Origin of the sequence: Streptomyces barringtoniae, assembly GCF_020819595.1 — a bacterium.
Taxonomy (GTDB): Bacteria; Actinomycetota; Actinomycetes; order Streptomycetales; family Streptomycetaceae; genus Streptomyces; species Streptomyces barringtoniae.
This window is the reverse complement of the sequence record NZ_JAJHNP010000013.1, coordinates 115138-172093: the sequence shown is the minus strand read 5'-3', so window position 1 is coordinate 172093 and position 56956 is coordinate 115138. Positions and strand designations below refer to the sequence as shown.

Here is a 56956-nt window from a genome sequence, read left to right as displayed (position 1 = left end):
AGACGAGCGTGCCGACGGCCATCAGCGTGTAGAACCAGCCGCGGGTCTGGTCGATCGCCTCGGAGATGAACTGCGCCGGGTAGCGGCTCTCGAACAGCTCCTTGTTCTTGTACGGGTAGCCCCACTGCGCGAACGGCATCGAACCCGAGTCGTACCAGGCGTCGATGACCTCCGGCACGCGCGTGGCCGTCTTGCCGCAGCCGTCGTGACGGCAGGCGAAGGTGACGTCGTCGATGTACGGCCGGTGCGGGTCGAGGCCGGACTGGTCGGTGCCGGTCAGCTCGGTCAGCTCCGCGCGGGAGCCGACGCAGGTGAGGTGGTCGTCCTCACAGCGCCAGATCGGCAGCGGGGTGCCCCAGTAGCGGTTGCGGGACAGCGCCCAGTCGATGTTGTTGTTCAGCCAGTCGCCGAAGCGGCCGTGCTTGACCGTGTCCGGGAACCAGTTGGTCCTCTCGTTCTCCTGGATGAGACGGTCCTTGATCGCCGTGGTGCGGATGTACCAGGAGGGCTGCGCGTAGTAGAGCAGCGCGGTGTGGCAGCGCCAGCAGTGCGGGTAGCTGTGCTCGTACGCGACGTGCTTGAAGAGCAGGCCGCGCTGCTGGAGGTCCGCGGTGAGCTGTTCGTCCGCCTTCTTGAAGAAGACGCCGCCGACCAGCGGGACCTCCTCCTCGAAGGTGCCGTCCGGGCGGACCGGGTTCACCACCGGCAGGCCGTACGCCCGGCAGACCTTGAGGTCGTCCTCACCGAAGGCGGGGGACTGGTGGACCAGACCCGTACCGTCCTCGGTGGTCACGTAGTCGGCGTTCACCACGTAGTGGGCCGGCTCCGGGAACTCCACGAGCTCGAATGGACGTTGATACGTCCAGCGCTCCATCTCGGCGCCGGTGAAGGTCTGGCCCGTGCTCTCCCAGCCCTCGCCGAGCGCCTTGGCGAGCAGCGGCTCGGCGACGACGAGCTTCTCCTCGCCGTTGGTCGCGACGACGTAGGTGACCTCGGGGTGCGCGGCGACCGCCGTGTTGGACACCAGGGTCCAGGGGGTCGTCGTCCACACCAGGAGCGCGGCCTCGCCGGCCAGCGGACCGGAGGTGAGCGGGAAACGGACGTACACGGAGGGGTCGACGACCGTCTCGTAGCCCTGCGCCAGCTCGTGGTCGGACAGGCCGGTGCCACAGCGCGGGCACCAGGGCGCGACCCGGTGGTCCTGGACGAGGAGGCCCTTGCCGAAGATCTCCTTCAGCGACCACCAGACGGACTCCACGTACTCGGGGTCCATGGTCCGGTAGGCGTCGTCCAGGTCGACCCAGTAGCCCATGCGGGTCGTCAGCTCGGCGAAGGCGTCGGTGTGCCGGGTCACGGACTCGCGGCACTTGGCGTTGAACTCGGCGATGCCGTACGCCTCGATGTCCTGCTTGCCGGAGAAGCCCAGCTCCTTCTCCACGGCCAGCTCGACGGGCAGGCCGTGGCAGTCCCAGCCGGCCTTGCGGGCCACGTGGTAGCCGCGCATGGTGCGGAAGCGCGGGAAGACGTCCTTGAAGACGCGCGCCTCGATGTGGTGGGCGCCGGGCATGCCGTTGGCGGTGGGCGGGCCTTCGTAGAACACCCACTCCGGTCGGCCCCCGGACTGCTCCAGGCTCTTGGCGAAGATCTTCTGCTCGCGCCAGAAGTCGAGCACGGCGTGCTCAAGAGCGGGCAGGTCGACCTGTGCGGGCACCTGGCGGTACGTCGGCGCTGTCATCTGCGAGCATCCTCCAACGGACTTGCTGCCTTCCGTCGGAGGGACGAGAGCCTTCGATCCTGTCTACGCCGTGTGCGGCGCGCTCCCGCGGTACCACCCTCCTTGGCTCTCCGCCGCGCCGTACGCGCCGGGGAGCCCCCTCATTGGGGTCGCGAAGCCGGTTCTACTCGCCCTGGCCTGCTGGCTGCGGCTTTCTTCCGGCGGCTCCGGGGTGATCTTCACGTCGCGCTCGCCCCCGGGCTCACACCGTCCCCGGGTCGCTCTGGGCTGCGTACGCCGCTACTCGTTCCCATCCACGCTTTTCGCTCCGCCCAGTGTACGGCGCCGCGCGGACAGCGGCCGACCGGTTTTCCGCGCGGTGCGCCCGCCGCCCACGCGAGGGTCCGGGATGACCCGAATGGCCAGGGGGCAGGCGTACGGGTCCGCGCAGGCCGGGCGCGGCGGATTACCCGGCGGGGAGCTGGGCACAACGGATGCAGGCCCGCTGCGCGGGGGGTGCGGGCGGGCGAATCGGGCGGTGTGCCCCGTTGCCGCGGGACTCAAGTCGATTTATCGTCCCAGCACGATTCGCGAGCAACATCACAGTATGTGAAGGGGTCGCGGCCATGGTGGCGAAAAGGACCGCCGTACAGCAGCCGGCGACCGGTCGGCGCGGGGGCGCAGCCGCCTCCGGAGCTGCGGCTGCCTCCGGCGGCGAGGCCAAGGGAGCGGGCGGGACGAGGAGGGCGACCGGGGGGAGGGACGCGGAGCCGGCCGCGAGGAATGCGGTGCCGAGAGAGCCGACCGCGAAGGAGCTCGCCACGAAGGAGCCCGCCGGCAGGAGGACAGCGGCGAAGGAGCCGGCCGCCGAGGAGAAGGCCGCCAGGAGGTCCGCGGCCGGGGTGACGACGGCCGAGGAGGAGACGGCCGGCAAGAAGACGGCTGCCACGAGGACGGCCGCCGGGAAGACGGCTGCCAAGAAGTCCACGACAAAGAAGTCCACGACCAAGGAGCCGGCTGCCAAGAAGGCGGCCGCGAAGGAAGGAACGGCACCGAAGAAGGCCGTCGCCGAGAAGACGGCCGGTACTGCCGAGAGGGCGGCCGGCAAGGGGACCGCCGCCAAGGAGAAGCCGGGCAAGAAGGCCGTCGCCAAGAAGACGTCGGCCGAAAAGGCGGTCGCCGGTGACGTGGTCGAGGCGGCCCCGAAGAAGGCGGTGGCCAAGAAGGCCGGCGGGAAGAAGCCGGCGGCGAAGGGAGCGGTGCAGGAGACGGCCGTCAAGAAGGCGTCGGCCGGGAAGGCCGGCGGCAGGAAGGCGGCCGCGGGAGGCGTCTCCGCGGAGGCGGCCGACACGAGCAGGGCCAAGAAAGCGGGCGCGGCGCGGGCCGCGAAGCAGACGGGAGCCACGACAGTGGTTGCGAAGAAGACTCCTGGCACGGCCACGGCGGAGACCGCCGTTCCCAAGGCACGGGTCGCCGCGGCGGAGCCCGGCGAGCTGGCGGTGCGCCCCGGCGAGGACCCCTGGACCCCGGAAGAGGTCGCGGAGGCCCGTGCCGAGCTGCTGTCCGAGGTGGAGCGGCTGCGCGCCGAGATCAGCTCCTCCGAGGCGTCCCTCGCGGGCCTGATGCGGGACTCCGGGGACGGCGCGGGAGACGACCAGGCCGACACCGGCACCAAGAACATCACGCGCGAGCACGAGCTGGCGCTCGCCGCCAACGCGCGCGAGATGCTGGTCCAGAACGAGCACGCACTGGAGCGGCTGGACGCGGGCACCTACGGCCTGTGCGAGAACTGCGGCAACCCCATCGGCAAGGCCCGGATGCAGGCCTTCCCCCGGGCCACGCTGTGCGTCGAGTGCAAGCAGAAGCAGGAACGCCGCTCCTGACTGTGCGGGGCCGTGCCGTAGTCTCGTCCTCAGTCAGGCACCTAGGTTGAGGGACTCACGTGGCAGAGGCGGAGCGCATCATCGGTACGCCGGACACCCCGGACGACGGCGGCGAGCAGGCGGCGGCCGCAGGGGCCGCCGGCTCCGGCGCAGCCACCCCGGCCGCCGCGTCCGGCACGGGCGAGCAGCAGTCCCCGCCCCGGGGCCCGCGTGGGCGCCGGATCGCCCTGCTGTTCGCTGTGGCCGCGTTCGCGTACTCCCTCGACCTGATCAGCAAGCTGCTGGTGGTCGCCAAGCTGGAGGGCCGCGAGCCGATCAGGCTCGTCGGGGACTGGCTGGAGCTGAACGCCACCCGCAACCCCGGCGCGGCCTTCGGCTTCGGCGCGGCCTTCACGATCATCTTCACCCTGATCGCCGCGGCCGTGATCGTGGTGATCATCCGCCTGGCCCGCAAGCTCTACAGCTATCCCTGGGCCATCGCGCTCGGCCTGCTGCTCGGCGGCGCCCTCGGCAACCTGACCGACCGGATCTTCCGGTCGCCCGGGGTGTTCGAGGGCAAGGTCGTGGACTTCATCGCGCCCAAGGGCTTCGCCGTGTTCAACCTGGCCGACTCGGCCATCGTGTGCGGCGGCATCCTGATCGTCCTGCTGTCCTTCCGGGGCCTGGACCCGGACGGCACGGTCCACAAGGACTGAGACCACCTTCCTCCACAGGCGGTTTTCCACAGGCTCGTGCGGGCCGGTTCCACCCGTCCGGCATACTCGACGGGTGAGCACGCTTCCCGAGATCCGTACCCTGCCCGTGCCCGACGGCCTGGAGGGCGAGCGCGTCGACGCCGCCATCTCCCGCATGTTCGGCTTCTCCCGCACCAAGGCGGCGGAGCTGGCCGCCGCCGGCAAGGTCCAGGTCGACGGCTCGGTGGTCGGCAAGTCCGAGCGCGTGAGCGGCGGCGCCTGGCTCGAGGTCGAGATGCCGCAGGCGCCCGCGCCGGTGCAGGTGGTCGCCGAGCCGGTCGAGGGCATGGAGATCGTGCACGACGACGAGGACGTGGTCGTGATCGTCAAGCCGGTCGGCGTGGCCGCGCATCCGTCGCCGGGCTGGAGCGGCCCGACCGTCATCGGCGGTCTCGCCGCCGCCGGGTACCGGATCTCCACCTCCGGAGCCGCAGAGCGCCAGGGCATCGTGCACCGCCTGGACGTCGGCACCTCCGGCCTGATGGTGGTCGCCAAGTCGGAGCGGGCGTACACCTCGCTCAAGCGCCAGTTCAAGGAGCGCACGGTCGACAAGCGCTACCACACCCTGGTCCAGGGCCACCCGGACCCGACGAGCGGCACCATCGACGCGCCCATCGGCCGCCACCCGAACCACGACTACAAGTGGGCGGTCACGGCCGACGGCAAGCCCTCCGTCACGCACTACGACCTCATCGAGGCCTTCCGCGCCGCCTCCCTGCTGGACGTGAAGCTGGAGACCGGCCGCACCCACCAGATCCGCGTCCACATGTCCGCCCACCGCCACCCCTGCGTCGGCGACCTCACCTACGGCGCCGACCCGACCCTCGCCAAGCGGCTGCGCCTGACCCGCCAGTGGCTGCACGCCGTGCGCCTCGGCTTCGAGCACCCCGGGGACGGCCAGTGGGCGGAGTTCGAGAGCGCCTACCCCGAGGACCTGCAGAAGGCCCTCGACCAGGTCCGCGAGGAGACGTACGCGTGAGCGTGCCGTACACCGTCCGGCTCGCCGAGGACCCCGCCGACCGCGAGGCCTGCTTCGCGGTCCGCAAGGAGGTCTTCGTCGTCGAACAGGGCGTCGACGAGACCATCGAGTACGACGCCTACGACGCGGTCGCCGTGCATGTGCTGGCGATCCGCGAGGACGGTGTGCCGCTCGGCACCGGCCGGCTGCTGCACGGCGAGGCCGCGGCGGCGAAGACCGGCGCGGACGCCTCGGTGGGCTCCCTGGGACGGCTCGCCGTCGTCCGGGAGGCCCGCGGGCTCGGCGTCGGCGTGGCCCTGGTGCGGGCCATCGAGGACGCGGCACGCGCGCGTGGCCTCACCGCGGTGGACCTGCACGCACAAACCCACGCGCTCGGCTTCTACGAGCGGCTCGGCTACGCGGCGTACGGCCCGGAGTTCCCGGACGCCGGCATCCCGCACCGGGCGATGCGCCGCGCCCTGTAGGCCTTCGCGTCGCGCCGCCTCGGCGGCGGGCGTTGCCGCCGGTCGGATGGCAGGCTTGAGGCCTGCTGTGTGATCGTCGACCCCGGAGCGCCGGCCGTGGATCAGTTGGCTCTGTTGTTCGTCCTGCTGCTCGGGGCCCTGGTGAGCGTCCCGGTCGGGGACCGGCTCAAGGTGCCGGCGCCGGTGCTGATGACCCTGTTCGGCGGTGCTCTCGCGGTGGCCGACTTCGTGCCCAACGTGAACATCCCGCCCGAGCTGATCCTGCCCGGGCTGCTCCCGCCGCTGCTCTACGCCGCCGTACGGCGCACCTCCTGGCGGCAGTTCGCGGCCAACGTCCGCCCGATCCTCCTGCTGGCCGTCGCGCTGGTGCTCGTCACGATGGTGTGCGTGGCGTTCGTCGCCAACGCGATCGTGCCGGGGCTGCCCATCGCCGCCGCCTTCACGCTCGGCGCGCTGATCGCCCCGCCCGACCCGGTCGCCGCGACCAGCGTCGCCGGGCAGCTCGGGCTGCCGCGCCGCCTGGTGTCGATCCTGGAGGGCGAGGGGCTCTTCAACGACGTCACCGCCATCGTGCTGTACCACGTGGCGGTCGCCGCGGTCGTCAGCGGCTCCTTCTCCGCGTGGCAGGCCGGCCTCGACCTCGTGCTGTCCGCCGTCGTCGCGCTGGCCGTGGGCCTGGGGCTCGGCTGGGGCGCGAACAAGGTCATGGACCTGCTGGGCGATCCGACCCTGCAGATCGGCATGACCCTGCTGGTGCCGTACGCCTCCTATGTGCTCGCCGAGAAGCTGCACGGCTCGGGGGTGCTCGCGGTGCTCACCACGGCGCTGTTCCTCGCCGAGTACGCCACGGACGCCGATGACGTGATGACCCGGCTCGCCGGGCACACCTTCTGGGACATCATCGACACCCTGGTCACGGGCGTGGCGTTCGGGCTCATCGGCCTGGAGCTGCACAACGCCATCCGCACGGCCCAGGGACGCTGGGGCGAGCTGCTGGGCTGGGCCGCCACCGTGGCGGGCGTGGTGATCGTCGTACGGCTGGTGTGGCTGCTGCCGGCGACCTGGCTGACCAAGCGGCTGCACGCGCGGCGCGACTACGACGAGGAGATCCCGGTCAGCTGGCGGGAGACCGTCGTGATGTGGTGGTCCGGAATGCGCGGGGTGGCCTCGGTGGCGCTGGCGCTGGCCATCCCGCTGAGGACCGACGCCGGCTCCCCGTTCCCCGACCGGGACGAGATCGTCTTCATCGCCTTCGGGGTCATCATCGTCACGCTGGTCCTGCAGGGGCTCACACTGCCGTCCCTCGTGCGACGGCTCGGGGTGCGGGCCGACTCCGAACGGGAGAAGGAGTTCGAGAAGGAGCTGGCGGTGCGGGCCGCGAAGGCGGCCAAGCGCAGGCTGCGGGAGATCGAGCAGGTGGAGGACCTGCCCGAGGAGCTGTCCGAGCAGATGCTGCGCCGGGCCTTCGACATCGGGATCCGGATCAGTCCCGACATGGGGGAGGAGGAGCGGCGCGAGGCGCAGCACCAGCGGGTCAGGCGGCTGAGGCGGGTCCGGAACATCCAGAACGAGATGCTGAGCGCGGCGCGGCACGAGGTCCTGGCGGCGCGGAGCGAGCCGGGAGCGGATCCGGAGATCGTGGACCGGGTGCTCAGGCATCTCGATGTGCGCAGTCTGCGGTGACCCCTGTGGATGAACGGCCCTGTGGATGAACGGCCACAGTGCGCGAATAGTCGTACAAACATGCCGAACCTGTGGATGAATCCCGGCACCTTCGGCGGTTCGCTCCTACTCTCGGATCATGACTCGCAACATCGTGATCAGTGGTGGCGGTACGGGCATCGGGCTGGCGGCGGCGCAGACGTTCGCGGCGGACGGCGACCGGGTGCTGTTGCTGGGGCGGCGCGCGGAGGTGCTGGAGAAGGCCGCGGTGCCCGGGGCGCTCACTTGTGCGGCAGACCTCTCCGAGCCCGATCAGGTACGGCGCGTGGCCCGGTTCGTCGCCGACGAGCTCGGCACGGTGGACGTTCTCGTGCACGGTGCGGGCGGCGCAGGGCAGCTGGAGCCGCCGGCCGACAGCGACGACCCGCTGGACCGGGTGGCCCACGACTGGACCGTCAACTTCCGGCAGAACGCGCTGACGGCCGCGCTCCTGACCGAGGCGCTGAAGGACCGCCTCGCCGAGCCCGGCGGGCGGGTGCTGTTCATCTCGTCCATCGCCGCCTACCGGGGTTCGGGCAGCGGCGCCTACGCGGCGGCCAAGGCCGGGCTGCATCCCTACGCTCACGACCTGGCCCGGCAGCTGGGACCGCGCGGCATCACCGTGAACGTGGTCGCGCCGGGGTTCGTCGAGGACACCGAGTTCTTTGGGGACACCATGGACGAGGCCCGGCGGGCACGGCTCGTCGCCGACACGCTCACCGGCCGCGCCGGGATACCGGGAGACGTGGCCGCGACCCTGCACTGGCTGGCCTCGCCCGGCGCCGCGCACGTCACCTCACAGGTCATCCAGGTCAACGGCGGTGCGGAGCGCGGACACTGACGGGCTCCGCGGGGGCCGCACCGCATCGGCGGTGTTGACCCGGGGCAGCGCGTAGGGGTGCTCCGCCGCCAGCCAGGTGATCATCTGCTCGCGGACCGTGACCCGTATCGTCCAGATGTCGTCGGAGTCCTTCGCGGTCATCAGGGCCCGCACCTCGACGGTGTTCGGGGTGCTGTCCGTCATCACGAGGCCGTAGGCGCGCCCGTCCCAGGCAGGGCTCTCGCGCAGGATGTCGCGCAGCTTCTCGCGCATCGCCTCGATGGGCGCGCTGTGGTCGAGGTGCCAGAAGACGGTCCCGGTCATCTGCGGGGTGCCCCGCGACCAGTTCTCGAAGGGTTTGGAGGTGAAGTACGACACCGGCATGGTGATCCGCCGCTCGTCCCAGGTCCGTACCGTCAGAAAGGTCAGGGTGATCTCCTCGACCGTGCCCCACTCGCCGTCCACGACGACCGTGTCACCGATGCGCACCATGTCGCCGAAGGCGATCTGCAGCCCGGCGAAGATGTTCGACAGGGTCGACTGGGCGGCGACACCGGCCACGATGCCGAGGATGCCCGCCGAGGCCAGCAGCGAGGCTCCGGCCGCGCGCATCGCCGGGAACGTCAGCAGCATGGAGGCGATCGCCACGACGATGACGATCGCGGACACCACCCGCATGATCAGCTCCACCTGGGTGCGCACCCTGCGCACCCGGGCGGGATCCCGGTGCGCGCGGGCGTAGCGGCTGTAGGTGGTCTCGACGATCGCCGCGGCGATCCGTATCACCAGCCAGGCGGCGGAGCCGATCAGCACCAGCGTCAGCGCCCGGCCGATGCCGACCTGGTGCTGCTCCAGCAGCTTGGCCTGGTCGTAGGACCCGCGGAGCAGGGCGGCGCACAGTACGAGCTGGTAGGGGATGCGGCCGCGGCGCAGCAGCTCCCACAGCGGCGAGTCGTGGTCGCGTTGGTCGGCCTTGCGCAGCAGTCGGTCGGTGGCCCAGCCGATCGCAAGCGTGAGCAGCACCGAGCCGCCGATCACGATCACAGGGCGGACTAGGTTCTCCATGCCTGCGCTCCTAACCGGCGCCACGCGGGCATGAACATGTGAGTTCTGCGTGTTCCCGGGTACGGGGGCGCCGGCGGTGTCGCACCGGCTGGCACCATGGCCTCATGAACATCATGCTTTTTCACTCGACCTACGGCCTCAGGCCCGCGGTGCGCGAGGCCGCGGACCGGCTGCGCGCAGCCGGCCACGAGGTGTGGACGCCGGACCTCTTCGAGGGGCGCACGTTCGACACCGTCGAGGAGGGCATGGAGTTCAATGAGTCGATCGGCAAGGAGGAGTTGCTGAAGCGGGCCGTGCTGGCGGCGGCGCCCTACTCGGACCGAGGGCTGGTGTACGCCGGGTTCTCGCTCGGCGCCTCGATCGCCCAGACCCTCGCCCTCGGCGACGACAAGGCGCGCGGGCTGCTGCTCCTGCACGGCACGTCGGACATCGCGCCGACGGCGCACGTGGACGAGTTGCCGGTGCAGCTGCATGTGGCCGAGCCGGACCCGTTCGAGACGGACGACTGGCTGACCGCCTGGTATCTGCAGATGGGCCGGGCCGGAGCCGACGTGGAGGTCTACCGCTACGCCGGCGCCGGGCACCTCTACACCGACCCCGGGCTGCCGGACTACGACGCCGAGGCCGCCGAGGCCACCTGGCGGGTGGCGCTCGGCTTCCTCGACGGTCTGCAGACGGCGTAGGGACGGGCCGGCCCGGGCCGTGCGCGCACGGCCCGGGCCGAGTGCCCGGCTGCGGCTGCCGGCGCTGTGCCGGTGCCGGGAGCCTCAGCCCGGGAAGCACTCCTTGGGCGGGTAGACCAGCGACTGGAAGTGCCCGGACCACACCCAGGCCGTCGGCTGGGAGTCGTAGATCCTGAACCACCGGGCGCCCGAAGGGGTCTTGGTGGTCGAGCACTGGATCCGCAGGGTGGTCCCGAACCGCTCCGTGCCGTACCGGTGCGAGGAGTCCCTGGGCTCGGCGTATATCGGTGCGCCGTTGTGGTCCAGCACGGTCAGATTGACGAACGCGGGTGCTGCCGAGGCCTCCTGCGCCTGAGCGACGGAGGCGAGTCCGGCGAGGGTCATGGCAGCCGCGAGCGTCGCGGTCTTCTTCAGGGCACCGTGGGGGGTGGCCATATGTCTCCCATCACGGTCATGGTGACGGTCTGTCACCTACACCGTCTGACGTAGGAATTCCGCCGAGGGTTGCCTCCGGACCAGCAGGAACGGACGGCTACACCGGGTCGTAGGTCCGCTCGACCTTCTGCGTGCCGCTGCGGGTGCGGTAGGAGCGCACCCACTTGGAGGTCGCGCTCGGGTCCGTGCGGTCGGAGAGGACGTAGTAGTCCATCTGCGCCCGGTCGTCGGTGATGTCGAGCACGCCGTAGCCGTGCCGGTCGGTGTCCACCCAGTGGACGTGCCGGTTGGCGGCCTCGATGAGCGGCGCGGCGACCGCGGACACCACGCCCTCGGGCACCTTGACGATGTCGTCGAGGTTGTCGGAGGTCACCGAGGTGATGACGAACTCGGTGGCCGCCGACGGCGACAGCGGGTAGGTGCCCGCGTCCACCGGCACGTCGTTGGCCCAGGACATGTGGATGTCGCCGGTCAGGAAGACGGTGTTGCCGATGGCGTTCGAGCGCAGGTGGTCCAGGAGTTCGCGGCGGTCGTGGGTGTAGCCGTCCCACTGGTCGGTGTTGACGCCGATGCCGTCCTGCGGCAGGCCGAGCAGCTTGGCGAGCGGCTTGAGCAGGTCGGCGGTGAGGGAGCCGATCACGAACGGCGCGATCATCACCGAGTTGCCGACCAGCCGCCACTTGGTGTCGGAGGCCTTGAGCCCCGCCTTCAGCCAGTCGAGCTGGGCCCGGCCGGTGATCGTCCGGTTCGGGTCGTCCACCGAGCCGCTGCCGGCGGACGCCTGCTGGGAGCGGAAGGAGCGCAGGTCCAGCAGGGACAGGTCGGCGAGCCTGCCGAAGCGCAGCCGGCGGTAGGTGGTGCCCTCGATCGCGGTGCGGACCGGCATCCACTCGAAGTAGGCCTGCTTGGCGGCCGCCTTGCGGGCGGTCCAGGTGCCCTCGGCTCCCTCGGTGTGGTTGACCGCACCGCCCGACCAGGCGTTGTCGGCGAACTCGTGGTCGTCCCAGATCGCGATGACCGGCGCCTTCAGGTGCAGGGCCTGCAGATCGGGGTCGGTCTTGTACTTGCCGTGCCGGATCCGGTAGTCGGCGAGCGTGATGATCTCGTTGGCCGGCGCGTGCGGGCGGACGACCGTGCCGCGCGCCGCGTACTCGCCGGACTTGTACTCGTAGATGTAGTCGCCGAGATGCAGCCAGGCGTCCAGGTCGCCGCGGGCGGCGAGATGGCGGTAGGAGGCGAAGTAGCCGGCCTCCCAGTTGGCGCAGGTGACCACGCCGAAGCGCAAGGAGGGCACGTTCGCGTCCGCCGCGGGCGCGGTGCGGGTGCGCGCCAACGGGGAGTCGGTGCCGCCGGCCGAGAACCGGAACCAGTAGTCGGTCGCTGGCTCCAGGCCGCGGACGTCGGCCTTCACGGTGTGGTCGGAGGCCGCGGTCGCGGTGACGGAGCCCTTGGCGACGATGCCGGTGAACGCCTTGTCCCTGGCGACGACCCAGCTCACCTCGGTGTCCGGACCGACGCCCGAGCCGGGTGTCGCGTCCGGGGTCGGGGTCACCCGGGTCCACAGCAGGACCCCGTCGGGCAGCGGGTCACCGGAGGCGACACCGTGCAGGAAGGCGGGGGCCTGGTCTGCGGCGCGCGCCGGAAGGGAGGCGGCGAGCGGGCCGGCCAGGACAGCGGTCGCCGCCGCGGCCTTGACGACCGTACGGCGGCGGGGAGAGAGGGAAGCAAGGCCTTCAGTGGCCGAAAGTGATCTTTTTCGACTGGTCACGACCGATCAGGTTACTGACCGGTATGAGCCCAAGGGCGGGCGAACTCTCAATGTTCGCCCGCTCTTCACGGGAAGGTTTTATTCCGCGGGGGGCGTCAGCCCTTGAGGGCCGCGTCCACCACCTTGTCGAAGTCGGCCACCGTCAGCAGCGGGGTGCCGCCGTTGAGCTGCTTGCCGTCCATGACGAAGCCCGGCGTGCCCGTCACGCCGTCCTTGTTGTCGTCGAAGGTCTTCGACATGTGCATCGCCCAGGCGTCGTAGGTGCCCTTCTTGACCGCGTCCTGGAACTTGGCGTTGTTCTTCAGGGCCGGGACGGTGTTCGCGACCTGGATGAGGTAGCTGTCGTCCTTGAACTTGTCGACCGTCTCGTCCGGGTGCCACTTCGTCGAGTACAGCGCGGACTTGTACTCGAGGAACGCCTCCGGGCTGACGTTCAGCGCGGCACCCAGGGCGCTCAGCGCGTTCTTGGAACCCTGGCCGTTGTCCTTCAGGTCGATGAAGGTGGCGCCGACGTACTGGAACTTGAACTTGCCGGCGTCGATGTCCTTCTTCACGGTCGCGCCCACGTTCTGCTCGAACTGGGCGCACACGGGGCAGCGCGGGTCCTCGTAGATCTTGAGGGTCTTCTTGGCGCTGTCCTTGCCGATGACGACCGTGGTGCCGTCCTTGCCGGTGGTGTTGGCCGGCGCGACGACGTCGGCGTTCTTCATGCCCTCCCAGTAGCTGGGCTTGTTCGCCTGGACGACGGCATAGCCGATGCCGCCGGCCGCGGCCAGTACGGCCACGACCGAGGCGGCCACTATGACCTGCCGCCTGGCCTTGTCGCGCTTGGCCTGGCGCTCGCGCTCCTCGCGCAGCCGCTCCCGGGCCGCCGTCTTCGCCGACTGGGTGTTCCGCTTGCTCATGTTGATGATCTCCGTGTGGGACGCGCACATGCCGTACGCGGGATACGTGTGGGGGACTGGGAGTGCTCAGGTCTCGCCGCTCAGCCGGCGGCGAGGGCGGGCGAGCACGGCGGTCCACGCCGTCCCAGGGAGTGCACGAGAAGCCGGTCGCGGGCGGCGGCGCGGCGCGGGGCCGGGCGCGGCAGCCGGCGGGCCGGGGTCAGCCGGACGGCGACCGCGGCCGCCGCGAGCAGCAGCGGCCGGAAGGTGGTGGCGCCGACCGCGCGCAGCAGCTGCACCAGCGCCCGCTCGCCCCGGCGCAGCCAGGCGGCGGCCAGCAGACCCACGCCGACGTGCGCGGCGAGCAGCAGCCAGGCGGCCGCCGGACTGGCGTGCGCGAGCAGCGCCCCGGGGCGGCCGTGGGCCCCGGTCATCTGTGCCAGCGGGGAGCCGACGGCACCGCCCTGGCACAGCACGTCGAAGCCGAACGTGTGCAGCGGGCCGGCGACCGGGCCGCCCGCCCTGCCGTAACAGGTGTTCTGTCCGGTGGTGAACACCGTGTCGGCGGCCAGTTCCAGCGGGATCAGCAGGGCGGCGATCCGGCCGAAGCCGCGCTCGCGGCCCGCCAGCGCATACGCGGTGGCGAACACCGCGGCGGCGACCGCGAGCACGGTCGCCACCGGCAGCGGGGCCCGGGACAGCAGTACGTGCGACGCGGTGCTGAGCGTCACGACGACGGCCGTGAACAGCGCCGCGCGCACGGCTCTGAGCTGGGTCCCGGATATGTCCATAGCGAGAGACGAGTGTGACACGTAAGCGGTTAAGGGACCCCTAAAGGGTGCCTGTGAGTCCGCGAAGGTTACAGTCCCGGAATCCGGCCGTTGCGGAACAGGTCGACGAAGATCTGGTGGTCGGCACGCGCGCGTGCGCCGTAGGCGTGCGCGAAGTCCACCAGGAGGGGCGCGATGCCCTCCTCGTCGGCGGCGATGGCCGCGTCGATGGCGCGCTCGGTGGAGAACGGCACCAGGGACTCGCCGGAGGTGTCGTCCGCCGCCGCGTGCATGGTCGCCGTGGCCCTGCCCAGGTCGGCGACGACCTGCGCGATCTCCTCCGGGTCGTCGATGTCGCCCCAGTCCAGGTCGACCGCGTACGGCGAGACCTCTGCCACCAGCTGGCCCGCGCCGTCCAGCTCGGTCCAGCCCAGCCACGGGTCGGCGTGCGCCTGCAGGGCGCGCTGGGAGATCACCGTGCGGTGGCCCTCGTGCTGGAAGTAGCCGGCGATGGCCGGATCCGTGATGTGCCGGGAGACGGCCGGGGTCTGGGCCTGCTTGATGTAGATCACGACGTCGTTCTCCAGGGCGTCGCTGTGACCCTCCAGAAGGATGTTGTACGACGGCAGGCCGGCCGAGCCGATGCCGATGCCGCGGCGGCCGACGACGTCCTTCACGCGGTAGGAGTCCGGGCGGGCCAGGGAGGAGTCCGGCAGGGTCTCCAGGTAGCCGTCGAAGGCCGCGAGGACCTTGTAGCGGGTGGCCGCGTCCAGTTCGATGGAGCCGCCGCCCGGCGCGAAGCGGCGCTCGAAGTCCCGGATCTCCGTCATCGAGTCCAGCAGCTCGAAGCGGGTCATCGAGCGGGCGGCGCGCAGGGCGCCCAGCAGCGGGCCCTCGGCGGTGTCCAGGGTGAACGGGGGCACCTCGTCGCTCTTCGCGCCGGTGGCCAGCGCGTGGATGCGCTCGCGGTACGCGCCCGCGTAGACGCGCACCAGCTCGGTGATCTGCTCGTCACCGAGTGCCTTCGCGTACCCGACGAGGGCGATCGACGCCGAGAAGCGCTTCAGGTCCCAGGTGAACGGGCCGACGTAGGCCTCGTCGAAGTCGTTGACGTTGAAGACCAGGCGGCCGTTGGAGTCCATGTACGTGCCGAAGTTCTCCGCGTGCAGGTCACCGTGGATCCAGACGCGCGAGGTGCGGTCGTCCAGGAATGGACCACCGCGCTTCTCTGCGTCGAGGTCGTGGTAGAAGAGGCACGCCGTGCCCCGGTAGAACGCGAAGGCCGAGGCCGCCATCTTCCGGAACTTCACCCGGAACGCGGCCGGGTCGGCGGCCAGGAGCCGGCCGAAGGCGGTGTCGAAGACGGCGAGGATCTCCTCGCCGCGCTGCTCGTTGCTGAGCTGAGGTGCCGACATCGCTGGGTGCCTCCTGGTGCATTACCTGTACGACAGCGTTTCTGCCGTCTCCAACGGGCGACGCCACGCGGGAGTGCCCGGTTCCCGCATGAAGGTACGTGGGGATCCCCCGCGAGTGTCAGTGCCGGGGCATAGACTTCGACGCTGACCCCAGAACTGTCCCCCGCCCGCCGCCCAGTGTTTCCGTTGGAGGCCATACCGTGTCAAAGCCGCCCTTCACGCACCTGCACGTCCACACCCAGTACTCGCTGCTGGACGGTGCCGCGCGGCTCAAGGACATGTTCAACGCCTGCAACGAGATGGGCATGACGCACATTGCCATGTCCGACCACGGCAACCTCCACGGGGCGTACGACTTCTTCCACTCCGCGAAGAAGGCCGGAATCACCCCGATCATCGGGATCGAGGCGTATGTCGCCCCCGAGTCCCGGCGCAACAAGCGCAAGATCCTCTGGGGCCAGCCGCACCAGAAGCGGGACGACATCTCCGGTTCCGGTGGTTACACCCACAAGACGATGTGGGCCGTGAACAAGACCGGCCTGCACAACCTCTTCCGCCTCTCCTCCGACGCCTACGCCGAGGGCTGGCTGCAGAAGTGGCCGCGGATGGACAAGGAGACCATCGCCCAGTGGTCCGAGGGCATCGTCGCCTCCACCGGCTGCCCCTCGGGCGAGGTGCAGACCCGGCTGCGCCTCGGTCACTTCGACGAGGCCCTGAAGGCCGCCGCCGACTACCAGGACATCTTCGGCAAGGACCGCTACTTCCTGGAGCTGATGGACCACGGCATCGAGATCGAGCGCCGGGTCCGCGACGGCCTGCTGGAGATCGGCAAGAAGCTCGGCATCCCCCCGCTGGTCACCAACGACTCGCACTACACCTACGCGCACGAGGCCGGCGCCCACGACGCGCTGCTGTGCATCCAGACCGGCAAGAACCTCTCCGACCCGGACCGCTTCAAGTTCGACGGCACCGGCTACTACCTGAAGTCCACGGACGAGATGTACGCCATCGACTCCTCGGACGCCTGGCAGGAGGGCTGCGCCAACACGCTGCTCGTCGCCGAGATGGTCGACACGGACGGCATGTTCGAGAAGCGCGACCTCATGCCCAAGTTCGACATCCCCGAGGGCTACACCGAGGTCACCTGGTTCAAGGAGGAGGTCCGCCGCGGCATGGAGCGCCGCTTCCCCGGCGGCGTCCCCGAGGACCGTCAGAAGCAGGCCGACTACGAGATGGACGTCATCATCTCGATGGGCTTCCCCGGCTACTTCCTCGTCGTCGCCGACTTCATCATGTGGGCCAAGAACAACGGCATCGCGGTCGGCCCCGGCCGAGGCTCCGCGGCCGGCTCGATCGTCGCCTACGCCATGGGCATCACCGACCTCGACCCGATCCCGCACGGCCTGATCTTCGAGCGCTTCCTCAACCCCGAGCGCATCTCGATGCCCGATGTCGACATCGACTTCGACGAGCGCCGGCGCGTCGAGGTGATCCGGTACGTGACCGAGAAGTACGGCGCCGACAAGGTCGCCATGATCGGCACCTACGGCACCATCAAGGCCAAGAACGCGATCAAGGACTCCGCGCGCGTGCTGGGCTACCCGTACGCGATGGGCGACCGCATCACCAAGGCCATGCCCGCCGACGTCCTCGGCAAGGGCATCCCGCTGTCCGGCATCACCGACCCCAGCCACCCCCGCTACAGCGAGGCGGGCGAGGTCCGCGGGATGTACGAGAACGAGCCGGACGTGAAGAAGGTCATCGACACCGCGCGCGGTGTGGAGGGCCTGGTCAGGCAGATGGGCGTGCACGCCGCCGGCGTGATCATGTCCAGCGAGACCATCACCGAGCACGTCCCGGTCTGGGTCAGGCACACCGACGGCGTGACCATCACCCAGTGGGACTACCCGAGCTGTGAGTCGCTCGGCCTGCTGAAGATGGACTTCCTGGGCCTGCGCAACCTCACGATCATGGACGACGCGGTCAAGATGGTGAAGGCCAACAAGGGCCTCGACATCGACCTGCTGTCCCTGCCGCTCGACGACCCCACGACCTTCGAGCTGCTCCAGCGCGGTGACACCCTCGGCGTCTTCCAGTTCGACGGCGGCCCCATGCGGTCCCTGCTGCGGCTGATGAAGCCGGACAACTTCGAAGACATCTCCGCCGTGTCGGCCCTGTACCGCCCGGGCCCGATGGGCATGAACTCCCACACCAACTACGCCCTGCGCAAGAACGGTCAGCAGGAGATCACGCCCATCCACCCCGAGCTGGAGGCGCCGCTCAAGGAGGTCCTGGACGTCACCTACGGCCTGATCGTCTACCAGGAGCAGGTGCAGAAGGCCGCCCAGATCATCGCCGGCTACTCGCTCGGCGAGGCCGACATCCTCCGCCGCGTGATGGGCAAGAAGAAGCCCGAGGAACTGGCGAAGAACTTCACCATCTTCCAGGCCGGCGCCCGTAAGAACGGCTACAGCGACGAGGCGATCCAGGCCCTGTGGGACGTGCTGGTCCCGTTCGCCGGCTACGCGTTCAACAAGGCGCACTCCGCCGCGTACGGCCTGGTCTCCTACTGGACCGCCTACCTGAAGGCCAACCACCCCGCCGAGTACATGGCCGCGCTCCTGACCTCCGTCAAGGACGACAAGGACAAGTCCGCGGTCTACCTCAACGAGTGCCGCCGCATGGGCATCCGCGTCCTCCCGCCGAACGTCAACGAGTCCGAGGCCAACTTCGCCGCCCAGGGCGACGACGTGATCCTCTTCGGCCTCTCCGCCGTCCGCAACGTCGGCACCAACGTGGTCGAGTCGATCATCAAGTGCCGCAAGGCGAAGGGGAAGTACGCCTCCTTCCCCGACTACCTCGACAAGGTCGAGGCCGTGGTCTGCAACAAGCGCACCACGGAATCGCTGATCAAGGCCGGCGCCTTCGACACCATGGGGCACACCCGCAAGGGGCTCACGGCGCAGTACGAGCCGATGATCGACAACGTGGTCGCGGTCAAACGCAAGGAGGCCGAGGGGCAGTTCGACCTCTTCGGCGGCATGGGCGAGGACACCTCCAGCGAGCCCGGCTTCGGACTCGACGTGGAATTCTCCACCGACGAGTGGGACAAGACCTATCTGCTCGCCCAGGAACGGGAGATGCTCGGTCTCTACGTCTCCGACCACCCGCTCTTCGGCCTGGAACACGTCCTCGCCGACAAGGCCGACGCGGGCATCTCCCAGCTCACCGGGGGCGAGCACGCCGACGGCGCGGTCGTCACCATCGGCGGCATCATCTCGGGCCTGCAGCGCAAGATGACCAAGCAGGGCAACGCCTGGGCGATCGCCACCGTCGAGGACCTCGCCGGCTCCATCGAGTGCATGTTCTTCCCGGCGACCTACCAGCTCATCTCCACCCAACTCGTCGAGGACGCCGTGGTGTTCGTCAAGGGCCGCCTCGACAAGCGCGAGGACGTGCCCCGGCTCGTCGCCATGGAGCTGATGGTCCCGGACCTGTCCAACGCGGGCACCAACGCGCCGGTGATCCTCACCATCCCCGCCACCAGGGTCACCCCGCCCATGGTCAGCCGCCTCGGCGAGATCCTCAGCCACCACAAGGGCGACAGCGAGGTCCGCATCAGGCTCCAGGGCCCGCGCAAGACCACCGTGCTGCGCCTGGACCGGCACCGGGTCAAGCCCGACCCCGCGCTCTTCGGCGACTTGAAGGTGCTGCTCGGCCCGTCCTGCCTGGCAGGCTGACGCCGCACCACGCCGCGGCACGCGCGAAGGGGCGCACCCGCCAAGGGTGCGCCCCTCCTGTGTGCCTGGGCTTCAACTGCCCGTTAGTTGTGGCCGAAGCTCTTACGCTTCTTGCCGGCAACATCCGCTGGGCTGCCCTGGATGTGCGACACCGGCGACTCGTGCGCCTCCGTCTGCCGCTGCGCGTGCTCCTGGCTCTGCTCGGCGTGCGACGCGCGGTTCTGCGGGCCGGCCTGCTTGCGGTTCTTGTTCTTGGCCATGGTGATCTGCCTCCTGTGGGGGATCTAGGGGCCAGGGCCGGGACCAGATTCACATACGCTGACATCAATCGCATGTCGGATAATTACCGTGCGTGACAGGGCCGGTGGGCCGACGGGATCCGCAAACGCCACGCCGAAGATCGAGTTCGGGCCGTTAACCCCCGCGCCGTCGGGCAGACTCGAAGGAAGTCCGAAGCAAAACCTCCCGGGAAGAGGGTGAGTCGCGTGGACCGCTGCATCGTCCTGGTGGACGCCGGGTACCTGCTGGGAGCCGCCGCCAGCCTCCTCGCCGGTGAGCCCTCGCGGTCCCGGATCACCGTCGATCACACTGCGCTGATCCAGGCCTTGCGGGTACGCGCCGAGTCGGAGACCGAGCGCCAGCTCCTGCGTATCTACTGGTTCGACGGCGCCCCCGACCGTGTCCCCCAACCGGAGCATCGCCGCCTGCGTGTGATGCCCCGCGTCACCGTCCGGCTCGGCGCCCTCACCCGCAGCGACGGACGCTGGGCGCAGAAGGGCGTGGACGCCGCCATGCACGCCGAGCTGACCGAGCTGGCCCGCAACCGGGCCTGCTCCGACGTCGTCCTCGTCACCGGCGACGGAGATCTGCTGCCCGGCATGATGGCCGCCAAGGAGCACGGCGTCGCCGTCCACCTGTGGGCCGTACAGGCCGCGGACGGCGACTACAACCAGTCCGAGGACCTGGTCGCCGAGGCCGACGAGCGGCGCGTGCTGGACCGTGCCTGGATCACCCAGGCCGTCCGCGCCAAGGAACTGACCGGCGTCTGCGCCCCGCCGCCCGCACCCCGGCCCGAGATCGCCGCGATCCTCTCCGCCCCGCTGCCCGAGTCCGCGCTCGCGGCGGCGGCCGAGCGGCCGGCCGAACAGAGCGCGCCCCAGCCGGCCGCGGCGACGGAGAACGGCACCCAGGAGCGGGCCGGCGGTCACAAGGGCGTCCCCACCCCCAAGGACCTCGCCGCGCTGCGCGCCCCCGGCGCGCAGCCCGCCCAGCAGCCGGCGACGGCGACCCTGCGCTGGTCCTCCGACAAGGGCTGGGTGGACCGGCCGGGTGCGGTCGCCGAACCGCCCGAGGTCGCCGCCATGCCGACGCTCGCCCAGCTCACCACGGCGGAGCAGCGGTGGGCCGACCGCGAGGAGGACATCACCACCGTCGGCGGCGACCCCTACGAGGTGGGGCAGGTCTTCGCCCGCCGCTGGATGTCCCGGCTCGGCGACCAGAGCCAGCTGCAGAAGCTCTCCCAGCTGTATCCGCGCATCCCGCACCGCATCGACGGAGAGCTGCTGCGCTACGCCGCGCGGTTCGGACTGCTCGCCCACAAGGACGACCAGATCGACGAACACGACCGCTACGCCATTCGGGCGGGGTTCTGGCGGGAGATCGACGTGCCGGCGGCGGCGGAGAGCGCCACGGGGGAGTGACGGCGGGCAGTTCTTACCGGCCGAGGACGGAAGTGCCCCCAAAGGCGAGTAAAGGGCCACGACCCCGTACCCTCGTCCCTTGTGAGTACGCGCGCGGCACAGGCACCTCGGTATGACGAGGTCGTACGCGTGCGCGGGCTCAACAAGACCTATCCGGCCGTGAAGGGGCGCCGTGGTGCGCCCGGCACCCCGGAGGTGCGGGCCACCGACGGGGTCGAGCTGGACGTGCGGCGCGGCGAGGTCTTCGGGCTGCTCGGGCCGAACGGCGCCGGCAAGTCCACGCTCGTACGGCAGCTCACCGGGCTGCTGCGGCCGGACACCGGCAGCGTCGAGATCCTCGGGCACGACATCGTCAGGCATCCGGAGCGGGCCGCGCGCCTCCTCGCCTACCTGGGGCAGGAGTCCTCCGCGCTGGACGAGCTGACCGTCTCCCTCGCCGCCGAGACCACCGGACGCCTGCGCGGCCTGGACGTGAGGCGGGCCCGGGCCGAGCGGGACGCCGTGTTGGCGGAGCTGGGGCTCACGCCGATCGCCGGGCGGGCGCTGAAGAAGCTGTCCGGGGGGCAGCGGCGGCTCGCCTGCTTCGCCGCCGCACTGGTCGGTGAGCGGCCGCTGCTCGTGCTGGACGAGCCGACCACCGGCATGGACCCGGTGGCCCGGCGCGCGGTCTGGGCGGCCGTGGACCGGCGGCGCGCCGAGCACGGTACGACCGTGCTGCTGGTCACCCACAACGTCATCGAGGCCGAGACCGTGCTGGACCGGGTCGCCGTCATCGACCAGGGCCGGGTGATCGCCTGTGACACCCCGGCCGGGCTGAAGGAACGGGTCGCCGGGGAGGTGCGGGTCGAGCTGGTGTGGCGGGACCGGGCGCCGCTTCAGGTGCCCGAGGTCGCCGCGCTGCGCGAGCGCGCCGTGGAGTCCGGCCGGCGCTGGACGCTGCGGCTCGCCCCTGAGGAGGCCCGCGCCGCCGTCGCCACCGTGACCGGCGGTGCCGCCTTCGCCGCCCTGGACGACTTCACGCTCGCCACGCCCAGCCTGGAGGACGTCTACCTGGCCCTCGGCGGCGCGGCCCGGCAGGGGTTGGTGAAGGCGTGAGCGCGGCGGACGTACGGTGCGTATGGGTCTGTACGCCGGTCTGCGCGACTGCCGCAGGGAAGAGGAGCAGCTCGACGTGAGTGTCGTACCCGCGGAGGTTCTGCCGGGCGGTGCCCCGGCCGTGCCGGAGACGGCACGGGGCCCGGCCGAGCTCGGGCCGGCCGCGCGGCTGTGGCCGTCGCTGGCGGCCGTCTACCGGGCGCAGCTGTCCCGGGCCCGGGTGGCGCGGATCCCGCTGCTGTTCGTGGCCACCTTCCAGTCCGTCGGCATCGCCGTGATGATGCGGGGTGTCGTCGACAGCGGCGGCGAGGCCCAGTCCGTGGTGGCGGGGTCGTCGGTGCTGGTCGTCGCGTATGTGGCGCTGAATCTGCTGTCGCAGTACTTCGGGCAGCTGCGGGCGAGCGGCGGGCTCGACCACTACGCCACCCTGCCGGTGCCGCCCGCGGCCGTGGTGCTGGGCGCGGCGGCGGCGTACGCCTCCTTCACCGTGCCGGGGACGCTGGTGACCGCCGTCTTCGGGTGCGTGCTGTTCGGCCTGCCGCTGGGCAATCTGTGGATCCTGCTGGCCGTCATCCCGCTCGCCGGGGCCGCGCTGTCCGGGCTCGGCGCGGCCTGCGGGCTGCTCGCCCCGCGGCCCGAGCTGGCCACGCTGCTCGGGCAGCTGGGCATGTCGGCGGCGCTGCTGCTGGGCGTGCTGCCGGCCGACCGGATGCCGGAGATCGTACGGCTGGCGCGCGATCTGCTGCCGTCGACGTACGGCGTGGAGGCGTACGCCCGCACCTTCGGGGCCCATCCGGACTGGGCCGCCGTCCTGGTCGACCTGGGGGTCTGCGCGGGTGTCGGAGTCGTCTCGCTGGCCGTGGCGGCCCGGGCGTACCGCAGGGCCGCCGTCCGGTGACGCGGCCCACAGCGCGACCTGGCACGATGTCAGGGTGACCGCACCGCTGACTCCACCACCGCACGAGAACTCCGCACACGACGTCCGGCAGGCGCCGCCGCCTGTCGGGGCGCCGGGCTCGGGCGGGTACGAACAGGACGGCCCCGGGATGAAGACCGAACTGCGGGACGCCGCCGTGATAACGGTGGCCATGGCGTTGGCCGGGGTGCTGCTGGGGCTGCTGTGGTGGTGGCTCGCGCCGCATGTACCGCTGGTCGGCGACGTGGCCGACAAGAGCTGGGTCGTATACCTCAAGGACAGCGAGGGTGAGCAGGCCGTGGGGGTGGACGGCACGTTCGCCCTGCTGGGCCTCGGGTTCGGGCTCGTCGGCGCGGTGGCCGTCTTTCTGCTGCGGCGGCGTGGGGGCGTGCCGGTCGTGGTGGCACTCGGACTCGGGGCGCTGCTCGGGTCGGTGGTGGCGTGGCGGCTGGGGATGTGGCTCGGGCCCACGTCCGACGTGCTGGCGCACGCCAGGCAGGTGGGGAAGGGGGTCACCTTCTCGGCGCCGCTGAAGCTGGGGGCCAAGGGGGCGTTGCTGGCTTGGCCGCTGGGTGCGCTGCTGGTCCACCTCGGGCTCACGGCGCTGTTCGGGCCCCGCGATCCCGAGATGCCGTACCCGCAGGCGTAGCCCGGGGGCCGGGCCCCGGGCCCGGGTCGCCTCAGCCCCGTCCGATGGGCGCCAGCACCGCTCCCGTCAGTTTGGCCAGGTCCGTCGGAGCCAGTTCCACCTCGAGGCCCCGACGGCCCGCCGACACGCAGATCGTCTCGTGGGCCTCGGCCGAGTCGTCCAGGACCGTCGCCAGCCTCTTGCGCTGGCCGAGGGGCGAGATGCCGCCCCGCACGTACCCCGTCGTCCGCTCGGCGAGCGTCGGGTCGGCCATCGTCGCCCGCTTGCCGCCCACCGCCGCGGCGAGGGCCTTCAGGTCCAGGGAGCCGGACACCGGGACCACCGCCACGGTCAGGGCGCCGTCGACGTCGGCGACCAGGGTCTTGAAGACGCGGTCGGGGGACACGCCCATCGCCTCCGCCGCCTCCTCGCCGTAGGAGGGGTGGGAGGGGTCGTGGTCGTAGGAGTGCACCGTGAAGGCCACGCCGGCCGAGGACAGGGCGACCGTCGCGGGGGTGCCGCCGGACTGTTTCTTCGGCTTCTTCGCCATCTGCCGTCTTTCCTCAGTTCAGGCTCGTCGGCGCCCGCGTCAGCTCGAATGCGGGCAGCGACGGAAGACTACGGATGATGGCCGTCTCGGCGCGAAGGAGTTTCAGCTCGTCACGGAGCCGGGAGGCGGTGTCGGGGGCCTGGAGAAGCCGCTGCTTGGTAGGCGTGTCGTGCACCATCGCCGCCGCCACCAGGTAGGAGACCACCGACGGGTCGTCGGGCAGCTCCGCGCCCGTCGACAGCGAGCGCTCGCGGGCGCCCGCGAGCCGCTTCTGGTACTGGCGGAAGGAGCGCAGCACCCCCTCGGCCAGCGCGCCCGCCTCGTCGCCCGGCTCCTCCGGCAGTTCCTCCAGCTCCGCCGTCAGGAACGGGCCCGACGCGTCGACGGAGAGCAGCCGTACCCGGGTCGTGCCCGTCGCCAGCACCTCGAACGTGCCGTCGGCCCGCTCCCGGATGGTCGCCGCGTCCGCCACACAGCCCACCTGCTGGAAGGCCTTGACGGGGTCAGGGCCGAAGCCCGCGGCCGGTCCCCGGTCGGGCTGTGCCGTGGGATCCGGCATGCCGGGGGCGCTCGGCGCCACCTCGTAGCCGTCACGGATGGCCACGACGGCGAACCGGCGCGGCTCCTCCTCCGGTGTCTTGAGCAATTCGCGCATCATCGCGCGATAGCGCTCCTCGAAGACGTTCAGCGGCAGCACGAGCCCCGGGAACAGCACCGTGTTCAGCGGGAAGAGCGGGAGACGGACGGTGGTCACGACGCACCAGCCTAGTGGTCACCGGCACCGGCGTGTCCGCCGTGTTCGCCGACGCGGTCGGGGGAGACCGGGATCAGCCCGGCCGGGGGTGTTGGGGAAGCCGCCGTCAGCAGGTGCTCGCGCAGCCGCAGGAAGTGCCCGAGCGGATCCTCGGAGAACCGCTCCCAGGGGAAGGACGTGGCATACGGCCCGATCAGGCGCAGCTGGTCGCGGGCGTCCTCCCAGCGGTCCAGGCGCATCAGGACGTACAGGAGCTTGTTGCGGATCTCGGCGGGCCACGGGTCGGCCGCCGGGAAGCGCGCGGAGAGTGCGATCGCGCGGTCGGCGGCCGTGTGCAGACGGGCGCGTGCCACCTCGGGGCCGCGGCCGTCGGTCAGGTAGCCGAAGGCGGCCCGGGCCGGCAGCGCCTGGACGGGCGAGTCGGCCGGGGCGTCCTGGGCGGCCCGCTCGGCGAAGTCGAAGCAGGCGCCGTGGGAACCGCGCCGGAAGGTGGCCAGGTAGCGCAGGGCGGCCACATGGCAGCCGTAGTGGTGCGGGGCGCGCCGCACCGCCGCCTCCCACAGCTGTTCGAAGTACCGGTGCCCGGCGCGCGAGCCGCGTGCGTGGTCCAGTGCGATCCGCCAGGGCACCGGGTCGCGGTCGTCGGCACGGGCGGCGGCGGTGATCTGCGGGCTGACCTCGCGCAGCAGCTCGGCGCGGGCCGGCGAGGGCCAGGCGCGGTCCACCGCCAGCTGTGCCCCGACCAGCAGCGCGCCGGGGTCCTCGGAGGCGTTCGTGCGCCAGGCCTCGAACCACTCCGGGCGCGAGCGGGCGAAGGCGGCCAGGCGACGGGCGTACCGGTCGTGGTTCTCCCACTCGGCGCCGGCGCGGGTGGTCGCGAGCAGGTCGGCGGCGGCCCGGTACTCGCCCCGGCCGGCCCCGACCAGCGAGGGCGAGAGCCGGTCGTCGGGCGCGTCGAGCACGACCTCGTCCCCGGCCGGCTGTCGGCCGGCCGGGCGCGCGGAGCGTTTGGTCATCCGGGTCGGGCGGATGAACGGGGGAAGCGCAACCATGGTGCCGACCATTGAAAGTCCGCAGGTCGGCGCAGCGCCAGAGGGTGTGGGGAAGTCGCGGAAAGTTGTACGGCCCAGGGTCAAGGACCGGTAAAAGGTGACTGTTCAACTTTTGTTCGGGTCATCCTGATCCGCACCGTCCCGGCCGGATACGTCCCGGTCCGCTTCGTCTCCCGTCCGCGTCAGCTCCGCCGCAGCAGCCGGGTCGCCCCCGCCGCCACCGTCGTGGCCAGGATCCAGCCGAGCAGGACCATCACCGCCGCAAGCCACTGCCAGCCGCCGCGCAGCTGCCACTGGCCGACCTGGCCCAGGTCGATCACCGGCAGCAGCAGGTCCAGGGTGAACAGGGCCGGGCTCCAGTACGGGTGGGTGTCATGGTTCATCGGCGGATGGTCCGCATGGGCGAACGCCAGCGTGCCCGCCGCCCACAGCACCGCCATCCACACCGCGGCCCGGCCGGGCCGGTAACCGTAGGCGACCGTCCAGTCCTGGACGTATCCCCAGACCTTCGCGGCCGGCGGCAGCGTCTCGCGGCGCCGGCGCTGCTTGGCGAGCAGCACCTCCCGCGCGTCCTCGTCCTCCCCCGCGCCCCGCAGCACGGCCGCCAGCCGCTCGTACGGCTCCGGGGCGTACTCGGCGGTGGCCGCCGCCACCCAGTCCAGCCGGCCGGTCAGCGGGAACGGACCGCGCGGGACGAGGTTCTCGTAGACGAACCCGCCCATGTGCAGGTTGCCGGGGCCCGGCCAGCTAGCCGCCCGGTCCACCAGGCTGACGATCCGCGCGCCGGACAGCACCACCTTGCCGCGCTGCGGCCCGTCCCCGAGGAAGCGCAGCTCCGACGCGTGCACCCGGCGCAGCGACAGCTCCTGGTCGTCGGTGAGGGTGAACCGGGCCCGTTCGAAGTCGACGGCGTCCCCGAATCGTCCGTCGTCCAGCCGTATACCACCCCGGCACTCGAAGCGCTGGATCCGCGTCCCGCGCGCCGGTGTCGTGCCGCTCAGCAGCGGGCTGCCCACGCCGGCCGGGGTCAGGTACAGGGTGCGCTCGACGGTCAGCTGGGGGGCGTTCAGGGCGTAGCGGGAGTAGGGGTTGTCCAGGTTCGCGCCGCGCAGGCTGAGCGACACGCCGACCTTGGCGCCGCGCAGCCGCAGCTCGCCGTGCGACTGCAGCATCTCCGCCTGCAGGTCCTGGCCGACGGTCATGCCGTCCGCCGAGATCGACCGCCCGCTGCGGTCCCGGTACGCCACCGCCTCGTTGAGCATCAGATCGGTGCCGATGTGCGCGTCCGTCAGCCGGGCACCGTTCTGGAACCGGCAGCGCGGCAGATGCAGGTCGCCCTCGGTGTGCACCCGGGCCGCCTCCAGCCGCGGCACCGCGCAGTCCACCATGCGCAGCGTCGTGAACCGGGCCTCCGGCAGCAGGACCTCCTCGTCGAAGCGGCAGCCCCGCAGTTCGACGTACGGCCGTACGGTGCCGCCCGAGAGGTCCAGCGTGCCGGCGATCCGCACGCCGGTCAGCTTCAGCGAGGACACCCGGCCCGCGAGCGCCGGCGGGCCGTCCAGCAGCAGCCAGGCCACGATCCGCGCCCGCACCGTGCGCTCCGGACCCCAGGGGTGTCCGCCGTGCGGATCGTCCACCACGGCGTCGCCGCAGCCCAGGTCGTACACGCTGCCGTTGCGGAAGGCCTGCCACATGCCCGCCTCGGCCGCGGTCAGCTCGTCCGGCAGGTCTCCGGCGACGATGCCGGCCCCCTCGGTCACCTTTGTCCTCTCCCGGTCCAGTGCTTTCGTACAGCCGTTCATGCCCGCTCAGTGACTGCCGGAACACTAGAGGTGAAGAAGATCTTCCGAGTTCCGCCATGTTCTGTATCAGCCATTGATACGCGCCCACGGCTCGTGACGGCGGTCTGAGAGAATTGGGACTGTGATTTCCCGAATCGATCTGCGCGGCGACGCCCTTCCCGAGGGCCTCGCCCTGCGCGACCTGTTGCCCCGAGCCGACTTCGACGTATCGGCCGCCCTGGAGAAGGTGCGCCCGATCTGCGAGGCCGTGCATCATCGTGGCGACGCGGCGCTGATCGACTTCGCCGAGAAGTTCGACGGAGTACGGCTGGAATCCGTCCGTGTCCCGGCCCGGGCGCTCACCGATGCCCTCAAGGCCCTCGACCCGGCCGTGCGCGCCGCGCTGGAGGAGTCCATCCGCCGCGCCCGCCTGGTCCACCGCGAGCAGCGCCGCAGCACGCACACCACCCAGGTGGTGCCCGGCGGCTCGGTCACCGAGAAGTGGGTGCCGGTCGAGCGGGTCGGGCTGTACGCGCCGGGCGGCCGGTCCGTGTACCCGTCCTCCGTGATCATGAACGCCGTGCCCGCCCAGGAGGCCGGTGTCGGGTCGATCGCGCTCGCCTCCCCGCCGCAGGCCGACTTCGGCGGGCTCCCGCACCCGACGATCCTCGCCGCCTGCGCGCTGCTCGGTGTGGACGAGGTCTACGCGGCCGGCGGTGCCACCGCCGTCGCGATGTTCGCGTACGGCACCGAGTCCTGCCGGCCGGCCAACATGGTCACCGGCCCCGGCAACATCTGGGTCGCCGCCGCCAAGCGCTTCTTCACCGGCAGGATCGGCATCGACGCCGAGGCCGGCCCGACCGAGATCGCCGTCCTCGCGGACGACACGGCCGACCCGGTGCACGTGGCCTCGGACCTGATCAGCCAGGCCGAACACGACCCGCTCGCCGCTGCCGTCCTGGTCACCGACTCCGTCGAGCTGGCGGAGGCGGTGGAGAAGGAGCTGGAGCCGCAGGTCGCCGCCACCAAGCACGTGGAGGACCGGATCGTGCCCGCGCTCAGGGGCCGGCAGTCCGCGATCGTGCTGGTCGACGGCATCGAGGAGGGTCTGCGCGTGGTCGACGCCTACGGCGCCGAGCACCTGGAGATCCAGACCGCCGACGCGGCCGCGGTGGCCGACCGGGTCAAGAACGCGGGCGCGATCTTCATCGGCCCCTGGGCGCCGGTCTCGCTCGGCGACTACGCGGCCGGGTCCAACCACGTCCTGCCCACCGGCGGCTGCGCCTGCCACTCCTCGGGCCTGTCCGTCCAGTCCTTCCTGCGCGGCATCCACATCGTGGACTACACGCAGGACGCGCTCGCCGAGGTCGCCCATCACGTGGTGACGCTGGCGGAGGCGGAGGACCTGCCGGCGCACGGCGCCGCGATCAAGGCGAGGTTCGGCTGGAAGGTACCCGAGAGCAAGTGACCCGCATCGACGATCTCCCCGTACGGGACGAGCTGCGCGGCAAGTCCCCTTACGGCGCGCCCCAGTTGGACGTCCCCGTACGGCTGAACACCAACGAGAACCCCTACCCGCTGCCCGAGCCGCTGGTCGAGCGGATCGCGGAGCGGGTGCGCGAGGCCGCCCGCGACCTGAACCGCTACCCGGACCGGGACGCGGTCCAGCTGCGCACCGAACTGGCCAAGTACCTGACGAAGACGGGCAAGTACCCGCTCGGCATCGAGCACGTGTGGGCCGCCAACGGCTCCAACGAGGTCATCCAGCAGCTGCTGCAGACCTTCGGCGGCCCGGGCCGTACGGCCATCGGCTTCGAGCCGTCGTACTCGATGCACGCGCTCATCGCGCGCGGCACCGGCACGGGCTGGATCTCCGGCCCGCGCAACGAGGACTTCACGATCGACGTCGCGGCGGCCGTCGGGGCGATCGCCGAGCACAAGCCGGACGTCGTCTTCATCACCACCCCCAACAACCCCACCGGCAACACGGTCCCGCCTCGGACGGTCCTCGCGCTGTACGAGGCGGCGCAGGCGGCCAAGCCGTCGATGGTGGTCGTGGACGAGGCGTACATCGAGTTCAGCCACGGCGACTCGCTGCTGCCGCTGCTCGAAGGCCGGCCGAACCTGGTCGTCTCCCGCACGATGTCCAAGGCGTTCGGCGCGGCGGGCCTGCGCCTCGGCTATCTCGCCGCCGACCCGGCGGTCGTGGACGCCGTCCAGCTCGTCCGGCTGCCGTACCACCTGTCGGCGATCACCCAGGCGACCGCCCTGGCCGCGCTGGAGCACACCGACACCCTGCTGGGGTACGTCGAGCAGCTGAAGGCGGAGCGGGACCGGCTGGTCGCCGAGCTGCGCGCGATCGGCTACGAGGTCACCGAGTCCGACGCGAACTTCGTGCAGTTCGGGCGGTTCGCCAACGCCCACGAGGCCTGGCAGAAGATCCTCGACCGGGGCGTCCTGGTCCGGGACAACGGCGTACCGGGGTGGCTGCGGGTGTCCGCCGGCACCCCGGAGGAGAACGACGCGTTCCTCGACGCGGTACGGGAATTGAAGAAGGAGCTGTGAGCATGAGCCGCGTAGGACGCGTGGAACGCACGACCAAGGAGACCTCCGTCCTGGTCGAGATCGACCTCGACGGCACCGGCAGAACCGACATCGCCACCGGCGTCGGCTTCTACGACCACATGCTCGACCAGCTTGGCCGGCACGGTCTGTTCGACCTGACCGTGAAGACCGACGGCGACCTGCACATCGACTCCCACCACACCATCGAGGACACCGCCCTCGCCCTCGGCGCCGCCTTCAAGCAGGCGCTCGGCGACAAGGTGGGGATCTACCGCTTCGGCAACTGCACCGTGCCGCTGGACGAGTCGCTCGCCCAGGTGACCGTCGACCTGTCCGGCCGCCCGTACCTCGTGCACACCGAGCCCGAGAACATGGCGCCGATGATCGGCGAGTACGACACCACGATGACCCGGCACATCCTGGAGTCCTTCGTCGCCCAGGCGCAGATCGCGCTGCACGTGCACGTGCCGTACGGGCGCAACGCGCACCACATCGTGGAGTGCCAGTTCAAGGCGCTGGCCCGGGCGCTGCGTTACGCCTCCGAGCGCGACCCGCGCGCGGCCGGCATCCTCCCCTCCACGAAGGGCGCGCTGTAAACCCATGAACGGTCTGTCGACCCTCCTGATCGTCGTCGGTCTCTTCCTGGCCGGCGGCATCATCTCCTTCGTCAAGCAGAAGATGCCGACGAGCCTCATCGTGCTGCTCTCGATCGGCGCGGCCATGTGCCTGGTCGCGGGCGTCATGCGGCTGGGGGTGTGGAATTGAGCAGTGGCAGCAAGAAGGTCGTGGTCTTCGACTACGGCTTCGGCAACGTCCGGTCCGCCGAGCGCGCCCTCGCGCGCGTGGGCGCCGATGTCGAGATCACGCGCGACTTCGACAAGGCGATGAACGCCGACGGGCTGCTCGTGCCGGGCGTGGGCGCCTTCGCCGCCTGCATGCAGGGCCTGCGCGCCGCCCGCGGTGACTGGGTGGTGGACCGCCGGCTGTCCGGAGGCCGGCCCGTGATGGGCATCTGCGTCGGCATGCAGATCCTGTTCGCGCGCGGCATCGAGCACGGCGTGGAGGCCGAGGGCCTGGACGAGTGGCCCGGCACGGTCGCACCGCTCCAGGCCGACGTCGTGCCCCACATGGGCTGGAACACCGTCGAGGCCCCCGCCGACTCGGAGCTGTTCGCCGGCCTCGACGCCGACGCCCGCTTCTACTTCGTGCACTCCTACGCCGTCCACGACTGGCGGCTGGAGTCGCACAACCCGGTGATCGCGGCCCCCAAGGTGACCTGGTCGACGCACGGCAAGCCGTTCGTGGCCGCCGTGGAGAACGGCGCCCTGTGGGCCACGCAGTTCCACCCCGAGAAGTCCGGCGACGCCGGCGCCCAGCTCCTCACCAACTGGATCGGAACCCTGTAGACCATGGCCAAGCTCGAACTCCTCCCCGCCGTCGACGTCCGCGACGGCCAGGCCGTCCGCCTCGTGCACGGCGAGTCCGGGACCGAGACCTCCTACGGCTCCCCGCTGGAGGCCGCCCTCGCCTGGCAGCGGTCCGGCGCCGAGTGGCTGCACCTGGTCGACCTGGACGCGGCCTTCGGAACCGGTGACAACCGTGAGCTGATCGCCGAGGTCACCGGGGCGATGGACATCAAGGTGGAGCTGTCCGGCGGCATCCGCGACGACGCCTCGCTGGCCGCCGCCCTGGCCACCGGCTGCACCCGCGTGAACCTCGGCACGGCCGCCCTGGAGACCCCCGAGTGGGTCGCCAAGGTCATCGCCGAGCACGGCGACAAGATCGCCGTCGGCCTGGACGTGCGCGGCACCACCCTGCGCGGCCGTGGGTGGACCCGTGACGGCGGCGACCTCTACGAGACGCTGGAGCGCCTCAACGAGGAGGGCTGCGCCCGCTACGTCGTCACCGACATCGCCAAGGACGGCACCCTCCAGGGCCCGAACCTCCAGCTGCTGAAGAACGTGTGCGCGGCGACGGACCGCCCGGTCGTGGCCTCCGGCGGCGTGTCGTCCCTGGACGACCTGCGGGCCATCGCCGAGCTGGTACCCCTCGGTGTCGAGGGCTCCATCGTCGGGAAGGCCCTGTACGCGAAGGCGTTCACCCTGGAAGAGGCCTTGGAGGCTGTGTCGTCATGACGTCCGAAGCCGTGCGGCGGGTGCAGAGCGGAAGTCCCTGGGAAGAGAGTTTCGGTTTCGCACGTGCCGTCGCGGCCGGGGACCGGGTGCTGGTGGCGGGCACGACGTCCTTCCGGGGCGATGTGCTGTACGGCGAGGGCGACCCGTACGAACAGGCCAAGGTGGCCTTCACCAGCGCCATCGAGGCGATCGCCGAGTTCGGGCTCGGCATCGGGTCCGTGATCCGGACGCGGATGTACCTGAGCCATGTGCGGGACGTGGACGCCGTGGGCCGGGCGCACAAGGAGATCTTCGACTCCGTACGCCCGGTCTCGACCCTGCTGGTCGTGGAGGGGTTCGTCGATCCGCGCATCCTGGTGGAAGTGGAACTTGAAGCATTCAGAGGAGCCTGAGCAGTCATGACCCTGGCGGTCCGAGTCATCCCCTGCCTGGACGTGGACAACGGCCGGGTCGTCAAGGGCGTCAACTTCCAGAACCTGCGCGACGCGGGCGACCCGGTCGAGATGGCCAAGGTGTACGACGCCGAGGGCGCCGACGAGCTGACGTTCCTGGACATCACCGCGTCCTCGGGCAACCGGGAGACGACGTACGACGTGGTGCGGCGCACCGCGGAGCAGGTGTTCATCCCGCTGACGGTCGGCGGCGGCGTCCGTACCGCCGAGGACGTGGACAGGCTGCTGCGGGCGGGCGCCGACAAGGTGGGCGTGAACACCGCGGCGATCGCCCGGCCCGAGCTGATCCGCGAGATCGCCGAGCGCTTCGGCCGGCAGGTGCTGGTGCTGTCGGTGGACGCCCGCCGCACCGCGTCGGGCTCCTTCGAGGTCACCACGCACGGCGGCCGGCGCGGCACCGGCATCGACGCCGTCGAATGGGCCCACCGGGCGGCCGAGCTGGGCGCCGGGGAGATCCTCCTGAACTCCATGGACGCGGACGGCACCAAGGACGGCTACGACCTGGAGATGATCGCGGCGGTCCGCAAGCACGTGACCGTCCCGGTGATCGCCTCGGGCGGCGCGGGCAAGCTGGCCGACTTCCCGCCGGCGGTCGCCGCCGGCGCCGACGCGGTCCTGGCCGCCTCCGTCTTCCACTTCGGCGACCTGCGCATCGGCGAGGTGAAGCGGGCGCTGCGGGAGGCGGGACATCCCGTGCGCTGACGCCGCGCTGAACTTGGACAGATACGAAAGGGAAGTTGCGCAAAATCTGTTGTGCAACTTTTCTTTCGTATCTAGGGTCGGGGCATGGCTCGTGAAGAGGAGCGCCGGATCACCGACGTGGGCACCCTGAAGGCGCTCGCGCATCCCCTGCGCATGAAGCTCTACCGCCTGCTGTTCGTCGCCGGGGCGGCCACCGCGTCACACCTCGCCGAACAGGTCGACGAGGCCGTCTCGCTGGTCAGCTACCACCTGCGCAAGCTCGCCGAGCACGGGCTGGTGGAGGAGGCCGAGCCGCGCAGCGCGGACGGGCGCGAGCGCTGGTGGCAGCCCTCCTCCGAGGGCGTCTCCATTCGCGACCAGGACTTCCAGGACGCCCCCGAGAAGGTGGCGGCCCATCTGGCGGCCTCGCGGTTGTTCCTGGACCAGCGGGCCGAGATGTACCGCGGCTACCTCGATCAGCGTGCCCATTGGGGGCCCGACTGGAACGGGGCCGCCCACGACTCGGAGTCACTGCTCAGGCTGACCGCCGAGGAACTCGCGGAGCTGAAGAAGGACCTGCACGACCTGCTCAAGCGCTACGACGAGCAGGGGCGCGCCCGTGAGGCCGCCGGCGACACCGAAGGGCGCGAGAACGTCGCGCTGCACGTGTACGGCTTCCCGTTCCGCGTCTGAGAGGATCCCCCCTCCCGTGACCGCCACGCTCATACCGTCCGCGACCGCGACGCAGGCACACCGCGACCCCGACGTCCGGCGCTGGCTCGCCGCCTACACCTCCTCGATGCTCGGCGACAGCGTGTACTACCTCGCCCTGTCCTGGGCCGCCGTACAGGCCGGAACGCCCGCCCAGGCCGGTCTCGTGATGTCCGCGAGCGCGCTGCCCCGGGCCGTGCTGATGCTCGGCGGCGGAGTGCTCGCCGACCGGTTCGGGCCGCGCCGGGTCGTCGTCTGCAGCGACGCCGTGCGCTGTGCGGCCGTCCTCGCCGTGGCCGCGCTGCTGTTCCTGACCAGCCCGGGGCTGTGGCCGCTCGCCCTGCTGGCGCTGGTCTTCGGCACGGTCGACGCCGTGTTCATGCCCGCCGTGGGCGCCCTGCCGGCCCGTCTCACCGAGAAGGGCCAGCTCGCCCGGGTCCAGGGGATGCGCGGCCTCGCGATCCGGTTCGCCGGCGTGGTCGGTGCCCCGCTCGGCGGGCTCGGGGTGGCCGTCGGTGGTGCCGCGGCCGCGTTCGCCCTGGCCGGGCTGCTCATCGCCGTCTCGGTGCCGCTGCTGCTCTCGGTGCGGGTACGGGACCTGCCGAAGGACGACACGCCCGAGGTGGCGGGAAGCGCCTGGAATGACCTCCGCGCCGGTCTGCGCCACATCCGCCGCCACCGCGTCCTCGCCCCGCTGATGCTGGCCATCGCCCTCGGCGACCTCGGTTTCGTCGGCCCGCTGAACGTCGGTCTGGCCCTGCTGGCCGAGCGGCGAGGCTGGGGTGCCTCCGGCATGGGCTGGGTGCTGGCCGGGTTCGGGGTCGGGGCCGGAGTCGCCTCGCTGCTGCTGACGGTCCGGGGGCGGGTGCCGCGTGCGGGGCTCGTCACCGGGGCGGCGTGTGTCGCGGGGGCCGTGGCCATCGGCGCCCTCGCCTTCGTCCCCGCGCTCGTCGCCGCCGTCGGTGTGGCCCTGCTCGTGGGCCTGCTCGCCGGGCTCAGCGGCGCCCTGTGCGGGGCCCTGCTGCAGACCCAGGCCGACCCCGCCTGCCTGGGGCGGGTCACGGCCGTCTCCAGCCTGGTCAGCCTCGGCCTGGCCCCGCTCAGCATGCCGCTCGCGGCCGCCGCGACCGGCGCCTTCGGGCTCGGGCCGGTCTACGCCGTCAGCGCCGGCGTCTGCGGTCTCGGCGGGGTCGTCGCCCTCGTCGTACCGTCCCTGCGCCGCGCGGAACTCCCGGGCTGAGCACGGGGCACTCCTTCGGCCGGACCAGCTGCACCAGGTTGCCGGAGGCGTCCACGAACACCGCTGCCGGCACCGGCTTCTGCTCCTGCGGATGCGCGGGATGCCCGCGGCGTACAGCGCCGGCCGGCACGGCTCGGCGGTGGAGGCCCGGACCGCCCGCGGACAGCAGCAGGAGGTCCGGCCGGGCGCCCGGCCCCGGTCACCGGGCCTCTCGGCTGCCCGTTCGCGGGCTCAGATACCCAGTTGCTTCGACTCGTTCAGCTTGGTGATCGCGTCCGCCTCGCCCTCGACCTCCACCTTGGCCGCGTTCTGCCGGCCGAAGGCGAACATCAGCAGCTCCGACGGCTCGCCGGTCACCGTCACCACCGGTGCGCCCCGGTGCGCCACCGCCGTCTGGCCGTCCGGGCGGCGCAGCACCAGACCCGTCGGCACACCCCGGGCCACCAGGCGCGCCGTGCGCTCCAGCCGGGACCACAGGGCGTCCTGGAAGACGGAGTCCAGCTCGCGCGGGGTCCAGTCCGGCTGCGCGCGGCGGACGTCCTCGGTGTGGACGTAGAACTCGACGATGTTGGCCGCCTCGTCGACCTGCTTGAGCTGGAACGGGGAGAACCGCGGCGGGCCGGTACGGATCAGCTGGATCAGCTCCTCGTACGGCTTCGCGGTGTACTCGGCCATCACCTTCTCCAGGCGCGGCGCGAGCTGCTTGATCAGCGTGCCCCCCGCCGCGTCCGGGCGGCGCTCGCGCACGATGACATGCGCGGCCAGGTCCCGGGTCCGCCAGCCCTCGCAGAGGGTGTCGGCGTCCGGACCGACGGTTTCCAAGAGGTCGGCGAGCAGAAGCCGTTCACGCTTGGCGAAGGTCGACATGGGATCAGCCTACGACCAGGCGCTCAGTCCGCGCAGTGGACACGGCACCGGCGTTGTCGTACTCGCGCGGCACAATGGCACCCATGACCAGTACGACCGGGATGCCCCGGCCCAGCAGCCTCGACCCGGAGATCGCCGCCCGCCTCAAGCGCAGCGCGGACGGTCTCCTGCCCGCCATCGCCCAGCAGTACGACACCGGTGAGGTGCTCATGCTCGGCTGGATGGACGACGAGGCGCTGCACCGCACGCTGACCACCGGCCGCTGCACGTACTGGTCGCGCAGCCGCCGGGAGTACTGGGTCAAGGGCGACACCTCGGGCCACGTCCAGTGGGTGAAGTCGGTCGCGCTGGACTGCGACGCCGACACCGTCCTGGTCAAGGTCGATCAGGTGGGCGCGGCCTGCCACACCGGCGCACGCACCTGCTTCGACGAGGACGTGCTGCTGAAGGACGCCGGCACCGACGCCGATTCCGCCGCTTCGGCATCTGATCAGTAAGGTCGGCCGCCATGGACCTCGAGACCTTCCGCAAGCTCGCCACCGACCGGCGCGTCATCCCGGTGACCCGCAAGCTCCTCGCCGACGGCGACACCCCGGTCGCGCTGTACCGCAAACTGGCCGCCGAGCGCCCCGGCACCTTCCTGCTGGAGTCCGCGGAGAACGGCCGCTCCTGGTCCCGCTACTCCTTCGTCGGCGTCCGCTCCGCCGGGACGCTCACGGAACGCGACGGGCAGGCGCACTGGCTCGGCACCCCGCCGGTCGGCGTCCCGGTCGACGGCGACCCGCTGAAGGCCCTGAACGCCACCATCCAGGCCCTGCACACCCCGCGCCAGGACGGCCTGCCGCCGTTCACCGGCGGCATGGTCGGTTATCTGGGCTACGACATCGTCCGCCGCCTGGAGAAGATCGGCCCCGGCGAGCGCGACGACCTGCGCCTCCCCGAGCTGACGATGCTCCTGACCAGCGACCTCGCCGTGATGGACCACTGGGAGGGCTCGGTCCTGCTGATCGCCAACGCGATCAACCACAACGACCTCGACACCGGGGTGGACGAGGCCTACGCCGACGCCGTGGCCCGGCTCGACGCCATGGAGGCCGACCTCACGCGCGCGGTGGCCCAGCCCCCGGCCGTGCTGCCGCCCTCCGAGCTGCCCGGGTACACCGCGCTGTGGGGCGGCCCCGACTTCCAGGTTGCCGTCGAGGACATCAAGGAGCGCATCCGCGCGGGCGAGGCCTTCCAGGTCGTGCCCTCCCAGCGCTTCGAGACCCCGTGCACGGCGAGCGCCCTGGACGTCTACCGGGTGCTGCGGGCCACGAACCCGTCCCCGTACATGTACCTGTTCCGCTTCGAGGGATTCGACGTCGTCGGCTCGTCCCCCGAGGCGCTGGTGAAGGTCGAGGACGGACGGGCGATGGTCCACCCCATCGCCGGCACCCGGCCCCGCGGGACCACCCCCCAGGAGGACCAGGCCCTCGCCGACGAGCTGCTCGCCGATCCCAAGGAGCGCGCCGAGCACCTGATGCTCGTCGACCTCGGCCGCAACGACCTGGGGCGGGTCTGCGAGCCCGGCTCGGTCGAGGTGGTCGACTTCATGTCGATCGAGCGCTACTCGCACGTGATGCACATCGTCTCGACCGTCACCGGCGAGGTGGCCGAGGGCCGCACCGCCTTCGACGTCCTGACCGCCTGCTTCCCGGCGGGCACCCTCTCCGGCGCGCCCAAGCCCCGCGCGATGCAGATCATCGACGAACTGGAGCCGTCCCGCCGCGGCCTGTACGGCGGCTGCGTCGGCTATCTGGACTTCGCGGGCGACTCCGACACCGCGATCGCCATCCGCACCGCCCTGCTGCGGGACGGCACGGCGTACGTGCAGGCCGGAGCCGGCATCGTCGCCGACTCCGACCCGGTGGCGGAGGACCAGGAGTGCCGCAACAAGGCGGCGGCGGTCCTCCGCGCGGTGCACACGGCCAACAGGCTCAGCTCATAGCAGGGTTCAGCCGGTGAAGGCGGCGGTGCCGTTCGGGGTGCCGAGCCCCGTCGGCCCGTCGTACCCGGTGGTGCCGGTGCACAGGTACGAGCCGCCGCAGCTGCCGTTGGAGCCGCTGGTGACGTCGTTCAGCGCCGAGGTGTGCGCGTACGGGAAGGACGCCGGGTAGGAGCCGGCGGACGGGCTGCCGGCCAGCGCGTAGGTCGCCGCGATCAGCGGCGAGGAGGCGCTGGTGCCGCCGAAGACCATCCAGCCGGAGCCCTGCTGGTAGGTGTCGTACACCGCGACACCGGTGTTGGGGTCGGCGACCGCCGAGACGTCCGCGACCGTGCGGTTCGCGCAGCCGGAGTCCTTCTGCCAGCTGGGCTTGGCGTCGTAGGAGGAGCAGCCCGAGCCCGCACCGCTCCACACCGTGTCCGTCCAGCCACGGGAGTTGGAGGCCGTCTTCAGGGACGTACCGCCCACCGCCGTCACGTACTTGGACGCCGCCGGGTACTCGACGCCGTAGCCGTTGTCACCGGAGGAGACGGTGATGGCAACGCCCGGGTGGTTGAAGTAGCTGGAGTCGTAGGTCGCGTCGCTGGAGGACTCGGAGCCGCCGTAGCTGTTGGAGACGAACTTCGCGCCCAGCCTGACCGCGGTGTTCACGCCCGTGCCCAGGTTGGTCATGCTCGCCGAACTGGCCTCCACCAGCAGGATCTTGCAGTTCGGGCAGGCCGCGCTGACCATGTCGAGGTCGAGGGAGATCTCCTCGGCCCAGCCGGAGTTGCCGCGCGGGTACTTGGTGCCGCCGTTCTGGTCCACCTTCTTGAAGCAGCCGTTGGCGGTGGTGCAGGCGGACAGGCCGTACTGGGAGCGGTAGACGGCGAGGTCGGACTCGGCGTTCGGGTCGTCGTAGGCGTCGACGATCGCCACCGTCTGGCCCGAACCGCCGCCGGCGGAGGGCAGGTTGTAGGCCGCCTGGAGCGAGGCGGGGCCGTAGCCGGAGGGTGCGGCGGCCGCCGTCAGGTCGCTCTCGGCGTGCGCCGACTTCGGGGTGCCCGAGGTGACCTTGAGGGCGTTACAGGCCATCTCGCCCTTCTTCGTCGGGGCGGCGCAGGCGTGCGCGACGCCGACGCCGTGGGACGAGGTGGTGGCCTGGGCCGCCTGGCCGACCGGGGCGGCCAGGGCGAGAGCGGCCGTGGCGAGCGTGGCCACGGCGGTGAGGGAAACGGTTCTGCGCAACGTACGTCCTCCACGAGGTGGGTGAACCGGGAAGGGCTGTGGGGGGTGCGCGGTGCCACCACGGCACGGGGTGTCGCGCCGAGGTCGCGCAGAACGTACGGATGTCGGGGCCGCGTCAACAAGATGGATGTTGAAGCACGAACGTTGCTTTGCCCTTCCTGGCGAATTCATGTGCCGTTCCTGAGCGCGTCATGCCCAAGATCTGGGGCGCCCATGGGTTGACGGACCCGGGTGTCGGTTCGCCCGGGGTTCAGGCGATAGTGGTGTACGTGACTGCCGTACCTCACCCCCGTACCGAAGCCGCCGCGTCCGCCCGCTCCAGCCGGCGGAGCCTCGCCGTGGCCCTCCTGTGCGGTGCGCTCGGCGCGGCCGTGGCGCTGCTCGCGACCCGGCAGCGCTGGGCGGAGGGCACCGCGACGGTGGCCGGCGGCGCGTTCCCGCTCACCGTCAAGGGCAGCGACGTCACGGGCGTCCCCGCGGCCCTCGCCATAGTGGGCCTCGCCGCGCTCGTCGCCGTCTTCGCCGTCCGGCGGGCGGGCCGCCTGGTCGTCGCCGGACTGCTCGCCCTCTCCGGCGCCGGCATCGTGGCCGCCGCGCTCGTGGCCGCCTCCGACAGCTCCGCGCTGGACGACAAGGCCGCCCAGGCCAGCGGCGACACCTCCGCCACCGTGGCCGCGCTCAGCCACACCGGCTGGCCCTACGTCGCGGCCGCAGGAGGCCTGCTGATCCTGCTGGCCGGTCTGCTGGCGCTGCGCTACGGCAGCCGGTGGCCCGCCATGTCCGGCCGCTACGAGCGCGGCACCGACCGTCCGCGCCGTACTGCCCGCCCGGTCGACCCGGAACGGCCCGAGGAGATGTGGAAGGCGCTGGACCGGGGCGAGGACCCGACCGGAGCCTGACGCTCGCCGCGGGTGTGGCGAAACAGACGCCACCCCCACGTCCGGTACGCGTGTGCGTACGGGACAATGGACGAAGAGCGTCCGGCTCGGACAGTGACGGGCGGGCTCGGAGCCGTACGACACACGTACGCCGCTCTTCTGGGACACGTACACAGCAACGAGGAGCACAGACATGGCGGGCAGCAGCCACGGCCACGGTCACACCCCGGCCGCCTGGACCGGTGTCATCATTTCCTTCATCGGTTTCCTGGTCGCGGGCGCCTTCATGGTGATGGGCCAGCCGATCGGCTTCTGGGCCGGCATGGCGCTCATCCTCGGCGGCGCGGTGGTCGGCGGCATCATGCGCGCCATGGGTCTCGGCAACACCCCGAAGCCCCTGAAGATGGTCGGCGCCCCCCTCGCGACCGCTGAGCCGGCCGGCGCGGAGAGCTGAGCGCACACACCGCTTCACAAGGGGCGGCCCGGTACTCGGACGGAGTGCCGGGCCGCCCCTCGTGTTCTTGGAGACCCCACCCGGCGGACCGGCGCGCGTGCTGCCGCCCCGCCGGGGACAATGTTCCTGTGAACGCCGAGAGCAGCACGGTCGCGCCCACCGCCCCGTATCCGGTCGCGCCGACCGTCCCGGACCCGGCCGTGCCGCCCGGCCCGGCGTGGCGGCGGCTCGCCGTCCCCGCAGGGCTGTTCGCGGCCGTGGCCGGGGCCTTCGCGTACGTGGGCGCCGTCGACCCGAACGAACCCGGTCACTACCCCGTCTGCCCGCTGTACCGGCTCACCGGCCTGTACTGCCCCGGCTGCGGCGGACTGCGCGGCGCGCACGCCTTCGTCCACGGCGACCTGCTCACCGCGCTGCGGGACAACGCGCTCGGAGTGGCCGCCTACCTGGGCTTCGCGGTGCTGTGGACCGTATGGGTGGTGCACGCCGTGCGCGGCCGGCCGGTGCGGCTGGAACCGCGGCCGGCGCACCTGTGGGCGATGGGCGCGTTGCTGCTGGTGTTCACGGTCGTGCGGAACCTGCCGTCGGGAGGCTGGCTGCATCCTTGATCACAACCGGGGAAGGTCCAGCTGATGGGACCGGCGTCCACCGGATGCGAGGGGTCCGCGCTCCTGCGGATACCATCGCAGTGACCACGGGTTTTCGAAACCCGAAGGAACCACCGTCTGAAAGGGGGCCGCTCGCGTGAGTGTGCTCGACGAGATCATCGACGGAGTCCGTGCCGACCTCGCGGAGCGGCAGGCACGCGTCAGCCTCGACGAGCTCAAGGAGCGCGCGGCCAAGGCTCCCGCCGCCAAGGACGGGGTGGCCGCGCTCAAGGGCGACGGCGTCAAGGTGATCTGCGAGGTCAAGCGCTCGAGCCCCTCCAAGGGCGCGCTGGCCGCGATCGCCGACCCGGCCGGGCTGGCCGCGGACTACGAGGCGGGCGGTGCGGCCGTCATCTCGGTCCTCACCGAACAGCGCCGCTTCGGCGGCTCGCTCGCCGACCTGGAGGCCGTCCGCGCGCGCGTGGACATCCCGGTCCTCCGCAAGGACTTCATCGTCACGTCGTACCAGCTGTGGGAGGCCCGGGCGTACGGCGCCGACCTCGCGCTGCTGATCGTGGCCGCCCTGGACCAGCCGGCCCTGGAGTCGCTGATCGAGCGCGCGGTGTCGATCGGGCTCACCCCGCTCGTCGAGGTGCACGACGAGGACGAGGTGGAGCGGGCCGTGGACGCGGGCGCCAAGGTCATCGGCGTCAACGCGCGCAACCTGAAGACGCTGGAGGTCGACCGCGGCACGTTCGAGCGGGTCGCGCCGGAGATCCCGGACCACATCGTCAAGGTCGCCGAATCCGGTGTCCGTGGCCCGCACGACCTGATCGCCTACGCCAACGCCGGCGCCGACGCGGTCCTGGTCGGCGAGTCCCTGGTCACCGGGCGCGACCCCAGGACCGCCGTCGCCGACCTGGTCGCCGCGGGTGAACACCCCGCGCTGCGGCACGGGCGGAGCTGATCACCCGGTAGGCTGATCCCGATGACTCCCACCGTGACGACCGTCGACCGGTACGCCCGCCTGGCGCGCGGCTGCCGTCCGAGGGGCTGCCGCGCCCCGGCGAGGCGCGTGCACGGTCGTCGCGTGCGTTACGTCATCGGTGACGAACCCGGGCAGGTGAACGGACGTCGATGGCAGCGCGCCCCAAAGGGGCGCGGGGAACTGCGCGACCAGCCACACACGGCCTGAGGTCGTACGACGAACTCCGCCCCCACGGCGAATAGTGTTTTTCCACGCACTCACCGTGAGGTTTCGGCATGCCCAGCAACTTCTTCTTCCCTGATCCACAGGGTCAAGTCCCCACCGCCGAAGGCTACTTCGGCGTGTTCGGCGGCAAGTTCATCCCGGAGGCCCTCGTCGCCGCCGTGGACGAGGTCGCCGTCGAGTACGACAAGGCCAAGCACGACCCCGAGTTCGCCCGCGAGCTCGACGACCTGATGGTCAACTACACCGGCCGCCCCAGCTCCCTCACCGAGGTCCCGCGCTTTGCCGCGGAAGCGGGCGGCGCCCGCGTGTTCCTCAAGCGCGAGGACCTCAACCACACCGGCTCCCACAAGATCAACAACGTCCTCGGTCAGGCACTGCTCACCAAGCGGATGGGCAAGACCCGGGTCATCGCCGAGACGGGAGCCGGCCAGCACGGCGTCGCGACCGCCACCGCCTGCGCCCTCTTCGGCCTCGACTGCACCATCTACATGGGCGAGGTCGACACCAGGCGCCAGGCCCTGAACGTGGCCCGCATGCGCATGCTCGGCGCCGAGGTCGTCTCCGTGAAGTCCGGCAGCCGCACCCTGAAGGACGCCATCAACGAGGCGTTCCGCGACTGGGTCGCGAACGTCGACCACACCCACTACCTGTTCGGCACCGTCGCCGGCCCGCACCCCTTCCCCGCCATGGTCCGCGACTTCCATCGGGTCATCGGCGTCGAGGCCCGCCGCCAGCTGCTGGAGCGCGCCGGGCGTCTCCCGGACGCCGCCATCGCCTGCGTCGGCGGCGGCTCCAACGCCATCGGCCTCTTCCACGCCTTCATCCCCGACGAGGGCGTCCGGCTCATCGGCTGCGAGCCCGCCGGGCACGGCATCGAGACCGGCGAGCACGCGGCCACCCTGACCGCGGGCGAGCCGGGCATCCTGCACGGTTCCCGCTCGTACGTCCTGCAGGACGACGAGGGCCAGATCACCGAGCCGTACTCCATCTCGGCCGGTCTGGACTACCCGGGCATCGGCCCGGAGCACTCCTACCTCAAGGACTCCGGCCGCGGCGAGTACCGCGCGGTCACCGACGACGCGGCCATGCAGGCGCTGCGTCTGCTCTCCCGCACCGAGGGCATCATCCCGGCCATCGAGAGCGCCCACGCCCTCGCCGGCGCCCTGGAGGTCGGCAGAGAGCTGGGCAAGGACGGCCTGATCGTCGTCAACCTGTCCGGCCGCGGCGACAAGGACATGGACACCGCCGCCCGCTACTTCGGCCTGTACGACACCGACGCCGAGGTGGCCGCCGACGAAGCCGACACCGCCGAGATCGAGGGGGACGCCAAGTGAGCGGGAACATCCAGCTGCTGTCGGACACCCTGGCCGCCGCCGAGGCCGAGGGCCGCTCCGCGCTCATCGCCTACCTCCCGGCCGGGTTCCCGACCGTGGACGGCGGCATCGAGGCGATCAAGGCCGCCTTCGACGGCGGGGCGGACGTCGTGGAGGTGGGCCTGCCGCACAGCGACCCCGTCCTCGACGGCCCGGTCATCCAGACCGCCGACGACATCGCCCTGCGCGGCGGGGTCAGGATCGCCGACGTGATGCGTACGGTGCGCGAGACCCACGCGGCGACCGGCAAGCCCGTGCTCGTCATGACCTACTGGAACCCCATCGACCGCTACGGCGTCGAGCGGTTCACCGCCGAGCTGGCCGAGGCGGGCGGCGCGGGCTGCATCCTGCCCGACCTGCCCGTCCAGGAGTCGGCGCTGTGGCGGGAGCACGCGGACAAGCACGGTCTCGCGACCGTCTTCGTGGTGGCGCCGAGCAGCAGGGACGAGCGGCTCGCGCAGATCACCGCGGCGGGCAGCGGCTTCGTCTACGCGGCCTCCCTGATGGGCGTCACCGGCACCCGCGAATCCGTCGGCGCGCAGGCCCAGAACCTGGTCGAGCGCACCCGCGCCACCGGCACCGAGCTGCCCGTCTGCGTCGGACTCGGCGTCTCCAACAGCGCCCAGGCCGCCGAGGTCGCCGGCTTCGCCGACGGCGTCATCGTCGGCTCGGCGTTCGTGAAGCGGATGCTCGACGCCCCGGACCACGCCGCCGGTGTGGCAGCGGTCCGCGAGCTGGCCGGAGAGCTGGCGAAGGGCGTGCGCGGACAGGCGTGACGTCCGTTACCGTCCGTGATTAGACGTAAGAATCGACTGCGGTCAGTCACAACGGACGATTCGGTCACTCGAACGGGTGGACCTGGGACCGGGGAGGCGCGCTGCGCCTCCCCGGTTCGTTCTGGGGGTGTGAGCGAGAAGAACCGTGACGGAAAGCGCACCGCCCGGGAGCGGCTGGCGGTCGAGCGCGAGAAGCAGAAGGCCGCGGACAAGCGACGGCGCACGCTGATCGTGGGCGCGAGCATCGTCTGCGTCCTGGGCCTTGCGGCGGTGATCGGCGTGATCGCCGCGAACACCGGCAAGAACAAGGGCAGCAACAAGGCGGGCCCGGTCGTGGCGCCCTCGGGCGCGCAGGGCAAGGACGCCCTCGCGATCCCGGTGGGCAAGGACAGCGCCAAGTCGACGCTCACCGTCTGGGAGGACATGCGCTGCCCGGCCTGCCAGGCCTTCGAGATCACCTACCGCCCGACGCTCCACCAACTGGTCGACTCCGGCAAGCTCAGAATCGAGTACCACCTGGTCCGGCTGATCGACGGCAACCTCTCCGGCACCGGCTCCCTGCGCGGCGCCAACGCCGTGGCCTGCGCCCAGGACGCCGGAAAGTTCCGCGACTACCACGACGTGCTGTTCGCGAACCAGCCCAAGGAGACCGACGACGCGTACAGCGACAACGCCAAGCTGATCGACCTGGCCGGCAAGGTCGGCGGCCTGGACACCCCCGCCTTCCAGAAGTGCGTCGAGGACGGCACCCACGACAGCTGGGTGAACAAGTCCCAGAAGGCCTTCCAGAGCGGCGGCCTCAGCTCCACGCCCACGGTCCTGCTCGGCGGGAAGAACATCTACCAGGACCAGACCCTGACCCCCGCCAAGCTCAAGCAGATGGTGGAGGCCGCCGACCGCGGGTAAGGATCTTCCCTCCGGGCCCGTTTTCCTCACGCCCCCGTTATGGACCCGTAGCCGGGCTGCTTGCCGTCCCCACGGCCCGGCACGGTAGCGTCGGACTTGCCATGGAACTTGCCTACATTCCCAGCCCGTCGCGCGGGGTGCTGTATCTCGGCCCCATCCCGCTGCGCGGCTACGCCTTCTGCATCATCATCGGCGTCTTCGTCGCCGTCTGGCTCGGCAACAAGCGCTGGATCGCCCGCGGGGGTCGCGCCGGCACGGTCGCCGACATCGCGGTCTGGGCCGTGCCGTTCGGCCTGGTCGGCGGCCGGCTCTACCACGTGATCACGGACTACGAGCTGTACTTCAGCCCCGGCCGTGACTGGGTCGACGCCTTCAAGGTGTGGCAGGGCGGCCTGGGCATCTGGGGCGCGATCGCGCTCGGCGCGCTCGGCGCGTGGATCGGCGCGCGCCGCCGGGGCATCCCGATGCCCGCGTACGCCGACGCCGTCGCGCCCGGTATCGCCTTCGCGCAGGCCATCGGCCGCTGGGGCAACTGGTTCAACCAGGAGCTGTACGGCCGCGAGACGCATGTTCCCTGGGCCCTGCACATCACCTCCTCCGAGGGCGGCCGGGTGCCGGGCTACTACCACCCGACCTTCCTGTACGAGTCCCTGTGGTGCGTCGGCGTGGCGCTCCTGGTCATCTGGGCCGACCGCCGCTTCACGCTGGGCCATGGCCGGGCGTTCGCCCTGTACGTCGCCGCGTACTGCGTGGGCCGCGGCTGGATCGAGTACATGCGCGTGGACGACGCGCACCACATCCTGGGCCTCCGCCTGAACGACTGGACCGCGCTGGTCGTCTTCCTGCTGGCGGTGACGTACATCGTGGTGTCGTCGAAGATGCGGCCCGGCAGGGAAGCCGTCGTCGAGCCGGGTGTCTCCGACGGTCCGGCCGAGGGTACGGAAGGCGCCGACAAGGCCGAGGACAAGGCCGAGGACAAGGCCGATCCGGAGTCCGCGGAGGCCGTGGAGTCCGCGGAGGCCGTGGAGGCGAAGGACGAGGCCGAGTCGGCGACCAAGAAGAGCTGACGGCCGGTTTCACGCACCGAGGGCGCCCGGAGATCTTTCCGGGCGCCCTCGTCGTGCAACCGGTTCCTGCACGCTAGGTCCTGCACGCCAGCGACAGGGTTCGCCGGGCCATGGCCACCACCGCCGCGTCGATGAAGCGGCCGTCGGGGAGGGCCTGGGCCCCCTCGGTCGTGGCCGCTGCCTTGAGGATCGTTTCCGCGTGCTCGATCTCCGCCGGGGTGGGCAGGTAGGCCCGTTCGATCACCGGCAGCTGGCGGGGATGGATCGCGGCGCGGCCAAGGAAGCCGAGGGAACGGCCGTGGGCGCAGGAGGCGGCGAGGCCGTCCAGATCGCGGATGTCGGGGTGGACCGACTGGGGCGGAGGCGCGAGGCCGGCCGCGCGGGCGGCGACGATCACCCGGGAGCGCGGCCAGTCGAGGCCCGCGTCGGCCCGTACCCCCAGGTCGGCCCGCAGGTCCGCCTCACCGAGCGCGATGCCCCGCAGGGCGGGGTGTGCGGTGGCGATGGCGTAGGCGCGCTCGATGCCGAGGGCCGTCTCCAGCAGGGCGTACAGCGGCACGGGGGTGGCCGCGCCGACCTGGCCGATCTCGGCCGGACCGGTCACCTTGGGCAGCCGCAGGCCCGCCAGGCCGGGGACTGCGGCCAGAGCGGCCAGGTCACCGGCGGACCAGGGGCTGTCCAGCGCGTTGACGCGGACGTGGACCGGGACCGGCGGGGGATCGCTGAGCAGCTCGGCCGTGGCCGCGCGGGCGTACTCCTTGCGGTCCTGCGCGACGGCGTCCTCCAGGTCGATCACCACCACGTCGGCACCCGCCGCCAGCGCCTTGGCCACCACGGGCGGGCGGTCGCCGGGGACGTACAGCCAGGTGAGCGGGTGCGCGGTCACAGGGCGCCCTCGTCGCGCAGGGCGCGCAGCTCGGCCGGGGTGAGGCCCAGCTCGGTGAGCACGGCCTCGGTGTCGGCGCCGTGCGGGCGGCCCGCCCAGCGGATCGCGCCGGGCGTCGCGGAGAGCCGGAAGAGGACGTTCTGCATGCGCAGCGGGCCCAGCTCGGGGTCGTCGACCGTGATGACCGTGTGCAGCGCCTGGTACTGGGGGTCGGCCAGGACGTCCCGGACGTCCTGGACCGGGGCCACCGCCGCCTCCGCCTTCTCGAAGGCCGCGACGACCTCGGCGCGGGTGCGGGCGGCGATCCAGGAGCCGACCGCCTGGTCCAGGACGTCGGCGTGGGCGGCGCGGTCCGCACCGGTGGCGAACCACGGCTCCTCGGCCAGCTCCGGGCGGCCCACCAGACGTATCACCCGCTCCGCGACCGACTGCGCGGAGGTGGAGACGGCGACCCAGTGCCCGTCGGCGGTGCGGTAGGTGTTGCGCGGGGCGTTGTTCGCGGAGCGGTTGCCGGTGCGTTCCTGGACGTGGCCGAGCTGGTCGTACCAGGTCAGGTGGGGGCCGAGGACCGACAGGATCGGCTCGATGATCGCCATGTCGACGACCTGCCCGGCGCCGGTGCGCTCCCGCGCGGCCAGCGCGGTGAGCACGGCGTAGGCGGTCGCCAGGCCCGCGACCGAGTCCGCGAGCCCGAAGGGCGGAAGGGTGGGCGGCGCGTCCGGCTCGCCGGTGATCGCGGCGAAGCCGCTCATCGCCTCGGCGAGCGTGCCGAAGCCGGGGCGGTGTGCGTACGGCCCGAACTGGCCGAAGGCCGTCACTCGGGCGAGGACCAGCCGGGGGTTGGCGGCGGCCAGCTCCGCCCAGCCCAGCTCCCACCTCTCCAGGGTGCCCGGGCGGAAGTTCTCGATCACGACGTCGGCGGTGGCGGCGAGCCGGAGCAGAGCGGCACGGCCGCCGGGCCTGGACAGGTCCAGGGTGATGGCCCGCTTGTTGCGGCCGAGCACCTTCCACCACAGGCCGACACCGTGCTTGGCCGGGCCGTGCCCACGGGAGGGGTCGGGCCGCCGCGGATGCTCGACCTTGATCACCTCGGCGCCGAAGTCGCCGAGCAGCGTGGCGGCCATGGGGCCCGCGAACAGGGTGGCCAGGTCCAGCACCCGCAGACCGGCGAGGGGCGGTGTCGTCGTACTCATGCGTCGTACCTCATGCGGTGAACTGGGCGTCGATCTCCGGGCGGTACGGCATCGACACCGACGCCCCGGCCCGCTGGACCGAGATCGCCGCGGCGGCCGCCGCCCAGGACAGGGCCTCCCGCACCGGTTTCTCCTCGGCGAGGGCCACCGCGAGCGCGCCCACGAAGGTGTCACCGGCGCCGGTGGAGTCGACCGCGGTCACCTGAGGTGCCGGGATCACCAGCGGGTCGGTGCCCCGGGCCAGGTAGAGGCTGCCCGTGGCGCCCAGGGTGACGACGACCTCCGGCACCACGTCCAGCAGGGCGGCGGCCTCGCGCGGGTCGGTGCGGCCGGTGAGGGTGACCGCCTCGTACTCGTTGGGCACCAACAGGTCGGTGGCGGCGAGGAGTTCGGGCGTCAGCGGCCGGGCGGGCGACGGGGTGAGCACCGTACGGATCCCGTGCCGGCGCGCCGCCTGGGCGCCCGCGACGACCGCGGCCAGCGGGATCTCCAGCTGCAGCAGCAGGGCGTCGGCGGAGGCGATCAAGCCCTCGTCGCCGGGGGAGAGGTGGTCGACGGTGCCGTTCGCGCCGGGGATGACGACGATGGAGTTGGCGCCCTCGTCGTCCACCACGATGTGCGCGGTGCCGGACGGGCCCTCCACCGTCCGCAGGAAGTCGGTGTCCACGCCCGAGTGTTCGAGGGTGTCGCGCAGCCGCAGGCCGAAGGCGTCGTTGCCGACCGCGCCGATCATCGAGACGGTGGCGCCCGCGCGGGCCGCGGCGATCGCCTGGTTGGATCCCTTGCCGCCGGGGATCGTGTGGAACTCCCGCCCCGTCACCGTCTCGCCGCGCTGCGGGGCCTTCGCGACATAGGTGACGAGGTCCATGTTCGTGCTGCCGAGGACGACGATGTGGGTCATGGGCGGGTCGCCTCCAGGTGGGTGAGATGGGCGAGGGTGTCGAAGCCGGTGCCGTCGAAGTCGGCGACGGTGGTGGCGAGCCGGTTCTTCAGCGGCGCCCGCCAGCGCTCGGGGAGCGCGGCGGGCTCGCCCGCGAGCAGCCCCGCGATGCTGCCGGCCGTGGCGCCGTTGGAGTCCGTGTCCAGGCCGCCCGACACCGCACGGCAGACGGAGCCGGTGAAGTCGCCGTCCGCGTGTGTGAGGGCCGCGGTGAGCAGGGCGGTGTTGGGGATGGCGTGCACCCAGTGGTGGGCGGGGCAGTAGCGGGCGTGGAGCTCGTCCACGACGTCGTCGAAGTCCTCGTGGCACTCGGCCAGCCGGACGGCGTGGTCGACCGCCCCCGCGAGCCGGCAGCGGGGCGGGATCACCCGGCGGCCGGCGCGCAGGCAGGCGTGGACGTCATGGCCCCCGGTGGCGGCGGTGGCGATGACGGCGGCCGTGAACATCGCCGCGTAGACGCCGTTGGCGGTGTGGGTGAGGACCGCGTCTCGGTGTGCCTGTTCGGCGGCGGCGGCCGGGTCGCCGGGGTTGGTCCAGCCGTGCATGTCGGCGCGGATCCGGGCGCCGATCCACTCGCGGAAGGGGTTGCGGTGGCGGGCGGTGTGCGGGGGTTCGATGCCGTTGAGGAGGTTGCGGTGGGCGAGGCGTTCGGCGGTGAAGGTACGGCCGGGCGGGAGTTCGTCCAGCCAGAGCCGGGCCACGTCCGCGGTGCCGAAGGTTCTTCCGTGACGGCGCAGGAGCAGGAGGTTCAGCAGGGGGTAGTCGAGGTCGTCGTCCTCCGGCATGCCGTCGATGTTCTCGGCCAGGGAGGTGGGGGCCGAGCGTCGGTTCCAGGGATGCGCGGCGAGGAGGTCCTCCGGGACGCCCCGTGCCGTGAAGTACGTGCCGAGGGGCCAGTTGCCGGCTGCCCGGGCGAGGGCGCGGATGCCGTCGAGGGGGAGCTTCTCGACGGGTTTGCCGAGGAGACAGCCGATGGCTCTGCCGAGCCAGGCGGCTTCGAGTGCCTCCTGGGTCGGTGCCGGCCGGGTGTGGGTTTCGCCTGCCCGCGCCGGGGGGTCCGGCCAGCTCGGGCACAGGGACTTGATACGGGCCAGGTCGGTCGGCTCGTCGTGGGACAAGCCGCTGGGGAGGTCGGCCAGCTCGTCCAGGAGGTCTTCTGCCAGGAGGCGCAGATACCGAGAGACGCCGTGGGCGGACGCACCCGCTCGGTCCGGTGCGTCCGGGCCGCCCGCGGCCCGCCAGCGCGCCTCGATCGCCGACGGTTCCCGCCCGTCCAGGCGGGCCTGGCGGAGCTCGTGGCCGAGCAGGTCCTCCGGCTGGACCCAGGTCAGTCGGAGCATGCGGTGCCTCCGAGGGCCGTGAACGCCCGCTCGTGCGCGCGCCGGCGCCGTACGTCCCGTTCGAAGACCTCCCGCGCGACCTCGGCGAGCGTGCGGGCCGGCTCCCACAGGTCCAGCCGGCTGGCCTCCGCCACCGTCTTCGCCCAGTCCTCCGGGACGGCCGAGCCCAGGGCACCCGCGAGGGCACCGGCCATCGTCGCGATCGAGTCGCAGTCGCGGCCGTAGTTGACCGCGCCGAGCACGGCGTGCCGGTAGTCGCCGCCGGAGACCAGCACCATGCCGAGGGCGATGGGCAGTTCCTCGATCGCGTGCAGCCGTGAGGGGCGGCGGGCGGCCAGCGAGGGGGCGCGGTAGTCCGGGCCGACGGTGTCGTACGGGGCCACCGCCGCGCGCAGCGGCCGGAGCGCCGACTCGAAGTCGCTGTGGCCGCGGGCCACTTCGCAGACCTTCTCGATCGCCTCGCGCGTGCCGTCCTTCGCCAGGGACAGGCACGCGGTGACCACCGAGTCCGGGGTCGCGCCCGGGGTCGCGGCGGCGGCGACGGCCGCGGCGAGGACACCGGCCGCCTCACGGCCGTACGACGACTGGTGTGCGCCGGCGATGTCCAGTGCCTCGGCGTAGGCGGCGGCCGGGTCGGCCGCGTTCACCAGGCCGACGGGGGCCATGTACATCGCCGCACCGCAGTTGACGATGTTGCCGACGCCCGCCTCCCGGGGGTCGGCGTGACCGTGGGCCAGCCGGGCCACGAGCCACTTCTCGGCGAGGAAGAGGCGGTGCACCGGCAGGGTCTCGGTCTCCAGCTCCGGGATCCAGCGCGGGTTCGTCATCAGGTCCGGGACCAGGTGGTCGGCGATCGCGTAGGCGTCGAGGTGGTCGCGGACGCGGGCGTACACCCGGACCAGCGCGTGCGTCATCAGGGTGTCGTCGGTGACGTGGCCGTCGCCCTTGTGGTACGGGGCGAGGGGGCGGGCGGTGCGCCAGGCGTCGCCGTGCCAGGGGCCCACGATGCCGTGGACACGGCCGCCGTGGCGCTCGGCGATCTGGTCGGGGGAGTACCCCTCGACCGGGCCGCCGAGGGCGTCGCCGACGGCGGCTCCCACGAGCGCCCCGGTGATCCGGTCGTCGAGACCGGGCAGCGACGATCGGCTGCTTTCTTGTTCTTTGAGTCCTTTGGACTCCATGGGCGTCATGCCCCGAATCATCCTCCTGGGCGGGCCGGTTGCGCGGCTTCCAGGAGTCCGGCGAGTTCCACCAGGTCGGTGTCGGCGAGGCGGGGCAGGGCGCAGCCGGACAGGGTGCGGCAGGCGTCCCGCCAGGTCCGCGGGATGGCCGCGCCGCCGCCCAGGGCTCCGGTGAGGGCGCCCGCGAGGGCGGGGGCGGAGTCGGCGACCCGGGACAGGCAGGCGGCGGCGGGGACGGCCTCGGCGATACGGCCGTGGGCGGCGGTGGCCAGGGCGAGGGCGACCGGTACGGTCTCGGCGGCGGCGATGCCGTAGCTGTAGACGTGGTCCACGATCTGGTGCTCGAGGAGCGGGACGAGGGCGAAGGCGGAGTCGCTGTCCGCGGCGAGGGCGAGCGCGTGGCGGGCGTTGCGGCCGATCTCGGTGTCGGGCGGGAGTTCGGCGAGCGCGGCGGTCACGCAGGTGTGCGTCGGCGCGCCGGTGAGGGCGACCGCGAGGGCGGCGGCCATGGCGCGGGCGCCGTGCACACCGTCGCCGTCCTGGGTGTAGCGGGCGTCGAACTCGGCGAGGGCGGCGGCGCGTTCGGGGTCGCCGGGGTGTGCGACGGCGAGGACGCAGGCGCGGACGCAGGCGGCGTCGTCGAAGTAGTGCGGGTTGTCGTGGCCGGTGGCGGGCGGGCGCAGGCCGGCGGCGAGGTTGCCGAGGCCGGCGCGGACGGAGATGCGGGCGCGCAGGGGGAGTACCGCGGACTCGACCTCGGGGGCGCGGTCCGCCGCGGCGGCGACCTCCGCGGCCACGGCGGTCCAGGTGAGGTCGATGGCGGCGCGGGTACGGCGCTCCCGGCTGAGATCGCCGAGGGCGTCGTCGTCGCCGGCCCGCAGGACCGTCTCCGCGGCGAAGGCCGCCCACTCGGCGTCGTCGGAGGGGCCGAGGCGGAGGGGTTCGGGGGGTTGGTTGAGGGCGATCGGCACCGGGAGGGTGGTGGTGGCGTTCTGCTCGGCGAAGGTGTCCAGCTCGCGGGTGAGGCGGCGGGTCCACTCGGGCATACGGCTGGCTCGGTGCCGTGCGGCCGGCCAGCCGGCGGCGTCGCCCGCGGCGAGGCCCAGCAGGAGCCCCTCGACACGGCGCGCCGTCATGACTGACCCTCCCCGTCCGCCTGCCCGGCGTTCCCCGCCCCGACCAGGGGGCTCCGCTCCCTGGACCTCCCGTCGCCCACCCGTCCGGCCGGCTCGGCCGGTCGAGCGGCGGGCGAGAGGGGCAGGGACGGTCTGGTCCCCCACTTCCCGCCCTCGCCCGGGACCAGTAGCTCGGCCACGTCCAGGACGTGGTGGCCCGCCATGGACGGCAGGCAGCGGCCGCGGGCGGGACCGACGGGGCCGGCCCAGTGGGCGGGGATCGCGGAGATGCCGTGGGTCGCGCCGGACAGGGCGCCGGCCACCGCCGCCGTCGTATCGGCGTCGCGGCCCATGTTGACGGCCGTCAGGACGGCCTGGACGAAGTCGCCGTCGGCCGCCGCGTATGCGCCGAAGGCCAGGGCGACCGCCTCGGGGGCCAGGTCGGTCCAGGGGTAGCCGCCGATGACGACCGCGGAGCGGACCGCGCGCTCGCCGCGGTGGGCGACGGCCACCGCCCGGCGCAGGGAGCGCGCCGTCCAGGAGTCCTCGGGGATCACCGCGAGGGCGGAGGCGATCACCACCGGAACCGGGGCGCCCGTCATCGCCGCCGCCACCCCCGCCGCGACCGCCTGGCCGCCGTAGATGCCCTCGCCCTCGTGGCTGACCGAACCGTCGATCGCCACCAGGCGGGCCGCTTCGGCGGGGCGGCCGGCGGCGAAGACGCCGAAGGGGGCCGCCCGCATGGCCAGACCGTCGCTCCAGGCGTGCCGGTGCTGGGCCGAGATGGGGGCGGCCAGGCCCCGGCGCAGGTTCTCCAGCGTGCCGCGCTCGCTGAAACCGGCGCCCCGGAAGGGGCCCTCGGCGCGGTCGGCGATCCACTCGTGCCAGGCCGCCTCCACATGCGCCGGAGTCAGCGCCGAGCCGTGCCGGGCGAGCAGCAGTCCGGAGAAGATCGCGTACTCCGTGTCGTCCGTGCCGCACGGAGTCTCGGCCACGTATCCCGTGATGCGGCCCCAACGCGCGCGGATCTCGGACGGCTTGAGGTTCTCCGCGGGCGCGCCCAGCGCGTCTCCGACGGCCAGGCCCAGCAGCGCGCCGCGGGCCCGGCCGCGCAGCCCGGTGGCGTCGTCGGGCGCCGGAACCGGGGGAGTGCAGGCGATCGATGCCATGGGCGGACTCCTTCGGGGCCGGGAACGCGCTTTGCGGATGTGTGCCACGGGGTGCGCCCCCGCGAGCCTCCACAAGTCGAAGTCACCCGCTTGGCAACTGAGCAAGATCATGCACGGATGAGCGCAAACGGGTAAAGGTGCAGGTTAGCTCAGCCTTTCCTTGCTGGCGGGAGCGAAGGAAGGGGCGTAGGTTCAGTGGTGTCGAAAAGTAGAACTCGTCCAAAGTTAGCTTTGGCTAAGCTATCCGGGGGGCCCGCATGGCCATCATCGAGACCCAGGCCGCGCTGCACGAAGCGCACCGCGACAACCACACGCACCGCGATGTCAACGGCGGCTGGCTGCGCCCCGCCGTCTTCGGAGCCATGGACGGCCTCGTCTCCAACCTCGCCCTGATGACCGGTGTGGCCGGCGGATCCGTGAGCCAGCAGACCATTGTCATCACCGGGCTCGCCGGGCTGGCGGCGGGTGCCTTCTCCATGGCGGCCGGCGAGTACACCTCGGTCGCCTCCCAGCGGGAGCTGGTCGAGGCCGAGCTCGATGTCGAGCGCCGTGAGCTGCGCAAGCACCCGCAGGACGAGGAGGACGAGCTCGCGGCCCTGTACGTCGCCCGGGGCGTGGAGCCCGCCCTGGCCCGGGAGGTCGCACGGCAGCTGTCCAAGGATCCCGAGCAGGCCCTGGAGATCCACGCCCGCGAGGAGCTGGGCATCGACCCCGGCGATCTGCCCTCGCCGCTGGTCGCCGCGGTCTCCTCCTTCGGATCCTTCGCCCTCGGCGCCCTGCTGCCCGTACTGCCGTTCCTGCTCGGCGCGAGCGCACTGTGGCCCACCGTGCTGCTGGCCCTCGCCGGGCTCTTCGGCTGCGGTGCCGTGGTGGCCAAGGTGACCGCGCGGAGCTGGTGGTACAGCGGCCTCAGGCAGCTTGCGCTGGGCGGTGCGGCGGCCGGTGTGACGTACGCCCTGGGCACCCTGTTCGGAACGGCCGTAGGATAGCGCCGCCGGTACTTATGCGTTGGGCCGCATAAGTAGCCGAGAAAGCTCGTTACTCGCTGGTTTCGACCGTGTGACCACCGGGCATGAGCCGTAAGCGCTGTGGGCAACGACGCCTGCCGCACCCCCGCGGGACGGGCGAAGACGCTCCCCCGCCCCCCATCGGGCCGCCGGACGCCGATCCGACCGATCACGTCCGTCCGGTCCCCCCCCCCACACGTTCGCCGCCATCGCGCGGCACCCGGACCGTCACGCGCGGTCCCGCCGCGACCGTGCGGCGCCCTGCCGCGATCGCGCGGCAGACCGCCGCCATGAGTGGCACTCCGCCGCCCCGCGCGGCACCCCGCCGCCACCGTGCGGCGCCTGCGCCACGGACCCCGTGGCGTCCGCATGTTGGAACGGGGTATCCGGTTCCCGAGAACCGCTCCATCATGTAACCTGCACGAAATTTTGAGATCACGCAGAGGGCCAACGTCGTCCCTCGGCACCTGCCACATGCCTCATGACGACGACGGGAGAGCCGATGCGTACGCCGCGCCAGCCGTCCCAGCACTCCGCGAATGGCCAGAACTGGTCGTTCATGGATGCTCGCCCTGCTGCGCAGGGTATGTACGACCCCCGCAACGAACACGACGCCTGTGGTGTCGGTTTCGTCGCCAACCTCACCGGCGAGGCGTCCCACACGCTGGTCGAGCAGGCACTCACCGTCCTGCGCAACCTGGAGCACCGCGGCGCCACCGGCTCCGAGCCCGACTCGGGCGACGGTGCCGGCATCCTCTCCCAGGTGCCCGACGCCTTCTTCCGTGAGGTGGCCGGATTCGACCTTCCCGCGGCGGGCTCCTACGCGGTAGGCATCGCCTTCCTGCCGGAGGAGGGGGCCGCGGACGCCGTCTCGAAGATCGAGACGATCGCCGGCGAGGAGGGCCTCACCGTCCTGGGCTGGCGCGAGGTCCCGGTCGCGCCCGAGCTGCTCGGCGCCACCGCCCGCTCCACCATGCCGGTCTTCAAGCAGATCTTCGTCGCCGACCACGCCAGCGAGGGCATCGCGCTGGACCGCAAGGCGTTCGTGCTGCGCAAGCGCGCCGAGCGCGAGGCCGGTGTCTACTTCCCGTCGCTCTCCGCGCGCACGATCGTGTACAAGGGCATGCTGACCACCGGCCAGCTGGAGCCCTTCTTCCCGGACCTGTCCGACCGCCGCTTCGCCTCCGCGATCGCGCTCGTGCACTCCCGGTTCTCCACGAACACCTTCCCGTCGTGGCCGCTCGCGCACCCGTACCGGTTCGTCGCGCACAACGGTGAGATCAACACCGTCCAGGGCAACCGCAACTGGATGCGCGCCCGTGAGTCGCAGCTGGTCTCCGACCTGTTCGGCGACAAGGGCCTGGAGCGCGTCTTCCCGGTCTGCACGCCGGGCGCCTCCGACTCCGCCTCCTTCGACGAGGTGCTGGAGCTGCTGCACCTGGGCGGCCGTTCGCTGCCGCACTCCGTGCTGATGATGA

General features: G+C 71.9%; 56 protein-coding genes (2 of these 56 running past the window's edge). 35 read left to right on the top strand and 21 right to left on the bottom strand.

Going from position 1 to position 56956, the window contains the following annotated elements; genetic code table 11:
- Positions 1-1735, bottom strand: the 5' portion of a protein-coding gene (gene ileS / locus LMU33_RS24185) for an isoleucine--tRNA ligase (RefSeq protein ID WP_228622711.1). Its footprint begins 1409 nt before the window's first position; only the first 1735 of its 3144 coding nucleotides appear in the window; it begins with the start codon at positions 1733-1735; its stop codon lies beyond the left edge, outside the window.
- Between the two features lie 605 nt (positions 1736-2340).
- Here ileS and LMU33_RS24180 point away from each other — a divergent pair.
- The 6 genes from LMU33_RS24180 (at position 2341) to LMU33_RS24155 (ending at position 8316) form a co-directional block, all read left to right on the top strand.
- Positions 2341-3597, top strand: a complete 1257-nt coding sequence (locus LMU33_RS24180; RefSeq protein ID WP_228622710.1) for a TraR/DksA C4-type zinc finger protein — start codon at positions 2341-2343, stop codon at positions 3595-3597.
- Positions 3598-3656: 59 nt separating this feature from the next.
- Positions 3657-4292, top strand: a complete 636-nt coding sequence (gene lspA, locus LMU33_RS24175; protein WP_228622709.1) for a signal peptidase II — start codon at positions 3657-3659, stop codon at positions 4290-4292.
- A gap of 73 nt (positions 4293-4365) precedes the next feature.
- Positions 4366-5310: an RluA family pseudouridine synthase gene (locus LMU33_RS24170; protein WP_228622708.1), complete on the top strand. Its 945-nt coding sequence runs from the start codon at positions 4366-4368 to the stop codon at positions 5308-5310.
- Complete coding sequence (locus LMU33_RS24165) at positions 5307-5774, top strand: GNAT family N-acetyltransferase (RefSeq protein WP_228622707.1); 468 nt, start codon at positions 5307-5309, stop codon at positions 5772-5774. The genes LMU33_RS24170 and LMU33_RS24165 overlap by 4 nt, the downstream gene beginning before the upstream one ends.
- Before the next feature lie 96 nt (positions 5775-5870).
- On the top strand, positions 5871-7457 hold the full coding sequence (locus LMU33_RS24160; protein ID WP_228622706.1) for a Na+/H+ antiporter: 1587 nt from the start codon (positions 5871-5873) through the stop codon (positions 7455-7457).
- A gap of 118 nt (positions 7458-7575) precedes the next feature.
- The gene (locus LMU33_RS24155; RefSeq protein ID WP_228622705.1) at positions 7576-8316 is read left to right on the top strand and encodes an SDR family NAD(P)-dependent oxidoreductase; all 741 of its coding nucleotides are present in this window, start codon (positions 7576-7578) and stop codon (positions 8314-8316) included.
- Here the strand turns inward: LMU33_RS24155 and LMU33_RS24150 are convergent.
- Positions 8272-9360 carry a mechanosensitive ion channel family protein gene (locus tag LMU33_RS24150; protein WP_228622704.1) on the bottom strand — a complete coding sequence of 363 codons (1089 nt, stop codon included), beginning with the start codon at positions 9358-9360 and terminating at the stop codon, positions 8272-8274. The two genes, LMU33_RS24155 and LMU33_RS24150, sit on opposite strands and share 45 nt — an antisense overlap.
- A 104-nt stretch (positions 9361-9464) precedes the next feature.
- On the opposite strand from LMU33_RS24150, the gene LMU33_RS24145 reads away from it, so the two are divergent.
- Positions 9465-10043 carry a dienelactone hydrolase family protein gene (locus LMU33_RS24145; RefSeq protein WP_228622703.1) on the top strand — a complete coding sequence of 193 codons (579 nt, stop codon included), beginning with the start codon at positions 9465-9467 and terminating at the stop codon, positions 10041-10043.
- Between the two features lie 84 nt (positions 10044-10127).
- Here LMU33_RS24145 and LMU33_RS24140 read toward each other — a convergent pair whose 3' ends face one another.
- From LMU33_RS24140 to LMU33_RS24120, 5 genes are all read right to left on the bottom strand, one after another.
- Positions 10128-10478, bottom strand: coding sequence for a hypothetical protein (locus tag LMU33_RS24140; RefSeq protein ID WP_228622702.1), 351 nt, complete (start codon positions 10476-10478; stop codon positions 10128-10130).
- Positions 10479-10575: 97 nt separating this feature from the next.
- The gene (locus LMU33_RS24135; RefSeq protein WP_228622701.1) at positions 10576-12246 is read right to left on the bottom strand and encodes an alkaline phosphatase D family protein; all 1671 of its coding nucleotides are present in this window, start codon (positions 12244-12246) and stop codon (positions 10576-10578) included.
- A gap of 95 nt (positions 12247-12341) precedes the next feature.
- A complete protein-coding gene (locus LMU33_RS24130) occupies positions 12342-13151 on the bottom strand; it encodes a thioredoxin domain-containing protein (RefSeq protein ID WP_228622700.1) in 810 nt (269 codons plus the stop codon).
- Positions 13152-13231: 80 nt separating this feature from the next.
- Complete coding sequence (locus tag LMU33_RS24125; protein WP_228622699.1) at positions 13232-13921, bottom strand: hypothetical protein; 690 nt, start codon at positions 13919-13921, stop codon at positions 13232-13234.
- A 68-nt stretch (positions 13922-13989) separates the two neighbouring features.
- Positions 13990-15315: a DUF2252 domain-containing protein gene (locus LMU33_RS24120; protein ID WP_228622697.1), complete on the bottom strand. Its 1326-nt coding sequence runs from the start codon at positions 15313-15315 to the stop codon at positions 13990-13992.
- 200 nt (positions 15316-15515) lie between these two features.
- On the opposite strand from LMU33_RS24120, the gene dnaE reads away from it, so the two are divergent.
- Complete coding sequence (gene dnaE / locus LMU33_RS24115) at positions 15516-19055, top strand: DNA polymerase III subunit alpha (protein ID WP_228622695.1); 3540 nt, start codon at positions 15516-15518, stop codon at positions 19053-19055.
- An 83-nt stretch (positions 19056-19138) separates the two neighbouring features.
- On the opposite strand, the gene LMU33_RS24110 is transcribed toward dnaE, so the two are convergent.
- A complete protein-coding gene (locus tag LMU33_RS24110) occupies positions 19139-19315 on the bottom strand; it encodes a hypothetical protein (protein WP_228622693.1) in 177 nt (58 codons plus the stop codon).
- Positions 19316-19540: 225 nt separating this feature from the next.
- On the opposite strand from LMU33_RS24110, the gene LMU33_RS24105 reads away from it, so the two are divergent.
- From LMU33_RS24105 to LMU33_RS24090, 4 genes are all read left to right on the top strand, one after another.
- Entirely contained in the window at positions 19541-20755 is a 1215-nt protein-coding gene (locus LMU33_RS24105; protein WP_228622691.1) for an NYN domain-containing protein, read from the top strand.
- A gap of 81 nt (positions 20756-20836) precedes the next feature.
- Positions 20837-21850 carry an ABC transporter ATP-binding protein gene (locus tag LMU33_RS24100; protein ID WP_228622689.1) on the top strand — a complete coding sequence of 338 codons (1014 nt, stop codon included), beginning with the start codon at positions 20837-20839 and terminating at the stop codon, positions 21848-21850.
- A gap of 76 nt (positions 21851-21926) precedes the next feature.
- Positions 21927-22748: an ABC transporter permease gene (locus LMU33_RS24095; protein WP_228622778.1), complete on the top strand. Its 822-nt coding sequence runs from the start codon at positions 21927-21929 to the stop codon at positions 22746-22748.
- A 34-nt stretch (positions 22749-22782) separates the two neighbouring features.
- The gene (locus LMU33_RS24090) at positions 22783-23415 is read left to right on the top strand and encodes an AAA family ATPase (RefSeq protein ID WP_228622687.1); all 633 of its coding nucleotides are present in this window, start codon (positions 22783-22785) and stop codon (positions 23413-23415) included.
- 31 nt (positions 23416-23446) lie between these two features.
- Here the strand turns inward: LMU33_RS24090 and ybaK are convergent, their stop codons facing one another.
- The 4 genes from ybaK to LMU33_RS24070 all read right to left on the bottom strand — a co-directional run bounded on the left by ybaK (position 23447) and on the right by LMU33_RS24070 (position 27510).
- Positions 23447-23944 (bottom strand): Cys-tRNA(Pro) deacylase, encoded by a 498-nt coding sequence (ybaK, locus tag LMU33_RS24085; protein ID WP_228622685.1) that lies wholly within the window; start codon positions 23942-23944, stop codon positions 23447-23449.
- Between the two features lie 13 nt (positions 23945-23957).
- The gene (locus tag LMU33_RS24080) at positions 23958-24698 is read right to left on the bottom strand and encodes an LON peptidase substrate-binding domain-containing protein (protein WP_228622683.1); all 741 of its coding nucleotides are present in this window, start codon (positions 24696-24698) and stop codon (positions 23958-23960) included.
- A gap of 11 nt (positions 24699-24709) precedes the next feature.
- Positions 24710-25762, bottom strand: a complete 1053-nt coding sequence (locus LMU33_RS24075) for a hypothetical protein (RefSeq protein ID WP_228622681.1) — start codon at positions 25760-25762, stop codon at positions 24710-24712.
- A 170-nt stretch (positions 25763-25932) separates the two neighbouring features.
- Positions 25933-27510 carry an oxidoreductase gene (locus LMU33_RS24070; RefSeq protein WP_228622679.1) on the bottom strand — a complete coding sequence of 526 codons (1578 nt, stop codon included), beginning with the start codon at positions 27508-27510 and terminating at the stop codon, positions 25933-25935.
- Positions 27511-27673: 163 nt separating this feature from the next.
- Between LMU33_RS24070 and hisD the strand changes: the two genes are divergently transcribed.
- From hisD to LMU33_RS24020, 10 genes are all read left to right on the top strand, one after another.
- Positions 27674-28999 carry a histidinol dehydrogenase gene (gene hisD, locus LMU33_RS24065; protein WP_228622677.1) on the top strand — a complete coding sequence of 442 codons (1326 nt, stop codon included), beginning with the start codon at positions 27674-27676 and terminating at the stop codon, positions 28997-28999.
- Positions 28996-30096: a histidinol-phosphate transaminase gene (locus LMU33_RS24060; protein ID WP_228622675.1), complete on the top strand. Its 1101-nt coding sequence runs from the start codon at positions 28996-28998 to the stop codon at positions 30094-30096. The genes hisD and LMU33_RS24060 overlap by 4 nt, the downstream gene beginning before the upstream one ends.
- 2 nt (positions 30097-30098) lie before the next feature.
- Positions 30099-30692: an imidazoleglycerol-phosphate dehydratase HisB gene (gene hisB / locus LMU33_RS24055; protein WP_030783530.1), complete on the top strand. Its 594-nt coding sequence runs from the start codon at positions 30099-30101 to the stop codon at positions 30690-30692.
- 4 nt (positions 30693-30696) lie between these two features.
- Positions 30697-30861, top strand: coding sequence for a CG2302 family histidine operon protein (locus LMU33_RS24050; protein ID WP_228622673.1), 165 nt, complete (start codon positions 30697-30699; stop codon positions 30859-30861).
- A complete protein-coding gene (hisH, locus tag LMU33_RS24045) occupies positions 30852-31502 on the top strand; it encodes an imidazole glycerol phosphate synthase subunit HisH (protein ID WP_228622671.1) in 651 nt (216 codons plus the stop codon). Before LMU33_RS24050 ends, hisH begins: the two co-directional genes overlap by 10 nt.
- A gap of 3 nt (positions 31503-31505) precedes the next feature.
- Positions 31506-32231 (top strand): bifunctional 1-(5-phosphoribosyl)-5-((5-phosphoribosylamino)methylideneamino)imidazole-4-carboxamide isomerase/phosphoribosylanthranilate isomerase PriA, encoded by a 726-nt coding sequence (gene priA, locus LMU33_RS24040; protein WP_228622669.1) that lies wholly within the window; start codon positions 31506-31508, stop codon positions 32229-32231.
- Positions 32228-32623, top strand: a complete 396-nt coding sequence (locus tag LMU33_RS24035; RefSeq protein ID WP_228622667.1) for a RidA family protein — start codon at positions 32228-32230, stop codon at positions 32621-32623. Before priA ends, LMU33_RS24035 begins: the two co-directional genes overlap by 4 nt.
- A gap of 6 nt (positions 32624-32629) precedes the next feature.
- On the top strand, positions 32630-33385 hold the full coding sequence (hisF, locus tag LMU33_RS24030; protein ID WP_228622665.1) for an imidazole glycerol phosphate synthase subunit HisF: 756 nt from the start codon (positions 32630-32632) through the stop codon (positions 33383-33385).
- An 84-nt stretch (positions 33386-33469) separates the two neighbouring features.
- Positions 33470-34057, top strand: coding sequence for an ArsR/SmtB family transcription factor (locus tag LMU33_RS24025; RefSeq protein WP_228622663.1), 588 nt, complete (start codon positions 33470-33472; stop codon positions 34055-34057).
- 16 nt (positions 34058-34073) lie between these two features.
- Entirely contained in the window at positions 34074-35315 is a 1242-nt protein-coding gene (locus tag LMU33_RS24020) for an MFS transporter (RefSeq protein ID WP_228622661.1), read from the top strand.
- Positions 35316-35546: 231 nt separating this feature from the next.
- Here LMU33_RS24020 and LMU33_RS24015 read toward each other — a convergent pair whose 3' ends face one another.
- Positions 35547-36182: a TIGR03085 family metal-binding protein gene (locus LMU33_RS24015; RefSeq protein WP_228622660.1), complete on the bottom strand. Its 636-nt coding sequence runs from the start codon at positions 36180-36182 to the stop codon at positions 35547-35549.
- An 83-nt stretch (positions 36183-36265) separates the two neighbouring features.
- On the opposite strand from LMU33_RS24015, the gene hisI reads away from it, so the two are divergent.
- Both hisI and LMU33_RS24005 read left to right on the top strand, forming a co-directional pair.
- Positions 36266-36679 (top strand): phosphoribosyl-AMP cyclohydrolase, encoded by a 414-nt coding sequence (hisI, locus tag LMU33_RS24010; protein ID WP_228622658.1) that lies wholly within the window; start codon positions 36266-36268, stop codon positions 36677-36679.
- A gap of 11 nt (positions 36680-36690) precedes the next feature.
- A complete protein-coding gene (locus LMU33_RS24005) occupies positions 36691-38169 on the top strand; it encodes an anthranilate synthase component I (protein ID WP_228622656.1) in 1479 nt (492 codons plus the stop codon).
- A gap of 6 nt (positions 38170-38175) precedes the next feature.
- Here LMU33_RS24005 and LMU33_RS24000 read toward each other — a convergent pair whose 3' ends face one another.
- Positions 38176-39393 (bottom strand): S53 family peptidase, encoded by a 1218-nt coding sequence (locus tag LMU33_RS24000; protein WP_228622654.1) that lies wholly within the window; start codon positions 39391-39393, stop codon positions 38176-38178.
- A gap of 260 nt (positions 39394-39653) precedes the next feature.
- On the opposite strand from LMU33_RS24000, the gene LMU33_RS23995 reads away from it, so the two are divergent.
- The 9 genes from LMU33_RS23995 (at position 39654) to lgt (ending at position 46647) form a co-directional block, all read left to right on the top strand.
- Entirely contained in the window at positions 39654-40292 is a 639-nt protein-coding gene (locus tag LMU33_RS23995; RefSeq protein WP_228622777.1) for a TIGR02234 family membrane protein, read from the top strand.
- A gap of 172 nt (positions 40293-40464) precedes the next feature.
- Positions 40465-40725 carry an HGxxPAAW family protein gene (locus tag LMU33_RS23990; RefSeq protein WP_228622652.1) on the top strand — a complete coding sequence of 87 codons (261 nt, stop codon included), beginning with the start codon at positions 40465-40467 and terminating at the stop codon, positions 40723-40725.
- Between the two features lie 128 nt (positions 40726-40853).
- Positions 40854-41333 carry a DUF2752 domain-containing protein gene (locus LMU33_RS23985; RefSeq protein WP_372478049.1) on the top strand — a complete coding sequence of 160 codons (480 nt, stop codon included), beginning with the start codon at positions 40854-40856 and terminating at the stop codon, positions 41331-41333.
- Positions 41334-41469: 136 nt separating this feature from the next.
- Positions 41470-42279, top strand: coding sequence for an indole-3-glycerol phosphate synthase TrpC (gene trpC / locus LMU33_RS23980; protein WP_228622650.1), 810 nt, complete (start codon positions 41470-41472; stop codon positions 42277-42279).
- 21 nt (positions 42280-42300) lie between these two features.
- Positions 42301-42507 carry a tryptophan biosynthesis modulator TrpM gene (trpM, locus tag LMU33_RS42040; RefSeq protein ID WP_372478048.1) on the top strand — a complete coding sequence of 69 codons (207 nt, stop codon included), beginning with the start codon at positions 42301-42303 and terminating at the stop codon, positions 42505-42507.
- 68 nt (positions 42508-42575) lie between these two features.
- Complete coding sequence (gene trpB / locus LMU33_RS23975; protein WP_228622648.1) at positions 42576-43859, top strand: tryptophan synthase subunit beta; 1284 nt, start codon at positions 42576-42578, stop codon at positions 43857-43859.
- On the top strand, positions 43856-44674 hold the full coding sequence (trpA, locus tag LMU33_RS23970) for a tryptophan synthase subunit alpha (RefSeq protein WP_228622646.1): 819 nt from the start codon (positions 43856-43858) through the stop codon (positions 44672-44674). The genes trpB and trpA overlap by 4 nt, the downstream gene beginning before the upstream one ends.
- Before the next feature lie 129 nt (positions 44675-44803).
- Positions 44804-45580: a DsbA family protein gene (locus LMU33_RS23965; protein ID WP_228622644.1), complete on the top strand. Its 777-nt coding sequence runs from the start codon at positions 44804-44806 to the stop codon at positions 45578-45580.
- Between the two features lie 101 nt (positions 45581-45681).
- Positions 45682-46647: a prolipoprotein diacylglyceryl transferase gene (lgt, locus tag LMU33_RS23960; protein WP_228622642.1), complete on the top strand. Its 966-nt coding sequence runs from the start codon at positions 45682-45684 to the stop codon at positions 46645-46647.
- Between the two features lie 73 nt (positions 46648-46720).
- Here lgt and LMU33_RS23955 read toward each other — a convergent pair whose 3' ends face one another.
- Genes LMU33_RS23955 through LMU33_RS23925 form a run of 7 tightly spaced genes read right to left on the bottom strand, consistent with a single transcriptional unit; the run spans position 46721 to position 54471 of the window.
- A complete protein-coding gene (locus tag LMU33_RS23955; RefSeq protein ID WP_228622640.1) occupies positions 46721-47533 on the bottom strand; it encodes an HpcH/HpaI aldolase/citrate lyase family protein in 813 nt (270 codons plus the stop codon).
- Entirely contained in the window at positions 47530-48726 is a 1197-nt protein-coding gene (locus tag LMU33_RS23950) for a CaiB/BaiF CoA transferase family protein (RefSeq protein ID WP_228622638.1), read from the bottom strand. The genes LMU33_RS23955 and LMU33_RS23950 overlap by 4 nt, the downstream gene beginning before the upstream one ends.
- 10 nt (positions 48727-48736) lie before the next feature.
- The gene (gene rbsK / locus LMU33_RS23945; protein ID WP_228622637.1) at positions 48737-49627 is read right to left on the bottom strand and encodes a ribokinase; all 891 of its coding nucleotides are present in this window, start codon (positions 49625-49627) and stop codon (positions 48737-48739) included.
- A complete protein-coding gene (locus LMU33_RS23940) occupies positions 49624-51006 on the bottom strand; it encodes an ADP-ribosylglycohydrolase family protein (RefSeq protein ID WP_228622635.1) in 1383 nt (460 codons plus the stop codon). The genes rbsK and LMU33_RS23940 overlap by 4 nt, the downstream gene beginning before the upstream one ends.
- Positions 50994-52187 (bottom strand): ADP-ribosylglycohydrolase family protein, encoded by a 1194-nt coding sequence (locus tag LMU33_RS23935; RefSeq protein ID WP_228622775.1) that lies wholly within the window; start codon positions 52185-52187, stop codon positions 50994-50996. Before LMU33_RS23935 ends, LMU33_RS23940 begins: the two co-directional genes overlap by 13 nt.
- Positions 52188-52204: 17 nt before the next feature.
- A complete protein-coding gene (locus tag LMU33_RS23930) occupies positions 52205-53323 on the bottom strand; it encodes an ADP-ribosylglycohydrolase family protein (protein WP_228622633.1) in 1119 nt (372 codons plus the stop codon).
- Positions 53320-54471: an ADP-ribosylglycohydrolase family protein gene (locus LMU33_RS23925; protein WP_228622631.1), complete on the bottom strand. Its 1152-nt coding sequence runs from the start codon at positions 54469-54471 to the stop codon at positions 53320-53322. Before LMU33_RS23925 ends, LMU33_RS23930 begins: the two co-directional genes overlap by 4 nt.
- Before the next feature lie 257 nt (positions 54472-54728).
- Here LMU33_RS23925 and LMU33_RS23920 point away from each other — a divergent pair, with 257 nt between their 5' ends.
- Together LMU33_RS23920 and gltB are read left to right on the top strand one after the other, a co-directional pair.
- A complete protein-coding gene (locus LMU33_RS23920) occupies positions 54729-55460 on the top strand; it encodes a VIT1/CCC1 transporter family protein (RefSeq protein ID WP_228622628.1) in 732 nt (243 codons plus the stop codon).
- A gap of 520 nt (positions 55461-55980) precedes the next feature.
- Positions 55981-56956, top strand: partial view of a glutamate synthase large subunit gene (gene gltB, locus LMU33_RS23915; RefSeq protein WP_228622626.1) — the 5' portion only. It continues 3617 nt past the right edge of the window; only the first 976 of its 4593 coding nucleotides appear in the window; its start codon is at positions 55981-55983; the stop codon falls past the right edge of the window.

Coding starts and splice junctions, on each gene's coding strand:
- LMU33_RS24130 (WP_228622700.1), bottom strand. CDS start 13,151: ATGAGCAAGCGGAACACCCAGTCGGCGAAGACGGCGGCCCGGGAGCGG.
- lgt (WP_228622642.1), top strand. CDS start 45,682: ATGGAACTTGCCTACATTCCCAGCCCGTCGCGCGGGGTGCTGTATCTC.
- LMU33_RS24050 (WP_228622673.1), top strand. CDS start 30,697: ATGAACGGTCTGTCGACCCTCCTGATCGTCGTCGGTCTCTTCCTGGCC.
- LMU33_RS24150 (WP_228622704.1), bottom strand. CDS start 9,360: ATGGAGAACCTAGTCCGCCCTGTGATCGTGATCGGCGGCTCGGTGCTG.
- LMU33_RS24075 (WP_228622681.1), bottom strand. CDS start 25,762: ATGGTCGGCACCATGGTTGCGCTTCCCCCGTTCATCCGCCCGACCCGG.
- LMU33_RS24155 (WP_228622705.1), top strand. CDS start 7,576: ATGACTCGCAACATCGTGATCAGTGGTGGCGGTACGGGCATCGGGCTG.
- LMU33_RS24035 (WP_228622667.1), top strand. CDS start 32,228: ATGACGTCCGAAGCCGTGCGGCGGGTGCAGAGCGGAAGTCCCTGGGAA.
- trpB (WP_228622648.1), top strand. CDS start 42,576: ATGCCCAGCAACTTCTTCTTCCCTGATCCACAGGGTCAAGTCCCCACC.
- LMU33_RS23920 (WP_228622628.1), top strand. CDS start 54,729: ATGGCCATCATCGAGACCCAGGCCGCGCTGCACGAAGCGCACCGCGAC.
- LMU33_RS24145 (WP_228622703.1), top strand. CDS start 9,465: ATGAACATCATGCTTTTTCACTCGACCTACGGCCTCAGGCCCGCGGTG.
- LMU33_RS24120 (WP_228622697.1), bottom strand. CDS start 15,315: ATGTCGGCACCTCAGCTCAGCAACGAGCAGCGCGGCGAGGAGATCCTC.
- hisF (WP_228622665.1), top strand. CDS start 32,630: ATGACCCTGGCGGTCCGAGTCATCCCCTGCCTGGACGTGGACAACGGC.
- LMU33_RS24125 (WP_228622699.1), bottom strand. CDS start 13,921: ATGGACATATCCGGGACCCAGCTCAGAGCCGTGCGCGCGGCGCTGTTC.
- ybaK (WP_228622685.1), bottom strand. CDS start 23,944: ATGGCGAAGAAGCCGAAGAAACAGTCCGGCGGCACCCCCGCGACGGTC.
- hisB (WP_030783530.1), top strand. CDS start 30,099: ATGAGCCGCGTAGGACGCGTGGAACGCACGACCAAGGAGACCTCCGTC.
- LMU33_RS23940 (WP_228622635.1), bottom strand. CDS start 51,006: ATGCTCCGACTGACCTGGGTCCAGCCGGAGGACCTGCTCGGCCACGAG.
- priA (WP_228622669.1), top strand. CDS start 31,506: ATGGCCAAGCTCGAACTCCTCCCCGCCGTCGACGTCCGCGACGGCCAG.
- hisI (WP_228622658.1), top strand. CDS start 36,266: ATGACCAGTACGACCGGGATGCCCCGGCCCAGCAGCCTCGACCCGGAG.
- rbsK (WP_228622637.1), bottom strand. CDS start 49,627: ATGACCCACATCGTCGTCCTCGGCAGCACGAACATGGACCTCGTCACC.
- LMU33_RS24180 (WP_228622710.1), top strand. CDS start 2,341: ATGGTGGCGAAAAGGACCGCCGTACAGCAGCCGGCGACCGGTCGGCGC.
- LMU33_RS24005 (WP_228622656.1), top strand. CDS start 36,691: ATGGACCTCGAGACCTTCCGCAAGCTCGCCACCGACCGGCGCGTCATC.
- LMU33_RS23935 (WP_228622775.1), bottom strand. CDS start 52,187: ATGGAGTCCAAAGGACTCAAAGAACAAGAAAGCAGCCGATCGTCGCTG.
- LMU33_RS23925 (WP_228622631.1), bottom strand. CDS start 54,471: ATGGCATCGATCGCCTGCACTCCCCCGGTTCCGGCGCCCGACGACGCC.
- LMU33_RS24025 (WP_228622663.1), top strand. CDS start 33,470: ATGGCTCGTGAAGAGGAGCGCCGGATCACCGACGTGGGCACCCTGAAG.
- trpM (WP_372478048.1), top strand. CDS start 42,301: ATGACTCCCACCGTGACGACCGTCGACCGGTACGCCCGCCTGGCGCGC.
- LMU33_RS23950 (WP_228622638.1), bottom strand. CDS start 48,726: ATGAGTACGACGACACCGCCCCTCGCCGGTCTGCGGGTGCTGGACCTG.
- LMU33_RS24140 (WP_228622702.1), bottom strand. CDS start 10,478: ATGGCCACCCCCCACGGTGCCCTGAAGAAGACCGCGACGCTCGCGGCT.
- LMU33_RS23990 (WP_228622652.1), top strand. CDS start 40,465: ATGGCGGGCAGCAGCCACGGCCACGGTCACACCCCGGCCGCCTGGACC.
- LMU33_RS24015 (WP_228622660.1), bottom strand. CDS start 36,182: ATGTCGACCTTCGCCAAGCGTGAACGGCTTCTGCTCGCCGACCTCTTG.
- LMU33_RS23930 (WP_228622633.1), bottom strand. CDS start 53,323: ATGACGGCGCGCCGTGTCGAGGGGCTCCTGCTGGGCCTCGCCGCGGGC.
- LMU33_RS24110 (WP_228622693.1), bottom strand. CDS start 19,315: ATGGCCAAGAACAAGAACCGCAAGCAGGCCGGCCCGCAGAACCGCGCG.